The sequence below is a fragment of the Endozoicomonas sp. genome (genome assembly GCF_051008435.1).
GTDB lineage: Bacteria > Pseudomonadota > Gammaproteobacteria > Pseudomonadales > Endozoicomonadaceae > Endozoicomonas_A.
The window spans coordinates 1-57671 of record NZ_JBPCXO010000535.1 but is presented as its reverse complement, the minus strand read 5'-3'; the positions used below and the strand labels follow the sequence as shown (position 1 = coordinate 57671).

The 57671-nt window shown below is 46.6% G+C and carries 53 protein-coding genes (1 of these 53 running past the window's edge); 18 read left to right on the top strand and 35 right to left on the bottom strand.

Features of this window, described 5'->3' with window-relative positions; all coding sequences use genetic code 11:
* Window positions 1-463 carry the 5' portion of an anti-sigma factor gene (locus ACR2PX_RS27355; RefSeq protein WP_434002528.1) on the bottom strand. Its footprint begins 233 nt before the window's first position, so only the first 463 of its 696 coding nucleotides appear in the window; its start codon is at window positions 461-463; its stop codon lies off the left edge, out of view.
* The gene (locus ACR2PX_RS27350) at window positions 448-1020 is read right to left on the bottom strand and encodes an RNA polymerase sigma factor (protein WP_434002527.1); all 573 of its coding nucleotides are present in this window, start codon (window positions 1018-1020) and stop codon (window positions 448-450) included. Before ACR2PX_RS27350 ends, ACR2PX_RS27355 begins: the two co-directional genes overlap by 16 nt.
* A gap of 135 nt (window positions 1021-1155) precedes the next feature.
* Here ACR2PX_RS27350 and ACR2PX_RS27345 point away from each other — a divergent pair, with 135 nt between their 5' ends.
* Entirely contained in the window at window positions 1156-1776 is a 621-nt protein-coding gene (locus tag ACR2PX_RS27345) for a MarC family protein (RefSeq protein ID WP_434002526.1), read from the top strand.
* On the opposite strand, the gene ACR2PX_RS27340 is transcribed toward ACR2PX_RS27345, so the two are convergent.
* From ACR2PX_RS27340 to ACR2PX_RS27330, 3 genes are all read right to left on the bottom strand, one after another.
* Window positions 1771-2094, bottom strand: coding sequence for an Hpt domain-containing protein (locus ACR2PX_RS27340; RefSeq protein WP_434002525.1), 324 nt, complete (start codon window positions 2092-2094; stop codon window positions 1771-1773). The two genes, ACR2PX_RS27345 and ACR2PX_RS27340, sit on opposite strands and share 6 nt — an antisense overlap.
* A gap of 74 nt (window positions 2095-2168) precedes the next feature.
* Entirely contained in the window at window positions 2169-4493 is a 2325-nt protein-coding gene (locus ACR2PX_RS27335; RefSeq protein WP_434002524.1) for a DUF1631 family protein, read from the bottom strand.
* Between the two features lie 230 nt (window positions 4494-4723).
* Complete coding sequence (locus ACR2PX_RS27330; protein WP_434002523.1) at window positions 4724-5002, bottom strand: hypothetical protein; 279 nt, start codon at window positions 5000-5002, stop codon at window positions 4724-4726.
* 225 nt (window positions 5003-5227) lie between these two features.
* On the opposite strand from ACR2PX_RS27330, the gene ACR2PX_RS27325 reads away from it, so the two are divergent.
* The 3 genes from ACR2PX_RS27325 to ACR2PX_RS27315 all read left to right on the top strand — a co-directional run bounded on the left by ACR2PX_RS27325 (window position 5228) and on the right by ACR2PX_RS27315 (window position 7186).
* Window positions 5228-5533: a hypothetical protein gene (locus tag ACR2PX_RS27325; RefSeq protein ID WP_434002522.1), complete on the top strand. Its 306-nt coding sequence runs from the start codon at window positions 5228-5230 to the stop codon at window positions 5531-5533.
* Between the two features lie 149 nt (window positions 5534-5682).
* Entirely contained in the window at window positions 5683-6585 is a 903-nt protein-coding gene (locus ACR2PX_RS27320; protein WP_434002521.1) for a TIGR01212 family radical SAM protein, read from the top strand.
* Between the two features lie 76 nt (window positions 6586-6661).
* Window positions 6662-7186, top strand: a complete 525-nt coding sequence (locus ACR2PX_RS27315; RefSeq protein ID WP_434002520.1) for a GNAT family N-acetyltransferase — start codon at window positions 6662-6664, stop codon at window positions 7184-7186.
* Window positions 7187-7310: 124 nt separating this feature from the next.
* Here the strand turns inward: ACR2PX_RS27315 and sctV are convergent, their stop codons facing one another.
* The 3 genes from sctV to ACR2PX_RS27300 are packed head-to-tail and all read right to left on the bottom strand — an operon-like array spanning window position 7311 to window position 10142.
* Window positions 7311-9398 (bottom strand): type III secretion system export apparatus subunit SctV, encoded by a 2088-nt coding sequence (sctV, locus tag ACR2PX_RS27310; RefSeq protein WP_434002519.1) that lies wholly within the window; start codon window positions 9396-9398, stop codon window positions 7311-7313.
* Window positions 9399-9451: 53 nt separating this feature from the next.
* Window positions 9452-9745 (bottom strand): hypothetical protein, encoded by a 294-nt coding sequence (locus ACR2PX_RS27305; RefSeq protein ID WP_434002518.1) that lies wholly within the window; start codon window positions 9743-9745, stop codon window positions 9452-9454.
* Window positions 9746-9770: 25 nt separating this feature from the next.
* A complete protein-coding gene (locus ACR2PX_RS27300; protein WP_434002517.1) occupies window positions 9771-10142 on the bottom strand; it encodes a hypothetical protein in 372 nt (123 codons plus the stop codon).
* Between the two features lie 254 nt (window positions 10143-10396).
* Here ACR2PX_RS27300 and sctC point away from each other — a divergent pair, with 254 nt between their 5' ends.
* The 3 genes from sctC to yvcK all read left to right on the top strand — a co-directional run bounded on the left by sctC (window position 10397) and on the right by yvcK (window position 15265).
* Window positions 10397-12562 (top strand): type III secretion system outer membrane ring subunit SctC, encoded by a 2166-nt coding sequence (gene sctC, locus ACR2PX_RS27295; protein ID WP_434002516.1) that lies wholly within the window; start codon window positions 10397-10399, stop codon window positions 12560-12562.
* Window positions 12563-12726: 164 nt separating this feature from the next.
* Window positions 12727-14283 carry a glycerol-3-phosphate dehydrogenase gene (glpD, locus tag ACR2PX_RS27290; protein WP_434002515.1) on the top strand — a complete coding sequence of 519 codons (1557 nt, stop codon included), beginning with the start codon at window positions 12727-12729 and terminating at the stop codon, window positions 14281-14283.
* A gap of 67 nt (window positions 14284-14350) precedes the next feature.
* Window positions 14351-15265 (top strand): uridine diphosphate-N-acetylglucosamine-binding protein YvcK, encoded by a 915-nt coding sequence (gene yvcK, locus ACR2PX_RS27285; protein WP_434002514.1) that lies wholly within the window; start codon window positions 14351-14353, stop codon window positions 15263-15265.
* 16 nt (window positions 15266-15281) lie between these two features.
* On the opposite strand, the gene ACR2PX_RS27280 is transcribed toward yvcK, so the two are convergent.
* The 11 genes from ACR2PX_RS27280 to ACR2PX_RS27230 form a co-directional block, all read right to left on the bottom strand.
* On the bottom strand, window positions 15282-15923 hold the full coding sequence (locus tag ACR2PX_RS27280; protein ID WP_434002513.1) for a sugar transferase: 642 nt from the start codon (window positions 15921-15923) through the stop codon (window positions 15282-15284).
* 98 nt (window positions 15924-16021) lie between these two features.
* Complete coding sequence (locus ACR2PX_RS27275; RefSeq protein WP_434002512.1) at window positions 16022-17239, bottom strand: glycosyltransferase family 2 protein; 1218 nt, start codon at window positions 17237-17239, stop codon at window positions 16022-16024.
* Window positions 17239-18330, bottom strand: coding sequence for a glycosyltransferase (locus ACR2PX_RS27270; RefSeq protein ID WP_434002511.1), 1092 nt, complete (start codon window positions 18328-18330; stop codon window positions 17239-17241). The genes ACR2PX_RS27275 and ACR2PX_RS27270 overlap by 1 nt, the downstream gene beginning before the upstream one ends.
* Window positions 18327-19823 carry a GumC family protein gene (locus tag ACR2PX_RS27265; RefSeq protein ID WP_434002510.1) on the bottom strand — a complete coding sequence of 499 codons (1497 nt, stop codon included), beginning with the start codon at window positions 19821-19823 and terminating at the stop codon, window positions 18327-18329. Before ACR2PX_RS27265 ends, ACR2PX_RS27270 begins: the two co-directional genes overlap by 4 nt.
* A complete protein-coding gene (locus ACR2PX_RS27260; protein WP_434002509.1) occupies window positions 19813-20313 on the bottom strand; it encodes a hypothetical protein in 501 nt (166 codons plus the stop codon). Before ACR2PX_RS27260 ends, ACR2PX_RS27265 begins: the two co-directional genes overlap by 11 nt.
* Before the next feature lie 163 nt (window positions 20314-20476).
* A complete protein-coding gene (locus ACR2PX_RS27255) occupies window positions 20477-21643 on the bottom strand; it encodes a glycosyltransferase (RefSeq protein WP_434002508.1) in 1167 nt (388 codons plus the stop codon).
* Between the two features lies 1 nt (window position 21644).
* Window positions 21645-22370 (bottom strand): acyltransferase, encoded by a 726-nt coding sequence (locus ACR2PX_RS27250; protein WP_434002507.1) that lies wholly within the window; start codon window positions 22368-22370, stop codon window positions 21645-21647.
* Window positions 22333-23832 carry an O-antigen ligase family protein gene (locus ACR2PX_RS27245; protein ID WP_434002506.1) on the bottom strand — a complete coding sequence of 500 codons (1500 nt, stop codon included), beginning with the start codon at window positions 23830-23832 and terminating at the stop codon, window positions 22333-22335. The genes ACR2PX_RS27250 and ACR2PX_RS27245 overlap by 38 nt, the downstream gene beginning before the upstream one ends.
* Before the next feature lie 15 nt (window positions 23833-23847).
* Window positions 23848-25275, bottom strand: a complete 1428-nt coding sequence (locus ACR2PX_RS27240; protein WP_434002505.1) for a lipopolysaccharide biosynthesis protein — start codon at window positions 25273-25275, stop codon at window positions 23848-23850.
* A gap of 4 nt (window positions 25276-25279) precedes the next feature.
* On the bottom strand, window positions 25280-26377 hold the full coding sequence (locus ACR2PX_RS27235; protein ID WP_434002504.1) for a glycosyltransferase family 4 protein: 1098 nt from the start codon (window positions 26375-26377) through the stop codon (window positions 25280-25282).
* Between the two features lie 14 nt (window positions 26378-26391).
* Entirely contained in the window at window positions 26392-28452 is a 2061-nt protein-coding gene (locus ACR2PX_RS27230) for a putative bifunctional diguanylate cyclase/phosphodiesterase (RefSeq protein WP_434002503.1), read from the bottom strand.
* A gap of 459 nt (window positions 28453-28911) precedes the next feature.
* On the opposite strand from ACR2PX_RS27230, the gene ACR2PX_RS27225 reads away from it, so the two are divergent.
* From ACR2PX_RS27225 to ACR2PX_RS27210, 4 genes are all read left to right on the top strand, one after another.
* Complete coding sequence (locus ACR2PX_RS27225) at window positions 28912-29244, top strand: STAS domain-containing protein (RefSeq protein WP_434002502.1); 333 nt, start codon at window positions 28912-28914, stop codon at window positions 29242-29244.
* Window positions 29245-29317: 73 nt separating this feature from the next.
* Window positions 29318-30079 (top strand): hypothetical protein, encoded by a 762-nt coding sequence (locus ACR2PX_RS27220; RefSeq protein ID WP_434002501.1) that lies wholly within the window; start codon window positions 29318-29320, stop codon window positions 30077-30079.
* The gene (locus ACR2PX_RS27215) at window positions 30072-32891 is read left to right on the top strand and encodes an SLBB domain-containing protein (RefSeq protein WP_434002500.1); all 2820 of its coding nucleotides are present in this window, start codon (window positions 30072-30074) and stop codon (window positions 32889-32891) included. Before ACR2PX_RS27220 ends, ACR2PX_RS27215 begins: the two co-directional genes overlap by 8 nt.
* 10 nt (window positions 32892-32901) lie before the next feature.
* Window positions 32902-33609 (top strand): CpsD/CapB family tyrosine-protein kinase, encoded by a 708-nt coding sequence (locus ACR2PX_RS27210; protein WP_434002499.1) that lies wholly within the window; start codon window positions 32902-32904, stop codon window positions 33607-33609.
* A 4-nt stretch (window positions 33610-33613) separates the two neighbouring features.
* Here the strand turns inward: ACR2PX_RS27210 and ACR2PX_RS27205 are convergent, their stop codons facing one another.
* From ACR2PX_RS27205 to ACR2PX_RS27185, 5 genes are all read right to left on the bottom strand, one after another.
* On the bottom strand, window positions 33614-34372 hold the full coding sequence (locus ACR2PX_RS27205) for a substrate-binding periplasmic protein (protein ID WP_434002498.1): 759 nt from the start codon (window positions 34370-34372) through the stop codon (window positions 33614-33616).
* Window positions 34373-34385: 13 nt separating this feature from the next.
* Window positions 34386-35054: a SanA/YdcF family protein gene (locus tag ACR2PX_RS27200; RefSeq protein ID WP_434002497.1), complete on the bottom strand. Its 669-nt coding sequence runs from the start codon at window positions 35052-35054 to the stop codon at window positions 34386-34388.
* 46 nt (window positions 35055-35100) lie between these two features.
* Window positions 35101-36288, bottom strand: coding sequence for a hypothetical protein (locus ACR2PX_RS27195; RefSeq protein WP_434002496.1), 1188 nt, complete (start codon window positions 36286-36288; stop codon window positions 35101-35103).
* Between the two features lie 126 nt (window positions 36289-36414).
* Window positions 36415-37500: a tRNA (uridine(54)-C5)-methyltransferase TrmA gene (gene trmA / locus ACR2PX_RS27190; protein WP_434002495.1), complete on the bottom strand. Its 1086-nt coding sequence runs from the start codon at window positions 37498-37500 to the stop codon at window positions 36415-36417.
* A 91-nt stretch (window positions 37501-37591) separates the two neighbouring features.
* A complete protein-coding gene (locus ACR2PX_RS27185) occupies window positions 37592-38884 on the bottom strand; it encodes an NCS2 family permease (protein WP_434002494.1) in 1293 nt (430 codons plus the stop codon).
* Between the two features lie 497 nt (window positions 38885-39381).
* Here ACR2PX_RS27185 and ACR2PX_RS27180 point away from each other — a divergent pair, with 497 nt between their 5' ends.
* Entirely contained in the window at window positions 39382-40065 is a 684-nt protein-coding gene (locus ACR2PX_RS27180) for a methyltransferase (RefSeq protein WP_434002493.1), read from the top strand.
* Window positions 40066-40102: 37 nt separating this feature from the next.
* Here ACR2PX_RS27180 and ACR2PX_RS27175 read toward each other — a convergent pair whose 3' ends face one another.
* Window positions 40103-41122, bottom strand: coding sequence for a GIY-YIG nuclease family protein (locus tag ACR2PX_RS27175; RefSeq protein WP_434002492.1), 1020 nt, complete (start codon window positions 41120-41122; stop codon window positions 40103-40105).
* A gap of 290 nt (window positions 41123-41412) precedes the next feature.
* Here ACR2PX_RS27175 and ACR2PX_RS27170 point away from each other — a divergent pair, with 290 nt between their 5' ends.
* Entirely contained in the window at window positions 41413-42780 is a 1368-nt protein-coding gene (locus ACR2PX_RS27170; RefSeq protein WP_434002491.1) for a ricin-type beta-trefoil lectin domain protein, read from the top strand.
* Here ACR2PX_RS27170 and rimI read toward each other — a convergent pair.
* The 3 genes from rimI to ACR2PX_RS27155 all read right to left on the bottom strand — a co-directional run bounded on the left by rimI (window position 42770) and on the right by ACR2PX_RS27155 (window position 45807).
* Window positions 42770-43225: a ribosomal protein S18-alanine N-acetyltransferase gene (rimI, locus tag ACR2PX_RS27165; RefSeq protein ID WP_434002490.1), complete on the bottom strand. Its 456-nt coding sequence runs from the start codon at window positions 43223-43225 to the stop codon at window positions 42770-42772. The two genes, ACR2PX_RS27170 and rimI, sit on opposite strands and share 11 nt — an antisense overlap.
* Before the next feature lie 216 nt (window positions 43226-43441).
* Window positions 43442-44254: a hypothetical protein gene (locus ACR2PX_RS27160; protein ID WP_434002489.1), complete on the bottom strand. Its 813-nt coding sequence runs from the start codon at window positions 44252-44254 to the stop codon at window positions 43442-43444.
* A 5-nt stretch (window positions 44255-44259) separates the two neighbouring features.
* Window positions 44260-45807, bottom strand: coding sequence for a 2-isopropylmalate synthase (locus tag ACR2PX_RS27155; protein WP_434002488.1), 1548 nt, complete (start codon window positions 45805-45807; stop codon window positions 44260-44262).
* A 247-nt stretch (window positions 45808-46054) separates the two neighbouring features.
* Here ACR2PX_RS27155 and ACR2PX_RS27150 point away from each other — a divergent pair, with 247 nt between their 5' ends.
* On the top strand, window positions 46055-46291 hold the full coding sequence (locus ACR2PX_RS27150; protein WP_434002487.1) for a hypothetical protein: 237 nt from the start codon (window positions 46055-46057) through the stop codon (window positions 46289-46291).
* Window positions 46292-46404: 113 nt separating this feature from the next.
* On the top strand, window positions 46405-46989 hold the full coding sequence (locus ACR2PX_RS27145) for a YajG family lipoprotein (RefSeq protein ID WP_434002486.1): 585 nt from the start codon (window positions 46405-46407) through the stop codon (window positions 46987-46989).
* A gap of 80 nt (window positions 46990-47069) precedes the next feature.
* On the opposite strand, the gene hemH is transcribed toward ACR2PX_RS27145, so the two are convergent.
* The 3 genes from hemH to ACR2PX_RS27130 all read right to left on the bottom strand — a co-directional run bounded on the left by hemH (window position 47070) and on the right by ACR2PX_RS27130 (window position 49883).
* Complete coding sequence (hemH, locus tag ACR2PX_RS27140; protein WP_434002485.1) at window positions 47070-48092, bottom strand: ferrochelatase; 1023 nt, start codon at window positions 48090-48092, stop codon at window positions 47070-47072.
* A gap of 145 nt (window positions 48093-48237) precedes the next feature.
* A complete protein-coding gene (nhaA, locus tag ACR2PX_RS27135) occupies window positions 48238-49416 on the bottom strand; it encodes a Na+/H+ antiporter NhaA (RefSeq protein ID WP_434002484.1) in 1179 nt (392 codons plus the stop codon).
* A gap of 263 nt (window positions 49417-49679) precedes the next feature.
* Window positions 49680-49883 (bottom strand): hypothetical protein, encoded by a 204-nt coding sequence (locus tag ACR2PX_RS27130; RefSeq protein ID WP_434002483.1) that lies wholly within the window; start codon window positions 49881-49883, stop codon window positions 49680-49682.
* A gap of 259 nt (window positions 49884-50142) precedes the next feature.
* On the opposite strand from ACR2PX_RS27130, the gene ACR2PX_RS27125 reads away from it, so the two are divergent.
* Complete coding sequence (locus ACR2PX_RS27125) at window positions 50143-50544, top strand: CC0125/CC1285 family lipoprotein (RefSeq protein ID WP_434002482.1); 402 nt, start codon at window positions 50143-50145, stop codon at window positions 50542-50544.
* Here the strand turns inward: ACR2PX_RS27125 and ACR2PX_RS27120 are convergent.
* The 4 genes from ACR2PX_RS27120 to hemA form a co-directional block, all read right to left on the bottom strand.
* Window positions 50520-50726, bottom strand: a complete 207-nt coding sequence (locus ACR2PX_RS27120) for a hypothetical protein (protein WP_434002481.1) — start codon at window positions 50724-50726, stop codon at window positions 50520-50522. The genes ACR2PX_RS27125 and ACR2PX_RS27120 overlap by 25 nt on opposite strands.
* A 19-nt stretch (window positions 50727-50745) precedes the next feature.
* On the bottom strand, window positions 50746-51603 hold the full coding sequence (prmC, locus tag ACR2PX_RS27115; protein ID WP_434002480.1) for a peptide chain release factor N(5)-glutamine methyltransferase: 858 nt from the start codon (window positions 51601-51603) through the stop codon (window positions 50746-50748).
* A 4-nt stretch (window positions 51604-51607) separates the two neighbouring features.
* A complete protein-coding gene (gene prfA, locus ACR2PX_RS27110) occupies window positions 51608-52699 on the bottom strand; it encodes a peptide chain release factor 1 (protein WP_434002479.1) in 1092 nt (363 codons plus the stop codon).
* Window positions 52700-52970: 271 nt separating this feature from the next.
* A complete protein-coding gene (gene hemA, locus ACR2PX_RS27105) occupies window positions 52971-54257 on the bottom strand; it encodes a glutamyl-tRNA reductase (protein ID WP_434002478.1) in 1287 nt (428 codons plus the stop codon).
* A 779-nt stretch (window positions 54258-55036) separates the two neighbouring features.
* Here hemA and ACR2PX_RS27100 point away from each other — a divergent pair.
* Window positions 55037-56815, top strand: a complete 1779-nt coding sequence (locus ACR2PX_RS27100; RefSeq protein WP_434002477.1) for a tetratricopeptide repeat protein — start codon at window positions 55037-55039, stop codon at window positions 56813-56815.
* A 71-nt stretch (window positions 56816-56886) separates the two neighbouring features.
* Window positions 56887-57534, top strand: a complete 648-nt coding sequence (lolB, locus tag ACR2PX_RS27095; protein ID WP_434002476.1) for a lipoprotein insertase outer membrane protein LolB — start codon at window positions 56887-56889, stop codon at window positions 57532-57534.
* The last annotated feature ends 137 nt before the right edge of the window (window positions 57535-57671 follow it).

The following is a 57671-nucleotide window of genomic DNA, read 5'->3' as shown; positions in this document are numbered from 1 at the left end:
TCGAGTCAGGTTCTATGGTTTCCATAACCAGCTTTTTACTGTTCAGGGAAGCGTTGAGAATCCAGCCCGGATTTTTTTCCTGATTATTGACAACATAGACGTATTCCATGCCTGTCGGATTGATCGACTGGAAGTTCGCCAGCACTACCATCAGAGCTAAAGCCACGGAAGCAAAAGCCGAGCCTTGCCAAAACTTCAGACTGCTCCAGAATGACTCTGTACTGTTGTTGGTGGCTTTCTCAATGCTTTTCCAAACGTGCTTTGGAGGTTCGACTGGCGGTAGAGCCTCATTCAGGACATCCAAATGGTCTCGCCACTCTTCCACTTCACGCTGGGCATCATGACTCACAGCCATTAATGCCTCAAATTGAGCCTTTTTATCAGGCGTCAGCAAGCCGAGCACATAGTCTGCTGCAGCCTGATTTCTTTCGTCAGGATTGCCAAGATCTAAGCGGTCATGCATTCCTTCAACCTCATCAGTCCACGTCGTATCCACGTTTTCACTGTCCCAATAGGAACTTCCAGTTGGTCAGAAAGACTCTGATGAGTCATTCCATCAAAATAACTGAGTTCCAGACAGCGTCTCTGGTTATCATTCAAAGTTTTCAGACAGCGGTGAACTTCCTGACTATCCTGTCTATCAGTTGCCATTTGTTCCTGAGTGGAACTCTGGTCAACCTGAAGGTCAAGAGTTTCCGTTTCCATTTGGGGTTCCCTGTTCAGTTTCCGCAAATGGTCCAGTGCCTGATTTCTGGCAATGGTGTTCATCCAGGTCATGGGAGCAGCCTTACTGCTGTTATAGCTGGATGATGCCTGCCAGATCTTGATAAAAGCTTGTTGAAGACAGTCTTCAGAAAGCTCTTTGTCTTTCAATATACGCAGGATCACGGCATATAGTTTCGCCGAAGTCAGCTGATAAAGATGTTTTAAGGCTTTTTGTTCCCCCCGGGCACACCTGGCCAGGTCTTCAGCAAGGCTCTGGGGAGAGGGTGTTGATATTAGGGTGGACGTCAGACTCATTCCGGTTGTTCTGCTTATGGGTTAAGAGGCGTACTCTACCGGATTAATCGCTACCATCAAACCTCCAAAAATGACTACTTCTACCGATATTCAGTCATATAGGTGCACTAACCGCCTTATACAGGCCTAGGCTACATGCAACAGATCATCCATGACTTTGTCCTTCTCTTCGCAGTCATTGACCCTATAGGCACTCTGCTGCTTTTCCTGTCAATTACCGGAGGTTACTCTGCCAGAGACAGAAACCATATAGCTTTGAGAGCCAGCCTGTACAGTGGAGCTATCCTGCTGATGTTCATAATCGTGGGGCAGTTTCTGATGTCAGCCATGGGTATTCGGCTGGTATCATTTCAGATTGCCGGAGGCATTATTCTATTTCTATTTGGTTTGAAAATGATTTTTGGGGAAGATGTTTCACACTCCCATGATCGTGCTGAACCAGGTCATGACATAGCCGTTTTTCCACTGGCCATACCCTCTATGGCGAGCCCGGGTGCACTAACAGCCGTAGTAGTGTTAACCGATAATCGCCGTTATGGCATTGAAGACCAAGTGCTTACCAGCCTTGTCTTACTCAGTGTTCTATTGATTACTTATCTGTTGTTACTGGCTGCCAATACCATTCACAATTGGTTGGGAGACAGTGGCTCTGCAATATTGATCCGGGTAATGGGGATGATTCTGGGGGCATTGGCTGTAGAGATTGTACTGCAGGGGCTCTCTGGCCTGAGCACAGCACCGGTCACACATTTATAGGTTTCGGATAGCTTCCGACACACCGTTGTAGCACTCTCTTATATCAGAAAGTAGTGAATCAAATTTACCACTGTCTGCTTGTTTTACTGCTTCTTCGAGTTCCGTAGTCAGTTGTATCATCTGACTGGCTCCCACAATCATAGAGGCACCCTTGATACGATGAGCCAGACCGGCAATCTCACTGCTCAGCTTCTGTTTAATGGCTCTGTCCAAAGATTTAAGATCTTCTTCTGTAGTGTTGAGGAACTCATCCAGAAGGGTCTTCATCAGCGGAGCATCGCCTTCGGTTAATTGTTGCAGATTCCCAAGATCGATCAATGAATACCTCCTTTATATCTGGGTCAATTGGTGGGCAGCAGACGTCTCTTAAAATAGAGTGTCGTCGACTGATGCTAAAACTTCAGGAATTTATCTATGACAGCATGCAGAGCTTTATCGAAGAACTGAGTATCCTCAATAACACGGATACGTAGATTTTCTATACCTGACTTGAGTTCATATCCTGACATTTCCGCTATTTTCATGCCTGAGCTATTCACAAAGATATATCGATTACCGACGGTATTGATGGAAGATAATCTACAGCGAAAGTGCTGATCCTGTTTGCCTATGAACTCAACCCATTGACCCACGCTCAATTGAACATTGGTATGCATTTCCGGGATTACTTTCTCCAACACTTCATCTTCCACCGGGAGGACATCGACAACCTTGGGGATTAGAGTGTCTGAATCAAGGTGATTCTTATCCATGCGTTGACTCTGTAAAACGATCTCCTCGGTATCCGGCTCTTGCTGCTCTTCTTCATCGGTTGAATCAACAAGTGGGACGGTAATGACTTCTGCTTCTCTAGGAAATTCTATTGGCATTGAAATCAAGGTATTCAGCGCATGCATCCACTCAACTACGGTAAAGGGGTCATGTCCGCTCTCGTTCAGATAATCAAGCAGCATGTTTTTTAGAATGAGCCAATCTTCAGCTGTGACTGAATCACGATTTTCTGGCTGGAGATTCCATAACATAATGTCGAGTGTGTTGATTGCATCTAAGTAAGGAGTTTCTTCAGAGATCGAGACTATGTCGATGTGTTCGATGACTTCAGGCCAGGCACCATAAACCATTTTTTCTATGGAATCTGGTACGGTGTATTGATGGCTGGAAATGAGGTCGGTAATGAATGAACGATATTGTTTTTCTGTCTCAGGCTCAGGTTCAAGGACAACATCTTCAGAGTTAATGACTTCTTCATGCTTATCAGGTTCAGTTTGAGGAGGCTCAGTGCTGTTTTGATTCTGTTCTATAGACTCACTGATTTTGAGGAGTTTTTCGTTAAATGTTTTATGACAGCTGGAGAATATGTCAGGGTTCTGGGTGAAATGTTTGATAATGTACTTGACGGTTTCTTCAATCAATTCAATAACAGGCTGCTCGGTTGCTGGAGCCAGTGTCGTATGCATACCGGCAGAGGTCATATCATTAAGCAACTCTCTTGCAGCGTGATGGCGATCCGTTAAAAAACCTTCTTCCAGTAAGGCCAGTTTTAAAACAGGAATCTGCAGCAAACCAATCAGTTTTTTGACTTCATCCGGTAGTTCATGGTCGTCCAGAATAAATTCGAACAGCATGCCAACCATGTTGATAAGGTCACTATGCCTTGGTGAAAGCTTCTGTTTGACCCCTTTGTCTTTCAAAGCACTCTTGATAGATTCCGCAAGATTAAAAATAGAGGCTTGTTGACCTGAAAGCTCTTCCTGAATCGTTGTTAGAGTGGTGGCTAACTCAACACTGGCAAATATTCTTGCATCACCACTGGCGCTTGCATGGGGGATGTCTGAAGGGCTGTGAAGAAGCCCTTCGACCCTGGACACTAGCTTATTGGCCAGCTCATCCATGAAGGCGTCATTCCATAGCTTTGGCGGTTCATTTTTATCTGTCCCTGACTCAGAAGATCCTGGTTGTATGTGGGTAAAAGAGTCTCTACCAGGTGCTTCTGGTACAGTCTGAATATGTTTAGATTCAGAAAAAGGTTCATCTTCTGGGATTTCTGCAATTTTGGTAGCCGGTTTATTGGCTTCCAGCCCAGTAGACTCAAGATGGTCGTCCACTTCAAGCCAGAGTTTCATCACTGCGGGTTTTATTTTAAGAGCAAACTGCAACAACAGGTCTTGAGTTAAATCTGCTTTGAGTTGGACTGATCCAAGTGCCAGAGCAAAACTTTCACAAATTTTTTGAGCCCCCAGAGGATTTCTTTCCGGTTTTATATCCATCAATCCAGACAGCCTGTTCTGGATATTATTGAAATGTTGAAGGTTGTCATTCATGCTGAGTTGGTTGGCAGCATGTTGCCATGCCAGTTTTTTCTCAAGGTCACCATTTTCAATCAATGACAGTTCACTGAGAGAGAAAAGTGATTTTGTGTCGTCCTCTTCTTCAAGATCATGGAAGTGTGAAAGTGATTCTTCCTCGAAACGTTTTGCGATCTCATTTTTTGATCTCTCAAGATTATGTTTCACTTCCATGAATCGCATGATTTGAGCATTATTTTCGCCAGACTCTGAGAGTTCAATAACATGTTGAATCAGGTTAGTCAGAATGGGGTCGATAGAGGGGAGGATCAATTTTTGGAAAAAATTGATTAAAGAGGTGTTGATTTCACCTACTTGAGAGAGTTTTGCAGAACTCGGTAGCGGTACAACATTGCTCGACGTTCCTGTCATAAACCTTACTGCTCCCTGTATGACAATTAGATCTAAGCTCACCCTCTGGTTCTGGATAAAGCAACATGCCTGGCCGACCTGCTTACTGAATAGATTTTGCCTGACGGCGATGCACGTAGATCACTTTTGCTAATTGTAATTTATTTAAAGCAGTGGATTTATAATCAAAAGAAATAAAAAAAGCTATGTGAGTTAACTTTTGTCAAAGTTGTGACAACCGTTATAGCTTCTTAGCCTTCTTTCAGCTCTTTAGAAATTTCCCGAGCTTTTTCCATGGCTTTGTTAAAGCCGTTCTTGAACAGGTTCTCCCTGATCTGTCTCTGAAGTTCTTCTGGGCTGATCATACCGTCTTCCACATCACCGGCTTCTGCATCTTTCATTTCAGCTTGCTTTTTAAGATCAGAAAAGCGTTCAGCCTCTGCAGCATCAATTTGCTGTACTGGCTGGGTAGGGTCAACTTGCCCTCGATTGGAAGGTTGTAGAGGTTCAGCATCATGGTTGGTGATCATTTTTCTCTCCCTGAGTTGATCAGTTTGATGAGCGGTAGAGTCTATTCTTATTTATATCGCCCATAACCATACTTCAGTGTAGATAATCGAGTTTTGAGAACGAAATGGAAGTTGTTCTATAGATCATGGATTGTTATTTCTAATCTGTGTAAGAACAGAGGGTTCATATCTTAAAGCCCTCCATAGCTTCGCCGACAACTGGAATAGTTATGTTTGGAGAATGTTATGAGTGGCCAGCACTTCACATTGACCATCAGTCAGAGCACAACAGACACAGGCGATTTTGCCATCCATATGAAAGAGGAAGGTAAGCCTGAACAGCTGCTTGTACACCTTCGGTTCATGCATCTACCTATGATGGACGAAAAATACCTCGACGACGTGGTGGGTGTTCTAGCGCGTAAACTTGCCAAACGTGTCATTGAATGGCGGGTAGCACCGGACCTGAACCCAGAAACCATGCCTGATGCCCAGGATGAAGCAAGAGCTGTTGTAGATGCCGTTCTGGATAAAATGAAAAAAGGACAGTAACTGTCCTGATGCTCTTTATTTCACTTCTTAAATACAATTCGTGATAGGCATTGACTGATCAATTCTGATCCTTTGCCTTTCATCTGTTCAGCTTCTCCTGCCTCTGGAAAAGATGATCAACGTTCTGATTTATCTGAGTGCCTCATTTCATGGATATGACCCGTTACGTCAATACATTTGGACGCTATCTGCGGACAAAGTATGGAGAGAAGGTTCATAAAATTTCTGTCGATGCATCCTTTACCTGCCCTAATCGTGATGGCACTAAAGGTATTGGCGGTTGTACTTTCTGCAACAATGACTCATTCAGTCCTTTAACGACAAAAGCGGGCTCCATCTCAAAACAGATTGAGGAAGCCAAAGAAAGAGTCACAGAGCGGACCGGAGCCAGAAAGTTCATTGCTTATTTTCAGTCTTACAGTAATACCTATGGTGAGGTGGACGATCTCAGACGTTACTATGATGAGGCTCTGTCCGATCCGGATGTCATAGTGTTAGCAGTGGGAACCCGTCCGGATTGTGTTCCTGATCCAGTCTTGGAGTTGCTGGCGGGTTATCAACAAAACGGCTATGAAGTCTGGCTGGAGTTGGGTCTGCAATCGAGCTTTGATGACTCTTTAATCGCAATCAATCGCGGGCATGGATTTGCTGAATATGAGGATGCAATAGATCGTGCCAGAACGTTCGGCCTGAAGCTTTGCACTCACCTGATTATGGGACTGCCAGGTGAAAAGCCAACAGATACGTTGATCACCTTTGATCGGGTAGTCGCTTTAGGGGTTGATGCTGTAAAGATTCATCCGCTGCATTTTGTAAAAGGGATCCAGCTGGCCCGTCAGTGGAAAAGCGGGGCAGTTTCTGAACTGACTCTGGAACAGTACACAGAGGTTCTATCTGAAATATTGACTCGGGCACCAGCGAGCTTGCTGTTTCATCGATTGACGGGGTCAGGGGATCATCAATACCTGATGGGACCTGAGTGGGTGAAGCATAAATGGGATGTATTAGGCCATCTATACCGTAAACTGGAAGCAAAAGCGGCAGCAGCATGACCTGACGAGATAACTTCAGCCACACAGTATTTTGCCGATTGAATATCTGATGAATTGATCATGTCAGGCTATAGATATGCGCTTTGATCTCGGTAATGGATATTGTATAAGAAGCTTTCTGTATGGTGATGCGCCATCGCTATCACGTCATGGTAACAATTGGAATGTGGCCAAAAATCTCAGGGACAGTTTTCCACACCCCTATACCATTGAGCATGCCAGAGCATGGATTCAGCATGTGAAAGAGAATGAAGCGGATACCCGTTTTGTGATTGATCACGAAGGGGAGGCAATAGGTGAGATTGGTTTTGTTGTTCAACTGGATGTACACCGTTTTACTGCTGAGATTGGATACTGGTTGTCTGAGTCACATTGGGGAAAAGGTGTAATGACTGATGCTCTCAGCAGGGTTACTCAATATGCTATGGATGAGCTGGGTATGGTCCGTATCTATGCCGATGTGGTCGACCATAATCAAGGCTCTGGAAAAGTTCTCGAAAAGTGCGGGTTCCAACTAGAAGGTGTCTTCAGAAAGCATATTTTCAAAGGAGAAGAGTACTTTGATCAATATGTTTACGGTTTAGTTCGCTCAGACGTTTAGTCATCATTCGTTGAGTTGTTTCTGAGCGAACATCTTTATTCATTCTGCCTTTACTCCCTGTCCAAAAAGTCTTTATAGAACTCTCTAAGAGAGAGGGTTCTGTGCTCTTTGAAATGTCTCAGGGTTAGATCGATATACGACCGAGAGGCTGTACTGTGATCTCTTCAGTCAGCTCCTGGTGAGACAATACAGCCAGATCATAGACTTCCAGCTCCAGGAGTTTTCTGACGTATCTGCGTATATCCATGGAGGTGATCAGGACAGGCTTATGTTCAAGGTGTCCAATCTTGCCTACCGTATTCTTTACATTTTCAACGAAGCGGGCAGATTGAGAAGGATCCAGTGCTAGATAGCTGCCTGCAGAGGTCTGTCTGATTCCACCTCGAATGGTATCTTCAACATCCTGATCGAGGAGATAAACAGGCAGCATGTTTTTACCGTTGGAATATTTGTAACTGACATAGCGTTTCAGTGAAGAGCGGACATATTCCGTTAACTGAACAACTTCCTTTTCTTTATGACCCCAAACGACAAGAGCTTGAAGAATCGATCTCAGGTTTCTTATGGAGATGTCTTCTGAAACCAAACGCTGGAATATTTCTGTGATTTTGTTAACGGGAAGAAGGCGCTGGACTTCCTTGATCAATTCACCAAAGGATGATTCCATTTTCTCGAGAAGGTAGCGAGACTCCTGAATACCGATAAATTCCTCAGCATACTTTTTCAATACATGAGCCAGATGGAATGTAAGAATCTTCGGAGCATCCATATAGTTAACATTATTCTTTTCCAACTTCTCTTTTTGACTGTCTTCAGCCCATAAAGTGTCAAGGCTGGGAAGGAAGTCATCTTCTTGCTCGTAGGGGATTTTCAGCATTTCCAAATGATCCACTGTTTCACGAACAAAAACATAACCCGGTCGAAAATGGCCGTTGGCGACAGGAACTTCCTGCAGCATGATTGAGTATGTGTTATCCATCATGGAGTCATTGAAACGAAGGTGGATACCTGGGAAAGGCACCCCCAAATCCATATACAGGGCTTTTCGAACTTTCAACAGTTCGTCGTTAAGCATTTGGGTGTTCAATGTTTCCTGAATGGAAGTAGGGACATCAATAATCAATGGCAGGGTTTGGGTAAACTCTTCCTGCTGGTCCAATCGGGATCTGGCTTCTCCCGCAGTCTCAGTCGCTGCTGCCATGGCAGGAATACCACCTTCGGCCTCCTGAGCCATTTCGCGGGTGTTCTTTCTCAGCAGGTAATAGCCACCACCACCGATCATCAGAGCCAGCATCAGAAATATGAAAGTAGGGAAGCCGGGGATCAGGGCAAAGCCTAAAAGCAGTACACCACCTACCAGTAATGCTTTGGGCTTATCGAGCAGCTGTCCACCAATTTCATTACCCAGGTCCTTGGAATCTTCGCTGGAAACCCTGGTAACAATAATACCTGAAGTAATGGATATCAGTAGAGCGGGGATCTGGGAGATCAGACCGTCACCCACAGTCAGAATGGCGTAGAGCTGCAGGGCCTCACCAGTGCTCAGGTCATTCATGGTGGTACCAATAGCAACACCTGCAGTGATGTTCACAAAGATAATGATCAGGCCTGCAATAGCATCACCTTTTACAAACTTCATCGCACCATCCATGGAACCGTACATCTGACTCTCTTTCTGTACCAGCTCCCGGCGTTTCTGAGCTTCTTCCATCTCAATGGATCCAGCTCTCAGGTCGGCGTCGATACTCATCTGCTTACCAGGCATGCCATCGAGAGAGAAACGTGCACTGACTTCTGCGACCCTTTCAGAACCTTTGGTGATTACCAGGAACTGGACAATGGTGATGATCAGGAAGATTACAATACCTACGATAAGGTTACCGCCAACCACGAAATTACCGAAGGTATAAACAATTTCGCCGGCATCAGCCTGAAGGAGAATCAATCGAGTAGTGGTAATTGAAAGCGCCAGTCTGAATAGTGTTGTAACCAAAAGGACGGCAGGAAATGAAGAAAATTCCAAAGGTGATAACAGATAGATAGACGTCATCATTAAAATGAATGACAAGCCCATGTTAAGAGCAATCAGAAAATCCACCAGAACGGTGGGCATGGGTAGTATGATGAGACTGACAATGACTACTAGCATAGCGGCCAGCAGCAGGTCATTTCTTTGACCGAGCTTATTCAGCCCTGCGACGACAAGGTTCATGCTTCACGACCAGCCTGTTTGCAGGAGAGAGCAGTCTGGTCAAGCAAGAGAGACTACTTTACAGCGGCTTTCTTTCTCTTTTTGAGCAGTGCTCGCCCCTTGATCCATTTAATGGCCCGGGTATCCATTCCAGGCTTCGCGTACTGGAGAAAAGTATCGGCGGCCCTGATGGAATCTTCAGGTTGATCAATTTGCAGGTAGGCATAACTGAGCATTCGGTAAACATCGGGGTTTTTTGGTTCAAACCGTTTAACAGCTTCCAATAAAGCAATAGATTTTCGCGGCTGGAGATATTCCATATAATAAGAGGCTTGCGCCAGTAGCCACTGCCTTAATGGTTTATTCATGGTTTGTGTTCCCCTGAGCTGTTTATTAACCTGCGACCAGAACGTTCCGGGTCATGGACAGGTATTCCTGTAATTCTTTTGATTCTTTTAAAACGGCCAAGGCAGCTTTTGCTTCAGGCCATTCATCGGCATGCTTGCTCAGAAGACTTAAAGCCATATCGGTCATCATGTGATGTTCATCGGGGGACAGTGAGGGCGCTTTGTCGTTCAGGGTTAGAGCGTATTTCCTTTCCCTGTTCTGGAAAGTACGGCCCATTTCAAGGGCTTTCCAGAAATGAGCTGAAATACTGTCGCCAGAGGGTTTGAAGGAAGATTTGTCTTTTGGGAAGTCTTTATCAATAAAATCATTATTGACGAATGAAATGCCAGAAAGACCGTTTTTAAAAGACACGTCCATAATTCAGAGCCCCAGTTAAAAGGAAATGATTTTCTTCGCTTTAGACATCGGCTGGATGACAATAAACCGTAGAACTGGCTCCAGAAGTGTGTAAATGATTAGAATTGAAGGGTAATCTTGGATACACTGGTTTTATTCTGTTGTATATTTTAATTAGCTATTAAAAATAAAAAATTAATTAGAAAAAGTTTATTTAGCCGTTAACACCTTTATTCGCAGGTTGTTTAGAAGATGGGCATGGAGGCACTCTTCGGATGGGCTCAAAAACTCTCAAATTTTGGCTAATCTCGGTGCCTGTTCAGGCTTTGTTGATCTCTTTACTCTTTGCCAGCTTCTGGTCGCCCTCTTCATCGGCTGCAGTTTGGTCCTCTGGATCCAATTCTGACACTACACGAAGACATATTGTCCGTCCCGGCGAATCACTTTCTATTATTGCGCAGAATTACGGTTTTGAGCTTCAGGAGTTAGCCGAGTACAACAACATTACCAACCCTTCAAAACTGCTGGTGGGGCAAACTATATACCTGCCAGATAGTGCTTCCGAATCTGTTCAGCCAGAGTTTCAAACAACTCGACCTGTTACTGAAACCCCGGCTCAAGTATTGGATGCAACAGCATTTCCGCCCACAAGATCCAAGCCTGATGAAGAAGAGTATTTTAAACTGCAACAGTGGATGGGCAGTCAGAAGCAAACGACAGGCATTGAAAGTGTCGATTACAACTATGTAAGAAAGGTGCCAAAACCAGATAGTACGGCAGGTTTTGATATCCCTTTGGAAGGAGGATCTTCTTCCGAAGCAACAAGTGCGTCAGAGTCTGCAACCAAGCCTCCAAAAAGTGTTAATACTGTTGGCAGGGAGTTGCAGGAAGATTCAGAAGAAGAGATTAAGGATTCAGAATCTCCAGCCCTGGCTGTCTTTGGAGATCGCCCTTATGCCTATTATGGCAGTGGGGAAGATCTGGTTGAGTCATTACAGAACTTTGCTGCCAGCTACTATGTTCCGGTCGTTATCTCTGAAGAAGTTATTGGTGAAGTGAATGGGAAAATTGGTCCACTAACCCCCGTCGATTTTCTGGATCATATGGCCAATATCTATGGGTTTATCTGGTATTTTGATGGTCATTCCCTCTATATCTACAGTGGCAGTTCAGCTGAGCAGAAAATTATCAGTCTTGAATACATGACAACTCAGGGGTTCAAGAGCACGCTCAAAAAAGTGGGTATCTGGGATGGACGTTTTTTCTGGAAGGAACAACCAAAAGACGGGTTGGTTTATGTTTCTGGCCCTCCGAGATACATCGAGATGGTGAGCCAAACGGCTGAATTACTCGATAAAAAAGAAGGTGAACGTCAAAAGAGCAAATTAACCGTGCGTATGTTCAGACTCAAATACGCTTGGGCGACTGACAAAAGTTTTAACTTCAGAGGTCAACAGATCATTGTTCCAGGCGTAGCCACTTTGTTGAAAAGTATTGCCAGTGGAGGGGGGGTTTCCAGCGTAGAGCGTAAACCCGTTGAGACTTTGAAAATACAACCTGCAAAAGGTGTTGTACGTCAAGGCGTTTGGAATAATCAACAGGCGCAGCAGCCACAAGAAGCATTGAATTCCGGTGCAAAGGTTGAAGGGGCTTATATCAGTGCAGATCCAAGACTGAATGCCATTATTGTCCACGATCTGGAATCCAAGATGGCCATGTATGAGGGCTTGATTGAATCTCTGGACAAGCCTTCCTCTCAGGTTGAAGTCAGCGTCTCGATTATCGATGTCAATACGGATGATATAGAAGCCCTGGGTGTTGACTGGAACAATACCCGGGGAGGTAATTCTGAAATTAAATTTGATCCTGGATCTTCAGCTTATAAAGACGACTTCTCTTCTTTTACCACTGTTCTGGGGATGAGCATTGGCAGCTTTAATGCCCGGCTCAGTTTGTTGGAAGATGAAGGACGCGCCAAGGTCGTTTCGAAGCCTTCTATTCTCACTCTGGATAATCTGGAAGCTGTTTTTGATAACAGCAGTACTTTTTACGTTCAGGTAGCCAGTCAGGAAGATGCTGAATTGTTTCCTGTGACGTCCGGTACAGTTGTGCAAGTTACTCCAAGGATTGTGAAAGAAGAGATAGGCCGCCGGATTCATATGAGTGTGAATATTCAGGATGGTGGCGATTCTAACGATCAGAATCTTACTCTGCCAAGAGTCACAAATAGTTCGATAAGCACACAGGCGATCGTAAACGAAAATGAAAGCTTGCTGATTGGTGGCTTTTATAAGGAAAGCCAGAACAATAAAACGACTAAAGTGCCTGTGTTAGGTGATATCCCGGTCCTTGGTCGATTGTTCCGGGCTGATAAGAAGCAAAACACCAGTCAAATGCGCCTGTTCCTTATAACCCCTCGTATCCTTAGTGCAGGAGTTTGAACGGGCAGTTCTCATGCACTTACTCCCCTTGTGTCATATCTCTGTTATCAACCACCTGTAGATTCGTATTTATTCGAATTAGTAAACATATAGGTTTATTTTGTACTATAAGTTTCGTTATAGTTTAAAAATATTCGCAAATTTTCGTTTTTAGGTGTGAGTGAATGAAACAAGCACAGGAAGAGGGCCTTTTTGATATCTACGTTATTGGTGGGGGTATCAATGGCGCAGGTATTGCTGTGGATGCAGCTGGCAGGGGTCTCAAGGTCGGTCTGTGTGAAAAGTCTGATCTGGCAGGGGCTACTTCATCAGCCAGCAGCAAGTTGATTCATGGTGGTCTCAGATATCTGGAGCATTATGAATTCAGGTTGGTCAAGGAGGCTCTTGCAGAACGGGAAGTTCTGTTGAAAATGGCCCCTCATATTGCTTCACCCATGCGTTTCTGTTTGCCTCATAGGCCGCACCTGAGACCGGCCTGGATGATTCGTGCCGGATTGTTTCTCTATGACAACCTGAGTGCCCGGGTTTCTTTACAAGGATCAAAGTCTCTGAAGTTTGGTCAGGATTCTGCGCTGAAAAATACCTTCAGGAAAGGTTTCGAATACTCTGATGCTTGGGTCGATGACGCCCGGTTGGTGGTGCTGAATGCTATGGAGCTTCAGAGAAGAGGCGGGGAAGTTCGTACTCGAACCGAGGCATTGCATGCAAAGCGGGATCAAGGAGTTTGGCAAATCACCCTTCGTGATGAAATCACTGGGGAGGAGTCTATCGTTCGCAGTCGTGCTCTGGTGAATGCAGCGGGGCCCTGGGTTCAATCTTTCTTCGATGATGGACTGAAGAAAAAATCCCCCCGAAAAATCCGTTTGATCAAAGGCAGTCATATCGTTGTTCCTCGTATTCATGAGGAGCCCCGAGCTTATATTTTACAGAATGAAGATAACCGGATTGTTTTTGTCATTCCCTACCTGGATAAATACTCTCTGGTGGGAACAACCGATGTTGAATACAGGGGTGATCCTGCTGATGTGTACTGCACTGAAGATGAAAAACGCTATCTTTGCGATATTGTGAACAAACATTTCAAAAAGCAGATTTCTTTGGAAGACGTCGTTTGGGATTACTCTGGAGTGCGTCCACTCTGTGAAGATGAGTCAGACTCTCCTCAGGCAATTACCCGTGATTACACCATGGAGCTGGAAGATGAAGGTGGTAAAGCGCCTCTCCTTTCAATCTTTGGGGGAAAACTCACTACTTACCGTAAGTTGGGTGAAGCGGCTGTTGGTAAACTACAGCCTTATTTTACTGATATGGGCAATAGCTGGACCAAAGACTGCCAACTTCCAGGCAGTGAGCAGTTTAAGAGCGTTCAGGCGTGTACTGAAGAACTCTGCAATGCTCATCCCTGGCTGCCTGCCGATATAGCTGCCCGTTTCAGTGGTACCTATGGAAACCTGAGCTATCGTCTGATAGGTAAGAGCCGCTCTCTGAATGACTTTGGTGAACATTTCGGTGCCGGTCTTTATGCTGCTGAAGTCGACTACCTGATTGAGAGTGAGTGGGCTTACAAAATGGAAGATATTTTGTGGCGTAGGAGCAAGCTGGGAATTGAGCTGGATGAGTCCGGTAAAGCAAGATTGAAAGCCTATTTATCAGAGAGATTACCTGAACTGATTCCTGGGCGTTTCGGTAGTAAAGGTTCTCCATTGGAGAAAGTTGTCTAAAGGTGGAGACGTTAGTCCTACCTTTCATCTATAATTTTCTATTACAGTCACAACCCTTCAATGATAAATGCAATCCGTCAACGCTCTTTTTAAATGTCGTCGTATTGCCGCCATAGGTGGTGGCCATGGTCTTGGTAGAGTTATGGCCAGTCTTGGCTTTATGAAAGATCGCCTTGCTGGCATTGTTGCTACCACTGATGATGGTGGTTCCACCGGCCGGTTAAGGGAAGCCAGTGGCTGCATAGCCTGGGGCGATCTGAGAAACTGCCTTAATCAGCTTTGTTCCGATAGTCCCAACCTGGCGCGTATTCTTTTTGAATATCGCTTCAAGGAAGACAGCGGAGAGCTGACACACCACAATCTTGGCAACCTGATTCTTCTGGCTATGGATCAAATGTGTGTCCGTCCCATGGATGCGATCAACCTGATTCGGCAAATGCTTCAGGTTGAAACCGATCTAATCCCTATGTCTGAGGAGCCTGCCAGCCTCGCAGCCATGCTTGATACTCAGCAGGTGGTAGGTGAGACGACGATAGATGCTTTGGACCAGAAGCCTGATCGTTTAATGCTGATTCCCGACATTAAACCAACTCACGAAGCCCTTGCTGTTCTGGAAGAAGCTGATCTTATTATTCTGGGGCCCGGTAGTTTTATGACCAGTATATTGCCGGCGTTGTTGATGAAAGATGTGGCTCAGGCTATCCAGAAAAGTGATGCCTTAACCGTATTTATCGGTAACATCAGTCCTGAGGTTTCAGCCGTCAAACAGATGGCCATTGGCGAGAAGTTGAACTGGATGAGAGAGATGACCGGTGTTTATCCAGATGTGCTTCTATGGCCTGAAGAACGAGAAGCACCAAAAGGGATAGAGTGTTCACTGCTTCAACAGCCCCTGGCAGATCCTTTCCAGCCAGGAGCTCATAGCCGGGAAGGAATGCGAAGGGCTCTGGATATACTGGTAGCGAACCATCTCAATTATTGAGGCATTAACCTGATGGTTATTGCCCCTTGCCGGTTACCATGACCCACATGGTCTTGAGCATGATAGTAAAGTCCATCTTCAACCAGTCAGCTGGACTGCTTAACGCTAACGCATAAGCATGATCGTAGGCTACTTTGTTTCTCACATCATCGATGGTTTCATCGTAGCTCAGGTTAACCTGGGCCAGTCCGGTGATGCCCGGGACAACATCAAATGTCCTTTCGGTATAGAACGGAATGTTATCTTCCAGCTTATGGCACATGCCTGGGCGTTCTGGTCTGGGACCCACAATGGACATGTCGCCCATAAGAACATTCCAAAGCTGAGGCAATTCATCTAGACGAGTCTTACGAAGAAAATGACCTACTTTGGTGACTCGGGGGTCATTCTTTGCAGCCCAGACAGGGCCGCTTTTGGCTTCTGCATCAGCACTCATGGTTCTGAATTTGGTCATTAGAAAAAGGCTTACATAGTTCTCTCTCTGATAACCAATACGCATCTGCCGATAAAAGATCGGACCAGCGCTGTCTTTTTTGATAGCTAAGGCTATGAAGGGATAGAGAGGCAGGGTCAAAATTATTCCTACTACTGCCAGGGATATGTCCATTACCCTTTTACCGAGAGCGGTAATAGGGTGAACATAAGTTACATCTTTCATGGTCCTACTCCTTGGTACATCATTTTTATCTCCGGCTTTTAACCGAATAACTGCGGGGTATGCCAATCACATCCCCTTACTGCTTATGGCCGATACAATCAGTTTTGTATAGCCCGACTTCTTTTATCTTTACTGGCAACTTTCTTCCACTGTCCAGACTCTAAACCGGTCAGGTATCGAACCAGTCCCACTGCCATCGCAACGTGTCCCGACATAATGTAATAAACAATTCTGGCTAGCTTCCATGACGGCTGCTTTTTTAACAGTATAAAAAACAAAGTGAATATGTAGACGGCCAGCTGGGCTATGAAGATGGGTGTGAAGACAAGGTAATGCTGCATAAGCAACCCAGATGAAATCAGGATAAGAGTGAAAAACACTGGCATTAAAGGCCTAAGGAACTTCCCGGATAAGAAGTTAAAAGCAATCCTGCCGAACTTGGGGTTGAGTAAACCGATATGACGAATGGCCTGTTGGACATTGCCAGCGGCAATTCTTTTACGCCGATTAAAGTCCATCTCATTGCAAGCCTGTTCAAGCTCCAGTGCCATGATTCGTTCATCATAAAGGCATTGGTAGCCCTGCATGACGATGCTGACAGGCAGCGTAAAGTCATCATTGATCGTATCAGGCGGCAACTTCTCAAACAGGTCACGGCGAAACGCATAGAAGGCTCCGTGCACACCCAGAGTGGCGCCAAGTGAGCTCTCCTGGGTCTTTATCTGTCTCTGGTAACGCCAGTAGGCCTGCTCTCCAATGCTCAGAGAATGAAAGAAATGGTAACTGCCACAGATAACACCGGTTTCTTCATAACTGAGCTGAGCAGCGGCGACGAGAAGGCTGTCTGTAGAAAGTAAGGCTGAGATGTCTGACAGTGCTACAACATCACATTGGCATAAGCTGATGGCTTCGTTAAGAACGGCAACTTTTCCGCAGTTTTGAGGTTTTTCAACTACCTCTATATCAAGGTGACAGTTTTCTATCTGGCTGGCAGCCCGTCTAGCCTGTTCTGCTGTGTCATCAGTGCAACCATCACAAACAACAATGATTTTTAGTTTGTTCTCAGGATAATCAATGGCTCCAAGATTATGAATTTTGTCTGTGATGACAGCTGCTTCATTGTGGGCAGGCATGATCAGACAAACTCTGGGCAACATATGGTCCAGAGGGCTGATACGGTAATGACGATGGTAGTAAGGGGGTGGTGTTGTCTGACCTTGCTTGGCCAGCCACTTCAAAACTACGGGATACCCTACGTGGTGATAGATTACGATGAAAGATGCTATCAGGAATACAGACAACAACAGCCATTCCATTACAGCTTGCCTCCCTGATACAGCTGAACGTACTGATCAATCATTCTGGTTAAGTTGCCCTTATGCACCACAAATTCTCTGGCAGTCTCTCTAGCCTTGTCGGTGCATCCTTTCTGAACTTGTCCGGCCAGAGCTTGAGCCAGAAGATCCTGATCGCCAGCGTTGACCAGCATACCATCGGGTGCAAGGGCTTCACTGCAGCCACCGACGTCTGTTAGCACTACATTCCTGCCACAGGCCTGAGCTTCCAATGGTGAAAGAGGGAGTCCTTCCCGTAGCGATGCCAGACAAAAAACATCGATGGCATGAAAGAATGCGGGCATATCTTCAACGACATCGAGAAAGTGCACTCTTTCCTCGATACCAAGAGATTTGACTTGTTCTTTCAGGTCACCTTCAAGCTCACCGCCGCCAGCCAGTGCCAGATGAGTGTCATCCGACAGTTTCGAAAAAGCAGAAATGAGAACATCATGAGCTTTCACAGCAGTCAGTCTTGCTGCACAACCAATTAATGGGACGTCTTGTGGTAGAGATAATTGTCTACGGGCCTGTTTCTGATCACCGGGCTGAAAGCGTTCTGTATCAATCCCGTTCATGATCACTGAAGGTTTAAACAGGGGGATATATTGTCTAATACTGTCTGCAACTAATTCTGCATCAGCGGCAACTGCTGGACGGAAGAGATGGAAAAAGCTGCCTACTAACAGCCTTCGCTTGATATTGGCAAGGTGCCAGGCATCGTGTTCAGTATGTACATGGCGGCATGACGCCAACTTGGCAGCTATGCCTCCATAGAGCATGGGGCCTACATGGTGCGAATGAACAACATTAATTTCCAGTGATTTAAGCAGATCAGCCAGTTTCTTGATATCCCTGAATTGAATTCCGGGCTGTTTGTTCAGAAAATGCAGCCTTGGTATATTTTCCAGGCGAGGCCAGTGGTTGCAGGCTGTTTCCTGATCTCCTTCCAGGCTGATGATATGAACCTGTTCAGGGTCCGGAGCTCTCCGTTGCAGATCGAGAACCATTGTTTCGATCCCGCCAGGGGCCAGATGCTGAACAATCTGAGCAACAACGGACTTCTGGCTCATGTGCTCTCTCCTGAGAAGGTGTCAGTTTCCGGGCTGTAAGTCAGGCACAGTGCCTGTGGCATTGCTGGCAGGCGAGTGATTACAGGGACACCCGTCATGGTTTCAACGGTTTCTCTCAGCCTGAGGCTGGTGTCAGAAATTTCTGCGATGGCAGTGAGGCCCGTCCCAATACCGAGGCCTGCAAAGAATCCGGCAACAACAAATAAGATTGAGGGAAGGGTATTAGGCTTGCTGGGTGTGAAGGGCTCATCAATTACTTTGATTCTCTCCAGTTCCTCATAACGTCCAAGATCTCCCGAGACTCGAGCCATTTCATAACGCTGAAGGAAGTCTTCGTAGAGCTTCATCTTGATGTCGTAGTCTCGCTGCAATTCATTGAGATGCCTTTCTACCTGAGCGAATGAAGTGACCTTGCTCTCCATTTCATGAGCGATGCTCTTGATGCTTTCTACCTCATTGTGCAGACTGATAACCTTGGCATTGGCTTCCTGAACAGCTTGTAGCTGCGAGGCCAGAATGGTGGTAGAGCTTGTTCTGGTTTCGTCTAACTGAGTCGGTGCTGTTGCAGCGAGATGCCATAATCGCTTGATATCTTCTGGCTTGAGCTGACTGGTTTCACTGATCATTCGTTTGCGTTCGCTTTCAAGTCTTTCCTGTTCCCGAAGTGATGCCTGCACTCTACTGTGTTGCTCTGTGTATCGAGAGCGAAGCAAGCTGAGGTCAGCTCTGACCTGTATTAACCTTTCTTCCAGCTTGCCTATGACCGGGTTTGTTTGAGCAAGATTATTATTGAACTCATTCAGAGCAGCTTCGGCACCGGCAAGATCCGTTTTCTTTTCCATGAGCATTTGTCTGAGCTCGGCCAGCCGAGTGATATTGGCCTTGTGGAGTTGTGGCAACTCAAGGGCATATTGAGCTTTATACTCAGCGAGCTTTTCCTCTGCGCCATTGAGTGCTTCACGCTGTCTCTGCAGCTGATTTTTCAGAAAGTCTTCGGAAGTGGTCGTCCAGGATTTATGGGGGGCGAGTACAATGGATAAAAAGTGCTTTGTGACCGTTTCGAGCAAGAATGCAATATCGGTGCGGTTTTCAGAGCGATAATAGATCTTAATCAACTCACCACCAAATACGATAGAAAGTGACCTGGAGAGCTCCTGAATCTGCTTGTCTATTTCTTCTTCGGTCGATTGGTCGGTAATGTAACCAAGATCCCTGGCTACTGCTCCCAATACATTCCGGCTTTTAAGCAAAATTTTCAGGGCAGACTGCCGCTCTTCAAGGCTGGTCGACAGAGAGAAGTCTTCGAGAATAGGATTCAGCTCACTGGTGTCCTGAAGAAGAATGGTTGTGTGAGCTTCATAAAACTTTGGGGCAAGAAAACTGGCAAAAAAACCTATAAAGGGCATGATCAGCATCGGTACAACGATCATGTATCGCCTGCGCCAGGCAATAGCCAGAAGTCTTAAGAGATTCCTCAGTACATCATTGGACACTGTCACCTCCTAGAACCTGAATGGTGACGGTATCTTGTTCCTGATCAGGTAGATAAAGTTCTTCTATCTGGTTTGAATAGTCTTCTAGGTAGTTTCTCAGTTCCTGGACCCTGACCCAGGCATCATTGATAGATTCAAAGCCTTCATCTGATGAGGGAGAGATAGACAGAATGATGCTCAGATTATCTCGATCTGGCAGCGTCTGGAAAAACAGTTTGATCACTTTCTTCTGATGCTCAGAGATATGATTAGCGTCATCTTCATAGTTCAATGAAAGCTGCCGGCGGTACATATTGTTTGAGATGGTCAGATCTTTGGATTCGGAGCGTAATTTCTCTATCGCGTTGAGCAGCTCTTCTTCAGTTTTGGGGGGCTGTTCAGTCAGAAGTTTTTCAAGAGGAGTGACAGGCTGATTGGCACAACCTGAGAGCATGGCCAGTATCAATAAAAGCCATGGTATTGAATGTTTGATGACTGGAACCCTGTTCACATCAACTTCCCTGTTTGACTCCCTGATTCATCTTTGCCAAAAGGGAGTACTGTCATTCTTTTAACGAATCGGCTGAAATAAAAGCAACAAATGTCGTAAGAGTTGTTTTATTGACAGGCCATTTTTACCTTATTTATTTTCAGCTCTCTCTGATTGTAGATGTTCAGTTCTCTTTGAGCCTTTCAGGCAATGGGGATTGTCGGTTGGCCAGATGATCGATCAATTCTTCCAACTGAGCGGCTCTGCTTTCCCAGGATTCGTTTCTTACTGCTGCCCGTCGAGTTTCGATTTCTTCTTTTTGTTCGTACGCTCTTTGGATTGTTCTGGAGAAAGGCTCTCTGTGACTCTGGATAGTAACCTCATTGTCGTAGACCCTGACGGCTGGGAAGTCTGTAGAGGCTATCGCTGTGCCTGAAGCCAGATATTCTCTTAATTTCAAAGGGTTGCAGGCCTCAATCTGGCGATTGTGACAGAAAGGCAGCATGGCAACGTCCCAGTTTTGAACATAGGCCGGTAGTTTTGAATGAGATCTTGGCCCAAGGAAGTGAACATTTGGAAGTTCTCGCAGAGCTCCCACGTCGGTTTTAATCGTTCCGACGAAAACAAACTGCCAGCCGGGCAGAGCGGTGGCAGCTTGGGTTAGCATTTCAACATTAAGCCATTCAGAAATACTGCCATAAAATCCGGCAACAGGTCCCTGTCTGGGGAAATCACCTGGATGGGAGCGGGGAGCAGAAAAAAGATCATAATCTACCCCGTGCGGGAACATCACTGTTGAAGGTCCAGGTAGCTTCTCGGCCAGTTCTTTGCTGACCACAAGAATCAAGTCCACCTTGTCAGCCAGTTCTCGTTCCATAGGGTTTACAGTTGAATGATCTACACCATCCAGCGCATTAAAATCATCACCACAGTAGTAAATCGAAGCTTTTTCATCCAGAGCACCAACAACATCAACCGCTGTTGGTAAAGATGTCCAGAGAATGATGTCCTTAAACCCATGTTCCTTGCAGGCTTCGCTGATGTCTTTAACCAGTCGTGCCTTATTAAACTGGCGAACAATGGACAGGTTGTGAAAGGGGATGACTTTGGGGCTGAGAATAATGGGAGAGGGGCCCTCACTAATGTCTTCAGAGTGCTTGTTTGTTCCCCCAAACATGCTTTTTGCCTTGAAAATAATACGCTGCATGTCCTTTCTATTCAGGCCGGGACTTCGCATACCTATTGAATTGATCCAGATGACACGATGTCGTGCCAGCAGATGCCGGATTAAATGTTGGGTACTGGATGGCAGGCCACCCCAGTCTTCTCCAAACACCACCAGATCAGCCATTTTAAGCCTCCAAGCTTTCCTTCTGGTGATCAAGAGACTTGATCACTTTGGCTGGAACGCCTCCTGCCAAAACTCCGGGTGGCAGGTCTTTTGTAACAACACTTCCCGTGGCTACTATGGTTCCGGCGCCAATTCGGACACCTCCCATGACGGTGACTCCGGCAGCCAGCCAGACATTATCTTCAATGATGATGTCGCCGACCTGATCGTCGGTATCCGGTAAGCCTTTGGCTCTAGCAATCGGATCGACAGGATGACCCGGGTAGCCAACCAGACGAACTTTGACGGCCAGCCGGACGTTGTTGCCTATTTCAACTTTTCTTCCTACAAAGATCTCGTTCTGCCAACTGATACCCACGTTGTCGCCTATTTTCAGAATGGGAGTATCAGAGCTGGATGCCCGGCCACTGATCGTGGAATGACCTGAGATTCGGCAATCATGGCCGAAGGTGATAGAAAGTGGTCCCAGTAACAAAGGCATGCCCGAATAGACATAAAGACGTTTGGGGTTATTGTTCAGGCGGCTTTTAAAAAGAGGGGTCCAGTAAAGGGAACGAATAACACTGCCAAATAACCCCGTTATCATTTTATGAGCATGATAGAGCAGGCTATGCAGTGGTCGTATAAGAGGAAACTCGAAGTAACGGATCGCTTTGAGTGTTGAAAAGAGAATTCTAGCGATCGGTGAGTTACCGGACTTCAGCCAGTTTTTCAGGCTGTTGATCATTGGGCTTATCCTTGCCATTGTTAGATAAAGGATTGGACTTCCTTGATTTTTTAACTATAGCCTCTTTTTCCTCTTCTGCTTTTTCCGGGTAATAAGTGTCCATGTAATGGGCAATGGCAATACTGATCGAAGTAATAATGTAGATAGGCCATAGAAAACCCTGACTCAGAAAACTACCAGAAACACAGAAGCCTACCAGGCCGGCATAGGTTCCAACGGTAATTGCTGTCAAATGAGGGTCATATTCTGGCGAACCCCGGTTTCTGTCCAGTCTTTTCAGTGACGATCGAATCGACATGAAAATACTGAAAATAAGGAACAGGAAAAGTCCCAGTCCAAAAAATCCGGCTTCTGCCAGAACCTGAAACCAGGTACTGTGAGTGACGTGAGCCTGACCTTCTGCACGACTATGGGTTGCATAGTCCCAGTAGTTATCCAAAAACAGGGACAGGCCGACGCCTGTCATGGGATTTCTCAGCCCCATGAAAAAGGCTGCTTCCCAGGCATGAATACGACCCATGGCCGATGCATCAACCCCTTCTTCTGCGGCACCACCGGATTTACGATCATTGATACCTGCGGCTGCCACCAGGATCATCAAACCAAAGCTACCAATACTGATCAGTAGCAACTTGGACTTGATGATCCTCAGACCAAATATTCCCATTACGGCAACTGTTGCCAGAAGGCCGCCCCGACTCTGTGTTGCAATGATGGCAGAAACAAAGATAACGAATCCAACAAGCCCCAGTAGTGTTCTTATTCGACCTGTTCCCCGTGTTACCGCAAAAGCAATGGCATAACTCATTGGGAAACTGAGTACCAGCGACAGATCATTAGGGTCTCCAAGGCTGGTTCCTGGAATGGTGACACGGGTTTCTTCCACCATGCCTATGCCATTGGCATTGTTGTAGAGCGTGACATAACCAACGGCCAGTCCGGAGCAAATAATCAGGAAGTGAGCCAGCTTAAAGTGCCAGTGTTCGGTCATTAGCCAGGAAATGGCCAGAACCATTATGCCAATTTTCACATAGACGCTGGTAAAGCTGCCAAAAGCGCTGGGAGGATGACTCGAGAAAGCAATACCCAGAATAACCCAGCCAAAAAATCGGGCAAAGGCTGTGTGTTCATGTCGCCAGTACATTTTTACTTTTCGAGTCAGAACAATATGCCAGCCCAATACGAAGTAGGATCCCAAAGCTGTCAGCATGGGGATTTTGATTGGGTCCAGCTGGGGAAAAACTTCATGGAGCCGAAAGAAGGAAAACATGATAAAAATCAATACAACAACAAAGGGTTTTCGCAATATAAAAATGAGACCCAGAGGTATGGCCGCCAATGGAATCAGAGCAATCGGGTGGGGCAGCAACAGAGCTGGCAAAGCAGTCAGAATACAGTAGATAAAGGCTACAGTAGTCTGGTGCTTATTGGCGAATATCCTTTCTAGAACCGGACCCCGCATAATTCCTCTCTATGCCTAGTGCCTGAGATAACCAAGAATGGTCTTGGTTTGCATTCTGAAAAGAAGCAGCATGGATAAAATGAATATCAGGCCACCTGCCAAAATCATTGCGCCAAACAGTAGCCAGCTGTTGATGTCGAAAGCTTGATAGCGAATCAACATTAGTCCTGTCAGCATCAGCGCAGAGCTGATAAAGCCTGGAGCCAGTGCTTTGAAAAAATCTTTTGCTGATACCTGAAAAACCGGCAGCATGCTCCATAGGTGGAATATGAAGCTGACCCCTGTAACGCCCAGCCAGGCCAGGCAGGCGCCAGTGACTCCGTATTGAATACCAAAAAGAATGGTTGGTAGCAAAGTCAGTGACCCAAGTAGTGCCCAGGTGTTTTTCTTGGGTTCTCCAACGGCGGTAGAAGCGGTTGCGAGAATTTCTGATAGCATTCTCAGAGGGCTGGATAGACAGAGAATCTGGAAAGGAACGATTGCTGCCACCCATGTCTCAGAAAGTACCAGAGTGATCAGTTCTGGCGCTACTGCACACATTCCGAAATAGACCGGAAACAAAGCCAGACTGGCCAATTGCAGGGATTTAATTAAATAGAGCCCTGCTACATCTTTCTCATTTTGCAGTTTGGCAAAAGATGAAAGACCCAGGTGATTTAAAAGTTCTCCGATCTTGTCGCTGGGCAGATTGGCCAGGTTTCTGGCAACCGAAAAAATACCCAGATCAGTTTTATTCAGCAGTTTGCCAATACTGATATTGGTGAAAACGTTGTAGAGATAGCGCAGTACATCATTGATAGTGGCCAGACCGCTGAAAGCAGCAATTTTTGAAAACCCCTGGAAGTTCCAGGCAGGCAGTATCCAGCAGGGCTGAAGTCTGAAAAAGCCAATAGTGGAAACCAGTCTCATGAATAAATGACCCAGAATTAATGACCAGACTCCCCAGCCAGTAGCCGCCAGTGCCAAAGTAAATACGCTGGTACTGAGAGTGGTAAAGAACTGAACCTTTTCCCGTTCTTTGTAGAGCATGTTGCGACTCGCAAGAGCATAGGGAAGGGTATGGAAAATGAGAATGAGGTGTTGTGCGGCAATAATCTGAATGAGCAGAGTGACTCTGGGTTCGTTAAAGAAGTCAGCTATGAAGGGGGCAGAGAAAAAGAAAATTAAAAAGAAGCAGACACAGGAAATAATGTTGACGGTAAAACACTGCTTCAGAGTACTTTTATCCAAATCTTCTGTCTGAATAACGGCCTTGGCAATGCCAAAATCTCCCATCAGGGCAAAAATACCAATAAAGGCCATGGTCATAGCCATCAGACCATAATCATCCGGAGTTAGAAGCCTGATCAGGATCAGAGTGTTTAGCCAGGTAAAGATCTGAGCTGCCAGCCTCAGCATGGCACCAATTTTCAATCCCTTGATAACGTTCTGGCCCAGTTCCATGGTGTTATTCTCTTAATTCAGTGATCGTGGGTTTCTCACAGGGAGACTGATGATTGACTGGCCAAGACTGACCTTTCTTCGAAAGAGCCTCGTGATAGACCGATAAAATCTGAGGCAAAATAGCCTCGTAGGAATAGTCTTTTTCGATGGTCTTCTGACAGTATCTGGATAAGTTCGTTAAATGGGCTTTATCGAGAGAAGCCCAGTGCTTAATCAGTTCTGCCATGACCCGGATATTCTCTTTGGGCGCTATCCAGCCATTAGCATTCTGTTGAATCAGCTGTGGTAGAGCACCCAGTCGATACGCTACTACAGGTATGCCTCTGGACATGGCCTCTAGTGCCACCATGGGCAGGCCTTCTTCTCGGGATGAAATACAGAGCAGGCCAATCTCAGACCATTGTGTCTCCATATCATTAACCTGTCCGATCAACGAAACATTATCAGTGTGGGCGTCATTGAGCTCAGTTTCCAGGGGGCCGCTGCCAATCATTCTGAAAGAGAGCTCTGGAAGCTGTGCAGCTATCTTGAGGAAGAGGTCTGGCCCTTTCTCGTGGCTGAGCCTGCCTACAAAGGCAATTTCTTTTCCATTTGTGATAGGGAAAGTGTGGGTATTTATGAAGTTATTGATGACCTTCGGCGGCTTGGGTAGCCTTTCAGCAATCTCTTTACTGACGGCAATATTACAGGACAGCCAACTCGTCAGTTTATCGAGGGAGGTATACAGTCTGACAACGCCACTACCCTGATCACCATTGTGGAAAGTTGAAACCACTGGCGTATGGGTAGTCAAGGCAGCCAGCCTGCCAATGACTCCGGCTTTATATCCATGAGTGTGAAGAATCAGAGGCTTTTCAGCGTTAAGAAGGTGTCTTAAATGTTTGAATGACCCTTCAAGATAACGGAAGCCAATCTCTTGCTGCTGTAATCTTTCTTCCAGAGGGTGAGTGTGTGAATAGCGTTTGTAAAACCAGATTTCAGAACAGCAGGATGATTCTCTCAAGGCAAGAGCAAGATGAACAATGTGAGTCTCAATGCCTCCCAGCTGGCTGGAGTCGAGCAAAATAACCACTTTCTGCCTTTCCATGGCCGAGCTTTTCATTGGCTGAGGGCTCCTCAAGATGCTTCAGGTTTGTTTTTCCAGACTCTAAGGAACTCGGCAAACTCCTTATCAGGGATTGGCCTGCTGTAAAAGTATCCTTGGCCTTCTGTGCAACCTGAGCTAATCAGGTGTGTTTCCTGCTCTTTGGTTTCAACACCTTCCGCGATGACTTCAATGCCAAAGCTACGACCGAGCTGAATAATCGCTTCAACGATAACGGTGTTTTCCTTGTTGTCTGGCAGGCCTTCGACAAAGCTTTTATCAATTTTTAATTTATCGAATGGAAACTGTTTCAGATAACTCAAAGAAGAATAGCCTGTACCAAAATCATCCAGTGCCAGAGTAATGCCTGTTGCCTTGATTTTATTGAGCTGTTCAGAGGAAAGCTCAATATCTTCCATAATGCAGGTCTCTGTGACTTCAATTTCAAGCAGCTGGGGAGGGATTTGATATTTGTTCAGCAAGTAATTGATGCGATCAACGATATTTTTGTCTCTGAGCTGGATGGCAGAAAGGTTTACAGCCATCCTTAAGTCATTTAATCCCGTTTGATGCCACTCATGAAGCTGGTGGCAGGCCGACTCAAGTACCCAGTCACCGATAGGGATGATATCCAGATTGTTTTCTGCAATAGGGATAAACATTTCTGGTGATATGAGACCTTTCTCTGGATGTTTCCACCGCAATAAAGCTTCTGCCCCAACCATTCGAGATGTTTTGAAATCAATTTGAGGTTGATACACCAAGCTCAACTCATGATGTTCCAGAGCTTCATGCAGATCCATTTCCAGTTTCTTACGCTGGCGTATTTCTGTATCAATCGTGGCGATATAGAACTGATAACGGTTATGACTTCTGGACTTGGCCATAATCATGGCAAACTCGGCCTGCTGCAGAAGGTTGTCTACTTCCTGACCATCATCAGGGTAGAGTGTGATGCCAACCGTTCCGCTGAGGGTTATTTTTTCTTCGTTCACCAAAATAGGCTTGGCTAACTGTTTAAGAAGAGCCTGAGCCATTTCTGCAGCTTCATAGGGCTGAGTGATTTTAGAGAGGACGATTGCAAACTGATCCTCTCCAAGCCGACCAATATAAGCTCTATTGCCAATATGATTTCTTAGTCGGTCTGCAATTTTGACCAGCGCATGTTCGGCTGCATTGAAGTTGAATTGGGCATTCAATGATTTGAAGTCATCCAGACCCAGACAGAGAATCGCTACATTTCCATCAGAACTCAGTGGTTTGTTGAGCAGGCTCTGCAGGTGTTTCTGTAATGTTTTTCGGTTCGGCAGACGGGTTAAGTAATCATACTGAGACAGCCTCATGATTTGAGCCTCAGCTTTCTGCCTCAGATTCAGATTTCTTTCGATGGACTCCAGCAACTGATTGGCTGTTCTAACCCAAAGACCCAGTTCATTGTCCTTGTGGCCTTTAGGCATAGGCAATTTATGAGAGCCAGGAGCGTCCGGGTTAATCTGTGACAGGTTTTTAATCAGCCGGTTCAGAGGTTTGGTAAGAATCAAGGAGTAAATCAGGTAGAGCAGCAATGCCATGGCAATGGCTCTAAAAATACCGCTGACCAATACAATCATTGAGCGCTGAATAAACTCCCGGCCATGGTAGGCGGTATCGATAGCCAGCAGAAGTTCGCCGTAATACTCATGAAAGGGCTCTTCTTTATACAAAGGAATACGATAAATTCGAATGGGTTCAAAAATGTAGTCAGAAAGCTGGCGGTATTTTGAGGTGGAAAGGCCCCGCTCTACGACCGCAAGTTCAGGCTCGTCAGGTATTTTAATCGCTGCTACGTGAACTGATTGGTGTTCCATCAACCCCGAGAGAATCTCTTCACCCATTGTGGGTTCTAGTCTATAGGCAGCCTGGATGGATGATTCTCTGATCATTGCCAACATTTGCTGGGCTTCAGAATCAATGCTTTGACTGGATTGGCGTGCATCAATGCAAATTTGAACACAACTGATAGCAATACCCAGTACACAGGCTGCTAGTAGAACAGCTTTAAGCAATTTGGCAGATAAGCGTTGCTTAGCATCAATGCCTGTGCTCGTTTCCATATTCTTTGACTTCTTTCGATGCCATTCATAGAACGTTTTTCAACGACAGACTTCAATGAGGTTGGCTGTTTATTAAAAAGTAGAAAGCAACTTATGAGCAAAAAGATGTTGATCAAAGAGCTTTTTATTTTCCTCGTGAAATTAACTATAGGAAGTTAAGAGCAGGCTACTAATACGAAATTGTAATCCTTGAGTATGATTTTAATGAGGTTTTTATTAGGTAGGATAATTGTCGCGAATCTTTTTTATTTGTTTTTAGTTTAAAAAAAGTGATGATAAATTGGCAAAAGCTCTTTTTGATTATGAAATAGTCTTCTCAGCTAATTTTAATATTCCCAAAGGGTATAGTGCCATTGCCTATGAAGCCAATGCTTGTCTAGTCTGGTAATTAGTCTTAAAAAAAGATGTCTGGGTTTTCGTTTGTGAAAGCCTATGGATAAAGTTAAGGAGTAGGAAGTAATGGATTACGCAACCTGGCACGCTCAGTCATGCGATGTCATCTCACTGACAGACCAATTTAATGCTGAAACCGTTAATGATGTTCGGTCCCACTTCGATCATCTAATCAGAGACTGTGCAGGTGATGTTCTGGTAGATATGAGTTCTGTTAAAGATCTTGATTCTTCAGGTATCGGTGCTCTGGTCTTTCTTTATAAGCGTTTAAAAATCGAGAACAGGCAACTGGCTTTAGTGGGTGTTAACGGTAAACCAGATGAACTGCTCAGCATGTTACGAATTAACCAGACGATCAAGCAATATAATGATGTGGAAGACTATTTGTCCAATCAGTAAAAAAAGTTTTGATCAAGTAGTACAAATCTTTATAAACCCTGTAGATCATTTCTACAGGGCTTTTTTGTGCCTGATGTTTTTATTCCTTACAGGATGCAATCATTGGCCTGATCATGCTGAGCGTGTAGCCAGCATAACGGATCGCTATCCTGAAACACCGGAGGTGGTTGACCTGGCTTATCTGGAAAGCCTTTGGGATGTTGGCGAATCAAGACTCTCCTTTGTTGTTAATAAAGGTGCTGAGTTTTGTATGCCAGGCCAGATCAAGGTAGTCAGAAGCTATTTGCGAAGAGCCAAAATGGAAATGGATGGCCGTTTGTTTCTGGATGCTCAGTATAATGTGGCCATGGCTATGGAGCAGTTAGACTATGTGACAAGGTTGATGTCGAGTTTGTCTGATAACAGTGAGTGTCTGAACAGTTTTGTGAATTTGAAAGGGATGGAAAAACCCTCTGAGGATTTAGCCAGTGAACTTGCAGCAGCATTGAACTGTGAATGTGATCAGATTAATCCCGATGGAGAAATATCCACGGGATTTCACAAGCGACTACTGATGGTTTATTCCGTTATGGAAAATCACCCTGAAGTATTTTTATCTATCTATTCCGCAGATGAAAACCGAGGAAAGGAAGTAGCAGATTACTTTTCTAATAAAGGTGTTCATAAGAAAAATGTAAAAAGTAAGCTTGCAGCTGAATCACCGGTATTACTTAGTTCAGATGGTCTTGCATTTTCGGTAGATATAAAAAGCCAGATAAAAAACTACAGGTTAAGGGAGTGGAAGGACTCAATTGACCTGGAGTCAACTATCATTAGGAGCCCACCTCGTGAATAAGCTAATTTTATTACTACTTATGGTGGTGTCTTCTTTAGGTTTTTCTAACGAAGTTTGGCAGTCTGGTAAAAGAGTAGCCATTTACTCTGAAAAAGGGGTTCCTCAGTATCCTCTATTGTCGATTAATGAGAATAACCAAGTTGTTATTGATGACAGCAATGCCGTTAATGTTGAAGGTTTAAATGTATCCCAGGCATCAGAAAAAATTAAGAAGGTTCTGGGAGCAGGTTATCAATCATCCAAGATTGAATTTATTGATTTAAAAAGCATGATCAAGGTCACCTTTTTGGGAGACCTTGAAGAGCCAGGTAGTTATTGGTTGCCTAAAAATACTGATCTTTCGAAAGTTCAGCATTTCCTTACTCTATTTGAAAATAGGCTGTTTTCACCTGCTTATTCTGTCATCCGGTCTGGAAGCAGACAAACTGTTCTTCAGGATGAAATGTCGAATTTCAAAGTTTATGACAAAGATATTGTTATGGTCTCCCTGGCCAGAAAGAAGGTGCCGGATCCCGTTATAATCGCAGAAAAAAAACCAAAACCTGAACAGGGTAAACAAATAAAAGTTACTCCATCCTCTGTGATAGTTCAGGAGAAAAAAACGCCTGAAATAAAGCAAAGTAAACCTAAGGTTGCTTCAGAAGTGCCTACCTTAGTTGGTGTTACCAAGGCTGCTGAATCTGAAAATATTCAGAGACCCAACAAGAAAGAGAGTGTTAAGAGTGGGCTTGAAAAATACAATACCACAGGTGTTTTCAAAAACTACACTTTGCAGCCTGGAGATATTCTCAGGATTGACCTACCGGGTGAAGAAGGATTCAACAAGGAATTTCTGATCAGCCGAGAAGGCGAGATCGGTCTGCCAGAAGTGGGACAGCATAATGTTGCCGGTAAAACTCTGGGTGAAACAGAGAGTATTATCTACAAAAAGCTTTCAGCAGCCTATCTTGGACTGGATAAACTGACCGTTTTTCTAAAGGAAAAAAGACTTCTTGTGACTGTACTGGGTTATGTTAATAACCCTGGAGAAGTGGAACTGTCTAGTACTGGAAATATTCAGACTGCTATCAATGCGGCGGGTGGCCTCAGGGATGGCGCACAACTCGATAAGTTGCAGCTTCGAAGAGAGGGAAAACCGGAGAAGTTTAATTACAAGCGTTATCTTGATACGGGTAATCCTGCACTCATACCTGAGCTGAAGTCACTTGATGTTATCTTCATTCCATCATCACCACAATTAGGTAACGTGCATGGTGAAGCTTCTACGCCTGGCGGTGAAGCAATGGATCCTACTCGGGATAGAGATGCACTTAAGGTGTTTGGTGAAGTTATTAGGCCTTCTACCTTCCCATTTAAGGAGGGCGTTAATGTAGTAGATGCCTTGTTAAGATCTGGGGGGGTGACACGATATGCCAACGTTGAACAGATCAGGATTATTGATAACAATCAGGCAAAACTCTTCGATCTTAAGAAATATCTGGATGAGGGTGATGAGGGGGCGGTAATAAAACTCTCCAAAGGGGCAACCGTGTTTGTACCCAAGCAGGTAGATGCCGTTAAGGCGGGTGGTAGAGTTGTGTATGTCATGGGTCAGGTACAGAAACCAGGTGCTTTTGAAACGGGTGAAAAGGTAGGCTTCCTGGATGTGCTCGCGAATGCAGGCGGACCCAATCGGTATGCTGACACAAGAATGGTTCGAATCCTCAGAACAAACGGCGATGTAATTCCATTTAATTTGCAGGATTATGCGGAAGGTGATGGTAATCAACTGCCAAAAATCATGGCAGGAGACGCTATCTTTGTCCCTGAGAAAGGGACGGAATTAGATCGAACCTGGCTCAAGTTACCCACTAAAAAATCCATTCATTTACTGGGAGCAATCAACAAGCCAGGGCGTTATGAGTATTCAGAAACTATAACGTTTATGGATCTGTTAGCTCATGCGGGGGGACCTAATAAAAGGGCTGACTTGAACCGTGTCAAGATTATTGAAACGGGTAAGGGGGGACAGGCCGTCAGCCGTGAGTTCAATCTGGAGCATTTTCTGGCAAATGGCGGAAACTGGAGTTCCCTTCCAAAACTGTCGGGTGGGTCAACCATCGTTTTTCCTGAGTTACCTGAGAGCCCAACCGATAACAAAGCTAATTGGGTGAAACTCAGCAGTGACCAATCCATCTATATAATGGGTTCTGTAATTGCACCCGGTCGATACGCATTCAATAGGCACCTTGATTTACTGGATATTCTCTCTGCGGCAGAAGGGCCCAAAGATGAAGCGGATCTGACCAATGTTCGGATTATTCATCGCAATGGTTCTGCGCCGAGAGTCAGTACTTTGAATCTGGTTAACTACTTTGAAACGGGTGATGAAACATTATTACCTTCGGTTGAAGTAGGCGACACGATCTACATTCCTTCCAGAAATCGAAGCTGGGTGGAGAAAAAGCAGGACCAGACCATACGTATTCTCGGAGCAGTGAACAAAAGTGGTCGCTACGAATTTAATTCCGAGATGTCGATTCTTGATATTCTGGCAGAGGCCGGTGGACCTACCAAAACCGCTTATATAGAAAAGATCATTATTGTGAATGCATCGGATTATAAAAATCAGGCACACACATTCGATCTGATGGGGTTCATGAAAAATCCCGACGTTTCCAAGCTACCTGTTATCAGGCCAGGAGATACTGTTTTTATTCCAGATGTGTCCAATACCCAGTTTGCTTACTTTATAGATGCTTTGAAAGATGTGCTCAGTGTTGTTTCGCTGGTCAGCCTGACCAAGGCTCTGATATCGGGCTCAGCCCTCTAGGTGGTGTAACATGATCAAGCTTCCCATCAATTATCTGGAAGTAGAGCAGGTTTACGGAAATACCATTGGCCGGGGAATGAGATCTCTTGCGGTCACTTCCACAAATTCTGGTGAAGGCTGCAGCACTATGGCCTATGCCATGAGCAAGCGAAGTGAAGCGGATGGAAAGCATACCCTGCTGGTGGAAGTGAATCTTTTACACCCTGAAATGGGGGACTTGTCGGGCCATTTGCATACAGACTGGTTACCCAATCCCAGTTCGGCTGATGGCTGTATCATGCATGACGATGAAGCCGATATCGATATACTTCCTGCTCCTTGTGATACCGATGCCATCATGTTCCGAAACCTGAGTAATATGAACAAACTCATGGAATACTGGCTGGAGCGATATGATGTGGTGGTTTTTGATACTTCTCCCGTTATGGCGATCAACAGGAATAATATTCCTGCAGAGTCTATCTGTGCGATGGTGGATGGCACGATAATGATGGTGATGGCTGGAGTGACTCGCCAGACAGATCTCCAATCATCTATTGATAAACTCAGACATCATGATGCGACACTGGCTGGTTTTATTTATAACGATTTATACAACCCCAGGCTGGCTGATGAGCTGGTCAGGGAAACAAAACGCTTTGATAAATGGTTTCCAAATGCCATGGATAAGCTAAGGCGTTATGTACGTAAATCGTCCTTTCTGAATATTGAGTTGTAGCCGTCTACCGGTACTCTCTCAGTATCTGATCTATGACACCTTCTGACTTTAACTTCTGAAGAATGGTGTTGATCTCTTTTCCCTGTTGCTCAGTAGACTTGCTGAACATGAAAGTGATTGGAACGCAGTCGAACTTTTTTCCTGTTACAAACAATTCTGGATATCGGGTTTTCATCAGGTAGCGTGCTACTAGTTCACTCATCAATGCTGCATTATTTCGGCCTTTCATCAAAAGCCTCAAAACATGAATATCATCTTTGGAGTTGTTGCGAATGACATCTCCTGACTGAAAATAGGGTTCAAAGGTTTTGAAGGTGTAATTCTGGACAACTCCCAGTCGCATTCCCTGGAGATCTTTAGGATGATTTACTTTAAGGTCATTGTCCTTTAACTGGACTATGACTTCACAGTGCTCCGTAAAGGGCTCGGTAAAGTAAACCTTGCTCGAGATATTTTCCCGCCATAGAGGGGATGTCCAGGCCTCCAGATCGAGGCTTCCATTTCCTACCTTGTAGATGATGCGGTTGAAAGGGTAATACTCTTCCTTGAAGTCATAGACACTTCGTTGGCTAATAGCTTCAAGGATTTTCTGGAGAATACCCTTTTTATCATCAATCCAGAACAGCGGAGGATAGTCCGTTGGTAACATTCCTGTTGAGACAGAGATTCTGTCTTTATCGGCCAGGCTGATAGTACTGGATAAAAACAGGCCAAAGGCCAGAAAGCGTAAACCTATCTGTTTTTTGTTGGTGATTACTTGCATTGCTGGTCCGGGCCTATGTCGGAGGTGTATTACCAATATCGATCATTGGGCCCAGGTATTTAGGGCCGGTGTTTAACCAGTGAACTTCCAGAACAGCCAGAACTCTTGCAAGAACTTCTCTGGCTTTATTGTTCAGGTCGCTGTTGGTTCCGTCACCAGCGTTGAAAGCAATAGCATTGATGTCTTTATTCTGGGCAATATAGAGTGCCCGCTTATTGTGGTAGGTCTGGGAAATAATCGTGAATTCATCAAGGCCAAAAACAAACTTTGCCCGCAGAATAGAGTCCAGAGTCCGGAAACCAGCATAATCCCGGTAAATTTTTTCAGCAGGGATACCCATTTTCAGCAGGTCTTTTCTAATGGTGCTGGGCTCATCATAGTAGGGTGTTCCATTGTCGCCACTGATCAGGATATATTCGATCTTGCCCTGTGTATAAAGGTGATAGGCAGCCTTGAGCCTGAGAGCATAATGATCGTTATAGCCTCCTTCCCGAGCATATTTGCTGGTGCCGAGCAAAACACCGACTTTATTGTATGGAATGTTTTCTATATCAGTATAAAGCCGTGAACTGGTTCTGGTATTGACCAGCCAGTTGGCGATAGCGATCAGGGAAATGAGTCCTATCACAGCTCCGGCAAACAACCCTGTAACAACTTTTAGGCGGGTCCGCCTGCCTCCCATTGGGAAGTCTCCGCAAAATAAGGATTTCAGGAACAGTTAACCATAATCACCTTTCTGGTGAAAGCCTAACTGGCTTGGATTGTCTTAAATCCTCCAAAATGGCCTTCAGCTCGGCAGTAATAAACTCGGAAGGTTTGTCGGGCATGCCAAGCGATTCCAGTGAAAGGAACTGGTCATGGGTTGCTAGAGCGGATTGAAATTTTCTGACAACTTCTTCTGGCGAAGAGGCCAGGGAGGCCAGTTTTTTACGAATCAGAAAGTTATCCATCTCCGGTTCAGCGATGTAGATGACCGGTTTCCCTTTGTATAGGGCCATCGTTCCGATAGAGGATTTATGAACCATGACAGCGACCGATAGTTTGGTGAGAACTGCTGTTGAGTTACGGCTTTTTTCCATTAATCTGACATTGCCTGCGCCTCTTTCTGTTATCCATCGATGCTCGATCGCGCCATTGGTTTTGGGGTGATAAGTGACCAGAAAGGTGACCGAAGGTATTTGTCGAGTGGCTTCTATGAAAACTCTGAAATAGTCTTCATAGGTATCGTCATAGCCCCCGGCAAATACCACAACAGGTTCTTGCGGGTTAAGGCTCAATTCCAGACGAACACGATGGTTATCGGTCTGTCGGTAAATTTCGTCCCAGGCTTCAAGAGCGGGTTGTCCGGATACGGTGTAGAGTGGTGCAGGAGAAAACGAGAGGTCATTGAAGCTCTGCCGGGTTGCAATGCTGGGTATATGGAACTCATTGAGCGTATTAACAGTATTTAAAAATGGCTGAACATATTCCTTGCTCACTATGGGATCAAAATTGTCATAAAAAGCCAATGTATAGCTGCCATGTGTTTTCATGTGGTTGAGAATCTGTGCCTGAGCAGTACTGGCCATTCCGGAATAGACGATCAGGGGGTTAACACGCTGTGATAATTCAATAAGAGCAGTGCTGGGCCAGGCAGTTTCCCGGTTATTGAGTAGTTGCTCTGCATTATGCACTGATATAGATATGTTGAGAGGATGCTTCCTGAATACTTCTGCCGCTCTCCCCATCGATAATATACGATAGTTTATACTCTGCTTTTTCAAGGCTTTTTCAAGCTGCTTAAAGGCATTGCTCTCTCCTTGATCATAGGCGACCAGAAGAAGGTCAATGTTCTTTGCAGCCAAAGCATTGGAGCTCGTAATGCTTATATAGAAAGAAACAAATAGCACGCAGAGAAAGGCTGGATAGTTTTTCATTCTGACTCCGTTAGAATCCCTGTCACCGGTTTTTATCAGCTTAAGAGACAGGGAGACTAACAGTCTGGTATAGAATTCCTCCAAAGAAAAGGCCAGTAGCTGGTTACTTTTTGGTCTTGAAGGAGATTATCTGCGTGTTAGGAAGACACCCATTTCACGGTGATGGGTGTAAGGAAATTGATCAAAGAGCGCAATGCGCTGGATTTTGTGTGTCTGTGTGATCTTCTCCAGGTTTTGCTTCAATGTCTCAGGGTTGCACGAGATATAAACAATATTGTCGAAGTTCTGAACCAGAGTTTCGGTGCCTTCATCCAGTCCTGCTTTAGGGGGGTCCACCAGAATAGTGGATACCTCGTAACTGTCCAGATCAATATCCTGTAAACGTCTGAAAAGCCTTTCCCGGTTCATGGCCTGGGTGAACTCTTCGCTCGACAAGCGGGCGATCTGAACATTCTGGATGTTGTTCAATTCGAAGTTTTCATGGGCAGAATTCACTGAGGTTTTGGATATCTCTGTAGCGAGAACCTTGTCAAAGTGGTTTGCCAGTACGCAAGTGAAATTACCGTTCCCGCAATAAAGTTCCAGCAGATCGCCCTTAAGACCATCACAGACATTACTGGCCCAGCCAAGCATATGCTCATTTATACTGGCATTGGGCTGGGTGAAGCTGTTTTCAACCTGGGTGTACTGGTAGGTTTTTCCCAGAACATTCAGTGATTCGACAACATAGTCCCGATCCAGCACAATTTTTTGCTTTCTTGCCCGGCCAATGATTCGAATATTGTGTTCAGCTTGTAGCTTTTCAGCAGCTGCTTTCCAATCATCATTCAGTTGCTTATGGTAAAGCATACTGATCAGAGCCTCGCCGCTCTGGGTAGTCAGGAACTCCAGTTGAAACAGTCTCTTTCGCAGTATCTCCTGCTGCTCGATGTCTTCCATCAGTGGCATCATCAGCTGATTGATACGCTCTGAACCTGCCGGGAACTGATCAACGCTAAAGGGTTGTCTGGTTTGAGGGTCAAACATGCGGTAGTAGCTGCGTTCTCCCTCATGCCAGATGCGGAATTCTGCCCGCATTCGGTAATGTTCTGGCCGGGATCTGAAAATCTCCAGTTCAGGGGTATCAAAAGCCTGAAACTCTTCACGGGTAAGGCTCACCTTTTCGGTCAGCTGGGCTTCGTACTTTTCAGGTTCTACAACGGCTAATGACATGATGCTCTTCGATTATTGAGTCAGAGAGAGATAAAAAAGCGACCCATATTATGGGCCGCTTTCGAAGAGATGAAAACTGGTTTTCAGCCCATTAACTGAACATCACCAGTTTGACGGTGAACAGCAGTGAAAGGATAACCATTGCAGCATTCAGGTCTTTTGCACGACCACTCAAGAGTTTGATCGCGGTGTAGGAGATGAAACCAAAGGCAATACCAGTAGTAATAGAGTAACTAAGCGGCATGGACACAGCGGCAATTACAACGGGTGCAGCCTCTGTCAGGTCGTCCCAGTCGATCTGGAACATGCTGTGAGTCATCAGTACGGCTACAAAAATCAGGGCAGGTGCGGTGGCATAGGCAGGTACTATCGCTGCCAGAGGTGACAGGAACAGGCATCCCAGAAACAGCAGACCAACAACAACAGCGGTCAGACCTGTTCGGCCACCAACAGAGATACCTGAAGCACTCTCAACATAACTGGTCGTGGTTGAAGTACCCAGTCCTGCGCCAGCCATACTGGCTACAGAGTCTGCCATCAGGGCTCGACCCAGGCGAGGGAACTTACCGTCTTTGTCCAGCAAATCTCCTTTCTGAGCCACAGCAACCAGTGTGCCAGAAGTGTCGAAGAGGTCGACAAACAAGAAGGAGAAGATGATGCTAATCATGCCGATTTCCAGTGCGCCGGCAATATCCAGTTCAAGCAGAGTGGGTGCTACGCTGGGGGGCATAGACACCACGCCATTCATTTCTACTTTGCCCGCGATAAGACTGATGATCGTGATCGTCAGAATACCAATCATGACTGAGCCGGTTACATTGCGGTAGTAAAGCGCCACAATCAGAGCAAAGCCGATAGAAGTCATGATGGCCCCCCATGAACTCATGTCTCCCAAGGTTACCAGTGTTGCCGGGCTGTCAACGATAATGCCGGCATTTTGCAGTGCGATAAAACCAAGGAAAAGACCGATACCCGCTGCAATACCGCCCCGTAATGAAAGAGGAATACTGTTAATGATCCACTCACGAACCTTGAAGGCACTCAGTGCAAAGAAGCAGACACCTGAAAGGAAGACGGCACCCAGTGCAACTTGCCAGCTATAACCCATCTGACCGACAACAGTGAAGGCGAAAAAGGCGTTTAGACCCATTCCAGGAGCAAGAGCAATGGGATAATTGGCATAGAAGCCCATGATCATACAGCCGATGGCTGCAGCAACACAGGTCGCAACAAATACTGCGCCCTGATCCATACCGGTGGTTGCCAGCATGCTGGGGTTTACAAAAATGATGTAAGCCATGGTCAGGAATGTAGTAATGCCTGCCAGCACTTCTGTCTTAACATCGGTTTGATGTTCTTTCAGTTTGAATAGCCGTTCTAACATGCTGATCTTTCACACAGGAGTAAAAGCTTCTAATGATAACGACTTTTACAACTGGGTGGAATATGTGAGCAGTGTCGTCATCTATTCGATAAACCTCGGTTTTTGGTGGCTATTTCTTAGATTGATGGAAGAGGGGAAAGTCGTGTCTTGTGTTTGCTTTTTTTCATACCCCAATATGTAGTGCCCATGATTTTGTGTGAATAAATAATACTCACTTTGCTGGAAAGCCTGTAGCTGAGGGGGTAGGTGCAAGATGAGGAAAGCCATTAACAGGGTTATCCACAGAAGTTGTGGTTAAATTGATGCTGTCAGGCAAGAAATTAAAGAATTCGATATGGCGCAGTATTGATCAGGGTGCCTGCCTGAATCTGAAGTTGCTCAGGTGTTATTACTGATGAATCTGCCGAAATAACCTTGAGTGAAAGGCAGAGTCTACTGTAAAGAGAAAGGACTCTGAGTGCATTATAGGGAAGAGTATCGTTTCTGGAGGGGTGTGAATGAGTGACAACTATGATCGCTTTATGTCCGCTAAAGAGGAAGAGGTGAGCACCGATAAGCGTGCAGACCCTGATACCTTTGTCCGACATCAGGAAGAAGTGTTCAATGGGGCTGCAGATTATTTTTCAGCAGATGGGTTTGTTTCTAAAGAGCTCAGGAAGCGTCTGGAGAGACTGGTGGGGTCGGGTCTTGGTAAGAGAGAGTTGGAGTCTGGTGTCCGTATTCTGGACGTGGGGGCCGGTTGTGGAGCACTGACTGAAGTGTTGCTGGAAAAGAATCCTGGTGCTGATATCACAGCGGTTGATCTCTCTGAAAAAATGTTGGAAGTATTGTCCAGTCGTTATCCTGGGGTGAAAACCGTCAGGAAAGATATTCTCAAATTCTCATCGCCTGTCAATTTTGACAGTGTCTGGTTCAATGCTTGTTTTGGTAACTTGCTTGATCCAGGGGCAGTGATACGACACATAGCTGCACAGATGACCTATGGTGCCAAGCTTCACATTAGTCATCCCATGGGGCGGCGGTTTCAGCAGGGGTTGCATGAGAAGTATCCCCAGGTGGTCCCTCACACGCTTCCTGCAGATAAGAATCAGGCTAATAGGCTTGTAGAAGGGACGGGGTTGGTAATGGAGCAGATGGTGGATGAGAAGAAACTGTATCTTTTGTCTTTTCGGAGGCTGTAAGAGAGCCGGCTCATAGAGAGCCGACTCTTGAGAGTAATCAGGCTACAGCAGCCAGATCACCGGTATGCATGGCCTGAATTCTAGCGTCGAGTTCAGCCAGAGTTTCAGCAATTTTCTTTCTATCGCTTTCCTGACTTTCCGAGCTGCGCTGTGCGCGCTGCTTTCTGTGGCGCTCAATGGCCTCACGTATTCGCAGCTCTTTTGGGCAGGTGATGGGTTCAGCCACAACGATTTCTTTTTCAATAATGGCTGCTGGTTTAGTTTCAACTTCTTTCGGCTGAACGATGCACTCTTCTACAGCGGGTTCAGGTTGAACATCCAGTTGGGACAATGCGCTGTTGTCACCGGCCAGGCAAGCATCTGCAGCTGCAGTAATAGCGGCCAGCTGGGCAGTGATGTCGTCACTCATTTCAATGCCGTTCATCTGAACCATGGCATTGGCTCTGGAACCGGCCTTTTTCGCTGCTTCAGGCTTGGGCTGCTCGGTTTCGGGTTGAGTAGCTTCAACCTTGATTTCAGTTGAGCTCAGGTTGCTACTGGCTGTAACTGATGAGGTTGCAGACTCTTTTTGAGTTGGCTTAAACGCCTGAGCAGCAGGCGTTGGTTTGGTTTTTGGCTGTTGATCAGAATTCGCGGCAGCTTCGGTGGGGGCGTCACCGGATTTTATGGCCAGGCTTGGCGGTGCACTGGCATCACCACCACTGATTTCAGCGAAAATGGAAGCCAGTTCTTTTTCAATGTTGGACTTGCGCTGGCGCTTCTTCTTTTTTGGCAGGATTTTGACCGTACTGGTCTTATAGCCTCTAAGGTGCTCTGCGCCAAAAAAGTCGATCGCGTCCTGTTCCAATTCGGCCAGTTCTTCGCGGGACTCTGCTCTATCCCATTCCTCTACGGTAAATTCGTTCTCACCATGGATACGGATCTCTCTATAAAGCGGGTAGTTCAGATCCTGGTGTGCAGCAGCCACCATTTTTTCCCACTGGCTTTCAAGGTCATTGCGAGTGGAGCCTACATAAATTTGTTTTGTAACTTTATTGGTGACGGTGAAGATAATCAACGCTGGATGACCTTTCTACTGACGATGACAGGCGCGCAATTATACCTGCCGATTTTTTTCTGGGTAGTGGGTATTGTGCACTATTCAAAAACTGTTTTAACGGATACCGGACTGAAGCGGCATTGAAACAGTCAAAATGGTAGGAAAATGCCGAAATTCATAGGATTTCTACACTTTTTTGCCGAGCTGCAGAAGTCGTCAATTTGTAGTTTGGATCTTAAGTTATCGTTTTGACAAAGATGGGTGATCAGCTAATGTCAAAATAAACACTATGGATGGTGGCTGCAAAGATGGCAGGTAGGTGGAACTACAAAAATGGATGGGTAGTTATTCCTGTTTCGCTGTGGGTGTTTTTTCCGCTGGGGGCCTTTCTTTATTCCTTCTCATTGATTGCCGAAGCAGAGCTGTCTGACAATAATCTGGTGGTCGAGCGTTTTGCTAATCGATTCTTTCTTCAGCAAGAGGATGGTCTCGACTGTCTGGAGCTTGATGTTGAGGGAGTCGAGTTTGAAATCTATGTGCATCAGGATTCTGAGCCGGAAGGGCGTCACTACCCCAGAAATCGGGCTGTGATAAAGCCTTGCGATGAAAATAGTTCATCCCAGAAGTGGCATTATAATTTCCAGAAAAAAACCATCCATTTTCAAGGTTATTCCACCAGTATGTGTCTATCCAGAATGATAGAGACGCTGGAGATGTTGCCCTGCATAGGGTCAACCAATGCCCAGATCTGGATGTTTGATGAGCAGGGAAGGTTGTCCAGTGCAACTGATGGTCGACAGGGTAAGGGTTACATCACTCTGGTAGATAAAAGTGATGACCCTGCGCCATTAGCTTATCGGTACCTTGAGTCTGATATGGGAGAGCGGCGTTGTTATAAGAATTTACACACCGGACAAATCATCTGTGAGTATGAAGCAGCCGGGCCGGACACTGATCGAAAGCCTGAGCAGGGAGAGAGCTCAGAGGATTCTGAAGAGGGGCGTTCCGAGAGTGATTGGGAAGAACCTGAGAAAGATGCACAGAAGCCTGAAAAGCCTGTTTCTCCCGAAGAAGTCATACCACCAGAAGAAGAGGAACAAGCTGTTCTGGAATGGGAGCAGCGGCCAGAGAGTGCGTTCTGGGTTTCTGAGCGCCTGACGGAAGATATCCTGCTGGTTAATCAGAACCCGAGAGTGTGCCTCAATGCCAGGGCTGCGGATAATTGCTTGTCTGAATCGTCGAATAAAAACAGCTGTTACTCCGCTTCATCCATTGAGCTGACAGCCTGCAACAGCCAAAACTCTCAGGTCTGGCGTCATGATCTGAAAACCAAAAGAATCTTTAATCGTGCGGCGGGTTATCAGTATTGTCTGACCTGGGTTCCGGGAGGCTTTTCTCTCTTGCCTTGTTTTCCTGGGGGGAGTCCTGCACAAAAATGGTATTTTGCTAAGGGGAAAACTGAAGCATCGCTGGAAAGAGGTCAGCTGCGAACCATGCTTAATGGGATTCTTGATCCCTATTCATACTCTCAGGCATTAACATTGCCAAAAGACGTCATCAAGCCAAAGAAAAAGAAATCGCAGGCGCTGAAAATCCATTTTGAGTGGCTGTATGTAGAGTGTGGCAGGCATCCAGTCACTGGACGCTGGCAGGGGGACTGTCCGATCAGTCCCTGACGCTCAGATCCAGAGCCATAACAATGGCCGCTTCAGACTTATGGCCTTTTCCTGAGGGATAGTAGTTTTCACGTCGACCAATTTCACTGAAACCTGCGTTGAGGTAGAGGTTGAAAGCTTTTTGGTTGGATTCCCGTACCTCAAGAAACAGCGTGTCGGCCTGTTCGGCAGAAGAGTCGATGAGTTGCTTCAACAAAGCAGAACCATAGCCCTTACCTTGCTCGCTTCGTGACACAGTCAAAATCAGCAGGCTGGCTTCTCCCGCCGCCAACATGACAACGCCCTGGGCAACAATCCTGCCCTGGTACTCAGCAACAGTGCAGAGATGGCCAGAATCAATACTGTCCACGTAGTGTTTTTGGTTCCATGGATGAGGCCCTGCTTCCTGTTCAATGGAGGTTAACTCAGGAAGATCCTGGTGAGTCATTGCTCTAAACGACAGCATATAAGTTTTCTTTTCCGTGATAACTGGAAATTGCCAGGCGCTGGATACCAGTGCAGGCAACGTAATCGGATGTTGCGCTTACATACCCGTTACCTTTGAAGGTGTGGGTAGGCGGCAAACGAGCGAAGTCCCAAGAGCTTACAGTCAGTAAGTGACTGGGGTGAGCAAGAGCAGCCAACAACCCCACAACTTCAAGGGGAATGGGTATAGAGTGAATTATGATGGATTCAGTTCTTTGATAATTGGAGAAATATCCTGCCAGGCTTCCGATTTCAGAGTGGGTAGTTTCATCAACTCATTCAGACCGTGGGTGACAACAAAATGCTGATCAGAATGGAGGCCTTTCTGTATACCTTTCAGATCGCTGAATGGTCGGCTTGGGTCTATGACAAAACGGGCTGCAGCCTGACCAAAGAGCAGAACTACTTTACGTCTGGCCAAACCGAACTGATTGCTGAGATAAGCGCACACGGCATCGGCAGCAGCCGAGTCGTCCTGGCTCAGATGCTCCATAAGGCCAATGTTGCCCAGTGGCCAGACGAATTCACTGAATGGCAGGGTATCGTTCTCTGCAGGCATTTTAATAGCGCGAAGAATATCGTTAAGCAATCGTTGATGGAAGCGTGAAAATTGATTCAGGCCAGAGTGTGGCATTTCTGCCACCACCAGACAGTGTTCGTTTGCGGGCATGGTCACCAGTCTGAACTTGCTCACTTCTATGGGCTGAACTTCAGTAACAACTTTCTGTTTTACAGGTGCAACCGGTTCTGGCTCTTGTTTTGTTTCGACATTGCTGGTGATGCCAAGCAAGTCTTTTGCCGTTGAGACGCCCATTGCCGTCTCAGGGTGCTGTGTAGGCTCCAGGGTGTCAGCAAGAGCTGAGGGGGGGGCAGGTTCAAGTTCTTCCTCTGGGAAGTCAAACTCCCTGGGAGGCAGTGCATTAGGCAGGATCTGCCGTGGGAACCAGATTTGGATCCCCATGGCATCGAGATAATTCTGTCTTGTTCGCTCGTTGATCCTGCCTTGCATGGCTGTTAAACGTTTCCTGTTTGAGGGTTGGTTTTTGGACGATCAGCGTTCAGCAGGTTCAGTGCATTGATGTAGGCTTTGGCGGAAGCGACCACAATATCGGTGTCGGCTCCTGAGCCATTGACAATTCGACCCTGCTTTTCTAAACGTACGCTGACGTCACCCTGGGAATCGGTACCGCTGGTAATAGCGCTGACATTATACAATGCCAGACGAGCACCGGAATCAGCAATACTTTCTATGGCTTTAAAGACGGCGTCTACTGGACCATCCCCGGCACTGCATACTTCTTTTTCCTCGGAATCTACAGCAATAACCAGGCGCGCTTCTGGTGTTTTACCGGTGCTGGAGCCAGCTTCCAGTTCAACCAGACGGTATTTTTCTTCTTCATTGCTGGAGCGAACATCGCTGACCAGAGCTTGCAGGTCGTCGTCGAAAATCTCGGACTTTTTGTCTGCCAGTACTTTGAAGCGGTTAAAGGCTTCTGTCAGCTCTTCGCGGTCAGCAAAAGTAATACCCAGCTCTTCCATGCGAGACTGGAAGGCACTGCGACCGGATAATTTACCCAGAGTCAGGCGGTTGGTGTTCCAGCCAACGTCTTCAGCCTTCATGATTTCGTAAGTTTCACGGTTTTTCAGAACACCATCCTGGTGAATGCCTGATTCGTGGGCGAAGGCGTTCGCGCCAACAATGGCTTTATTGGGCTGTACCGGGAAGCCTGTGATACCTGAAACAAGGCGCGATGTAGGGACGATGTGCTGGGTATTGATGCCGGTTTCTACCTTGAGCTCATCCTCACGAGTGCGAATGGCCATAACGATCTCTTCAAGGGAGGCATTACCCGCTCTTTCTCCTAAACCATTGATGGTGCACTCAACCTGACGGGCGCCACTCACCACAGCAGACAGGGAGTTGGCGACTGCGAGGCCGAGGTCATTATGGCAATGAACCGAGAAAATGGCTTTGTCAGAGTTAGGGACTCGTTCAATCAGCTGGGCAATCATGTTGCCGTACTGATGTGGCAGAGCGTAGCCTACCGTGTCTGGGATGTTGATAGTGCGAGCGCCTGCATCAATAACGGCTTCAATCACACGGCACATAAAATCAATGTCGGACCGACCCGCGTCTTCACAGGAAAACTCAACGTCGTCAATCAGGTTACGAGCCTGCTTCACGGAAGCGATAGCTTGTTCGAAAACCTGGTCAGGTGACATGCAGAGTTTGTGCTTCATGTGCAATGGTGACGTAGCAATGAAGGTGTGAATACGGCCTCTACCTGCTGGTTTCAAGGCTTGAGCTGCAACTTCAATATCTTTGGGGAGAGCACGGGAGAGACTGCAGACAGTGCTGTCCTTAATGGTTTCGGCAATGCTTTTTACCGCATCAAAATCGCCCGGGCTGGCAATGGCGAAACCCGCCTCAATGACGTCAACCTTGAGCATTTCCAGAGATTTGGCAATCCGGACCTTCTCATCCTTGGTCATCGCCGCGCCAGGGCTCTGTTCGCCGTCTCTCAAAGTGGTGTCGAAAATAATAACTTGATCGTTGCTCATGGCTGCTGCTCCAGCTGTTCTTTTATCAGCTCAACGTTGTTCTTTTCTGCACAAACCGGATTAGAAATGCCGCTTTTGAAGCGTTCTGTTTTGCGACAGGTGGCATTTCCTGAGCTTGGCAGTTAGACATTATTCAAATGTAATATTTTTTCTGACTTTGGGGTCAGAGGGCCAGACGGCCGGGGTCGAAGGTGAAATTAAATAGTCTGCTCAAGGCAGTAGGAGTAGTAGGCGGGAAGGACGAAAAATGGACTTGGGAGTAAACACTACAGCTTCACGGGTGGTTGGAACCCGCACGTTGCTGTCGCTACTGTCAGAGGCCTGGAAGATTCCGGGCTGGTGCTTTTCTTTCGCTATAGGCATTGTGGCCACATTCATCGTTCTGAAATCAGCGCAAAGTTATTTTATGGATTTAGTTGATCGCACTATATCCTCTATGAACAGCTTTGCCAAGCTGGTTGATCCAGTTTTCGAGACTGGATAGGATTCGTGTCGAGCATTTCTATGAAATATTTTACTGAACGGCTTAGCTGAATGGTTGAGTAAACTATTTTCTTTCGCTACGGGCGTCTCACTCATCAAAGGATAGCCGGACTCATGAAAAAAGCGTCAGTCATTTTACTGGGTGCCCTTGCCCTGGGCGGATGTGCCCTGGGCGGATGTGCCCTGAGCCCTCAGGAAGTGGATGTAAATCCCAGGGTCGCCGTGGAAAAGCCTGTTGAACAATTGCAAGGGACAGTCAGTGTCACTGTCTACGATGAAAGATTATCCCGATCTCTGGGCAGTCGTGGTGGTGTTTATTACAGCACTAACGCTATCACAACCAATGACCGACTGACTTTGGCTATTCGTTCAGCTGTAGAGCTTGGCTTGCGGGAGATGGGGTTAAGAGTGACGGAATCCGAAGAAGTCTCTCAATTCCAGGTTTATCTGGATGATCTGGAATACCTTGTCCCTGACGGGAGTTATATTACCCAGGTCGATTTGAAAGCAAAGGTTCGCGTTAGAGTCATGAAAGAAGGTCAGCGCTTTGAAGGAGTATACTCCAGTGAGATCACTGAACGTGTACCTAAGGCACCTTCTGACGAGAAAAATGAAGAGCTGATTGATAAGGTTCTAAGTGATGTGCTTAGCCGGGCATTGGCAGATCCGAGTCTGACAGGCTTTCTGAAACAGGGGTGAACTCTAAGAGCCCGGCATTCTTGTGCAAAGACTCTTGTGCAAAGACTCTTGTGCAAAGATTGTCGGGTTCATTTCAGATCTCAGTTCTGAAGTGGCTTCTCAAGCCAGTGGCTGACCAGTTTTGTCCAGGCTGGATGTGTGTTCAGGCACGGGATTAATTCCAGGGATTCGCCTCCTGCGGCAATAAAGTCTTCTTTGGCTTCCATCCCAATTTCTTCCAGAGTTTCCAGGCAATCAGCAACAAATGCCGGACAGATGACCAGAACCTTTTTTATGCCCTGCCTGGCCAGCGACTCAACAATGCTGCTGGTTGATGGTTCCAGCCACTTATCGCGCCCGAGCTTTGATTGAAAGGCAACCGTGTACTTGTCCACTGGGATGTCGGCTTTTTCTACAAAGCAGGCCGTCGTTCTGTAAACTTGATGTCGATAGCAGGAATGATGTGCCGGTGACGCCTTCTGGCAGCAGTCCTCGGATTTCAGGCAGTGTGAGCCTGTGCAGTCATCCTTGCGGATATGTCTTTCCGGCACACCGTGATAGCTGAAAACGATGTGATCGAAATCTTTTTCAAGATAATCATTGGCGCTTTCAACCAGTGCATCAATGTAGGCATCATGATCATAGAACACCGGATGAACCTTCAAGGTGATCGGGAGCTTGTGTTCGCTAATGATCTTTTCGGCTCTCTCAACCACTGTTTTGACGGTAGACATGGCGTAGTGAGGATAGAGAGGAAATAACAGAACTTCCTTGATTTCTGGCTTGCTGGCTAGTCTGACCAGTGCACTCTCCATGTCAGGCTTGCCATAACGCATGGCGAGCTCGACAGGCATGGAAGTCAGTTTCTGTACTTCACTTTGCAGATCTTCACTGATACTGATCAGGGGTGAGCCTTTTTCAGTCCAGACAGATGCATAGGCTTTGGCGGACTGGGCCGGTCTTTTAGGCAGGACAAACAGGCTGACAATCATACGTCTCACCAGCCAGGGCATGTCGATGACGTTACTGTCCATCAGAAATTCATTCAGATAGCGTCGTACATCATGTTCATGGGGGCTATCTGGTGAACCCAGATTAACCAGCAATGCTCCGGTATTTTCCATCCCTACTTCCTGTCTACCAAGAAAATTTGTTCATTGCTCATTGGCTGCTTAAAGGATTGCGGCTTTAGGCAAGAGCTACGGGAGTATAACCAAACGTGGGCGCAGGGGGAATGCAGCTCTCCGGTCAGAAAAGCTGCATGGCAAATCAGGAGGTTTGTTGTTTACTGCCGGCTTTATGCAATACGAGATAGCCGACAACTGCCGAAAGGAAAGAGCCAGCAAGAATGCCGATTCGATCCGTTGACAGAAACTGCGGGTCATTTTCAAAGGCCAGTGAGCCAATGAACAGACTCATTGTGAAGCCGATACCACAGAGCATGGCAAGGCCATAAAGCTGTAGCCAGTTAGTATTGGGGGGCATCTTGGCGAGCCCTGTTTTAATGGCTAGCCAGCAAAAGCTGAAGACCCCCAGCTGTTTGCCAACAAAGAGACCCAGCATGATGCCCAGTGGGATAGGGTCGGCCAAGGTTGCCACTTGTTCAGCGGTGAGTTCCAGACCGGCATTGGCAAAAGCGAAGATGGGCAGAATAAAATAATTCACCTTTCCATGAAGCTGATGCTGCAACTTCTTGAGAGGTGAGCGGCCGCGACTGTCTCTCAGATCCAGTGGAATGGTCAGTGCCAGAATCACGCCTGCCAGTGTGGCGTGAACCCCGGACTTCAAAACACAAATCCAGAGCAGGGCGCCAATGATCAGATAGGGTGAGGTTTTGGTCACTCCCATTCGATTAAGGATGGCCAGCATTCCCACGAAAATAGAGCCCAGAACCATGGAAGCGATGGACAGATCACTGGTGTAGAACAGGGCAATAATAATAATGGCGCCCAAATCGTCAAGAATAGCCAGTGCCAGCAGGAAAACCTTCAGGGCCGGTGGCACACGTTTGCCCAGCAAGGCCAGTATGCCAACGGCAAAAGCTATGTCCGTAGCGGCAGGGATAGCCCAGCCCTTGATGGCGACCGGGTCGGTAAAATTAAGGGCCGCATAAATCAGCGCAGGAATGACCATGCCTCCCAAAGCGGCAAAGCCGGGAAGGGCTATCTGGGCAGGTGTGCTCAGGTCTCCTTTCATGACTTCGTATTTTACTTCAAGCCCGATCAACAGGAAGAAGATGGCCATCAGTCCGTCGTTTATCCACAACAGCATCGGCTTGTGGATATCCAGTGGCCCTATGGCAAAGCGGACAGGGGTTTGCAGGAACAGATCATAAAGACCTGCGAGAGGGGAGTTGGCGGCAATCATCGCCAGTACCGCAGCAATTATCAACAGCACGCCGACGGCATACTCCTGATACAAAAATTGCTGGAACCTTCTTAGGTGCATGGATTCTTCCGAAGAAATTCTAATGGGCGAGCGGACTCTACTTATCCTGAGGGTAGGAGTCTGTCAGACTTAAGGCAATTTCATGCTCGAAAGCTGAAATTGGACAGTCCCCTGTAGGATTATTATGAGAGCGGTTGAGTGGGCGGAAGCTTATCGAAACTGTATGAAATTCGTCAATCTGGTGATGATTTATTTACAGAATCAGGTTTGCTTATACTGACCTTGAGCAATATTTAGCTTCCAGGTTGTCTACAGGATAGAGCTTATGCCCTGTTCTTGGCACTGATCTCTGCACCATGGGACGCGATATTGTTGGAACGTTCCTGAGCGGCCATCTGATCTTCATTCATTTCAGACCCATAGCGCCCCATATTGCGTTCGCTCATGCCTACAGTAGTGTCATACGACAACTGGGCAGCGGTTTTAGCGTCTTGAGCATTCATAGCAATGTTTTCATTCTTGTTCATCGCCTCATCAATTAATCCCTCTTTCAATGGGCTTGAAACGCTGCTCCCAGTCGTCTTGCATCTACTGGAGTATATCAGCGTATTTTTCCTGATTCTCATGGTCATGCGGAGGGGGCATCTGTACACATAATCGGAACCTTGTGGCTATACTATGAATGTCAATTTGATTCAAAATTCATGAACCAAAACTGAAAGTGCGGCTTTTTTTTGACTGAATAATCGGGTTAAATGCACGACGTTAATCGTCAGGAATGAAGTCGTGAAAAAGCTTGTTGTAATTGCCTTAGCGGCGGTATTAACTGGGTGTGTGTCCTACACAAAATACGGCCCATATGGGAAAGGAGGAGGCTATACAGAAGTACAAGTCAACGAGACGGTATTTGAAATCACTGCAATCGTTAACTTCAAAACACATTCATCGACAGCCAGAGATTACGCCCTGGCAAGATCAGCCCAACTGGCCTGCAAACACGGGTATCCCTACTTTGAGGTTATTGATCAGGAAACAACCCTGAATACTGGCAGAAGATCTGCCGATCACTTCACTACCAGTCGTCTGACAATCAAACTGCAACCGACCAGTAATGACCAGTATTACAACGCCAGAATCTTGTATGACAACATGAAGAAAAATTATCAGTTACCGTCAATTTGTGGGTGATAGGTTTTTTTCGGCTCCAGGCTTGCTTCCCCACCATCCTTGATCGTAACCATAAGCAGCTCTAGCACAGACCACTGAACCTGCAGCTCCCCAGATGGCTGATTAACCTGATTCTGAGCCGCCAATAAGCAAACCTGATTCTGTAAATAAATCATTTCGGAAGCATCGATACCAGCCTGCATAGCCGCATCCGGATGATAGTTAAGTGGGTTTTTGTGCCAGAGTAACACGGTCCTGATTAGACAGATCTTGTCGTGTGCTGATGGCTGTATATCCGTTGGATTTCAGTATCAACTTTATATCGCTGCTTTGATCATAGCCGTGTTCAAATAACAGCCAGCCTCCTGGGCGAAGTTTTTCAAAAGCCTGCAGGCTAATGGTGCGTATATCATCAAGACCATCCTTGCCTGCCGTCAGTGCTGATCTGGGTTCAAATTGCACGTCACCCTGAGAAAGGTGTTCGTCGTTTTCCCGGATATACGGCGGGTTACTGACAATCATGTCAAGTTGATCGGGAAGGGGCGAACACCAGTCACCTTCAACAAATGTTGCGTTACTGATTTGGTTCAGAGCTGCATTCTCTTTTGCTGTAGCTACCGGCTCTGGTAGCCGGTCAACGCCAATCACGGCCCAGTGTGGTTTTTCAATCGCCAAAGCCAGGGCAATGGCACCGCTACCCGTGCCCAGGTCAGCAACGTTTGCCTGATTCGAAAGTGGCATGGATAGCGCCAGCTCAACCAGCAGTTCTGTATCGGGTCTGGGAATCAGTACTGAAGGTGAGACTTTAAGTTTCAGGCTCCAGAACTCTTTCTCACCCGTCAGATAAGCGACAGGTGTTCCCTTTATGCGCTGTACCAACAGAGATTCAAAACGTTGTGATTGCTCTGCAGTCAGCTCCCTTTCGGGCCAGGTAAACAGATAGCTGTATGGCTTTTCCAGTACATGACAAAGCAGGACTTGTGCATCCAGGCGAGCTGTATTGCTCTGTTCCCTTCGAGCTGCGTGACTGTCAGTGAGGCGTTGAGTCGCCTCACTGAGGGTCAGGTCAATCCTGCTCATTGAGTTACTCATCAGATAAGCCTGTCAGCAGGTCGGCCTGGTGTTGCTGAAGGAGTGGGTTAATAACAGGATCCAGCTCACCTTCAATAATTTCAGACAATTTATAAAGGGTTAGATTAATACGGTGATCTGTGACTCGGCCCTGTGGGTAGTTGTAGGTTCTGATGCGTTCTGAGCGGTCGCCACTGCCGACCAGGCTTTTACGGGTGTCGCTGATCTCTTTGGCGGCGGCCATCTCCTGAGCGTCCTGCAGCTTTGCAGAAAGCAGAGTCATGGCCTTGGCACGGTTCTTATGCTGCGAGCGCTCGTCCTGGCATTCCACCACAATGCCTGTGGGCAGGTGGGTCAGTCGAATGGCAGAGTCCGTGGTGTTAACGTGCTGCCCACCGGCGCCGGATGAGCGATAGGTGTCGACTCTAAGGTCTTCCTTTTTGATCTCAATGGCTTCCTGCTCGTCGGGTTCAGCCATGATGGCCACGGTGCAGGCGGAGGTGTGAATACGTCCCTGGGATTCTGTTTCAGGCACCCTTTGAACCCGGTGAGCGCCAGATTCAAACTTAAGGTGGCCAAACACATTGTTGCCGACCACGCGGGAAATAATTTCCTTATAGCCACCGTGCTCACCATCGTTGGCACTGATGACTTCGATTTTCCAGCCGCGTTTTTCTGCATAGCGGGAATACATTCGGAACAGGTCGCCAGCGAAAATAGCGGCCTCATCACCCCCTGTACCTGCGCGAATTTCCAGGAAGGTGTTATTGCTGTCCCTGGGGTCTTTGGGCAGAAGCAGTAATTGCAGATCCTGGGCCAGGGTGGGCAGCTTTTCTTGGCAACTCTGAATTTCTTCTTCGGCCAGATCGGCCATTTCCGGGTCGTCTTTCATGGCCAGTGCGTCTTCCAGATCTTTCTGGATCTGGTCGTATTCGCGGTATGCACTGACAACCGGTTCAAGCTCCGCGTATTCCTTGGAAAACTTGCGGAATTTATCCTGGTTACCAATCACTTGGGGGTCGCTGAGCAGGGCGCCGAGTTCCTCGAAACGTTCCAGCAGGGTTTCAAGTTTGGCACTCAGGCTGGCCAGGTTTGGATCTTTCATTGGAATTAATCAATCTTGTTTCAGGTGTGGACCTGATGGGTTAAATAGATCATAAGTACCCGGCCAGTTGTTTTCGCCTATTCTGGACGGCGGCTTTTTCCATCCTTTTGCGTTCCAACTCTAGTTACATAGCTAAGGCTATGCGCCCGCCGTTACGCCTTGAAGGATGAAAAAATCCACTCGCCAGAATAGTGCGAAACAACTGGCCAGATACTTACCGGTTACTTCTGGCTGTATTACAGTCGGGCAGGGAGGGGGCTGGCTGGTGGCGCTAAGAGTGGGTAGGCTCTTTAGCACGATCTTCGTAACGGCGATGAATACCCAGCAGTTTTTCAGCCCACTCTAAACGATTGTTCTGGCCATCTGCGGCGGCTTTTTTCAGCTGCACGCTGGGGGTGTGCATAAGCTTGTTGGTCAGCGAACGTGCAAATTGTGTCAGAACCTGTTCGGCCGGGATGCCGTTGGACAGAGAGAGCATGGCTTTCTCCAGCTCAAGGTCTCTTAAGGCTTCGGTGCTCTGTCGATAGCTGCGTAGAACACTTACGGCATCCAGTGAGCGCAGCTGGCTCATGAATTCAAAAGCACCGGTTTCGATCAGGAGTTCTGCTTCTTTCGCTGCATCCTGACGCTGCTGCATATTGTCCTGGATCACATCATGCAGATCATCCACGGTATAAAGGAAGATGTCTGGCAGCTCGGCAACTTCGGGCTCAATGTCACGGGGGACAGCAATATCCACCATAAACATGGGGCGGTGCTTTCGTTTCTTGATCGCTCTTTCAGCGCTGCCTTTACCGAGTACCGGAACCGGGCTGGCCGTTGATGAAACCACAATGTCTGCTTCAGGCAACAGGTGGGGGATGTCGGAAAGAAGAGCGGGCTTGCCGTCAAACTTGTCAGCCAGCAGCTTGGCCCGGCTCATAGTTCGGTTGGCGACGATGATATTTCTCAGGCCTTGCTGGTGAAGGTATCTGGCGACCAGTTCAATGGTTTCACCGGCACCGATCAGCAGGGCTGTGTTTTCAGAAAGATCAGCAAAGATCTGTCGTGCCAGGGTGGTGGCAGCATAAGCAATAGAAACGGGCTGCCTGCCAATCGCTGTATTGGTGCGAACCTGTTTAGCTGTGGTAAAGCAATATTGAAACAGCCTGGACAGCAGTGAGCCAATAGTGCCGGCTTCCTGAGCCTGAGCGTAAGCAGATTTCAGCTGGCCAAGGATTTGTGGCTCACCTAAAACCATGGAGTCGAGGCCACAGGCCACCCGCATCATGTGGCGCACAGCGGCTTTGTCATGATGGATATAACTGTGTTGGCTGAGCAGTTTCTGATCCAGGTTGTGATACCCGGTCAGCCATTGAAGGGCTTTGTGGTAATCTGCGTTACTGGCGCAGTAAAGCTCTGTCCGATTACAGGTGGACAGAATGGCCACTTCGTCGGTATGCATGAAATGGCGGGCATCCTGAAGCGCCTCAGGCAGCTGCTCAGTTGAAAAAGCAACCTGCTCCCTCAGTGCTATGGGTGCGGTTCTGTGATTAATGCCGGCGGTAAGATACCCCATAAACTCCTGTTGCCTTTTCTTACACTCTGATCAGCCACATGGCTGTTTTCTTACTGTAAATCGCACCGGATGCCATTGGTTTTAGCCATTCTCCTGATTCCCATACATAGTGAATAAGGGGGCCTGACACAGGTGATCATTTATTCGACTCAGTACAAACGCCTTCTTGTGACGGGTTGAACTGTCATTTCGGGTGTCACTGCTATTATTGACCGTACAGTATTCTACTACACTGGACGGTGGACTGGTGCCTGCACCCTGAATACCGCCACCTGAAGTAGGCTGAAAAGTCTATTTTGAACATTCAGGTAATAAGCTTCGGTTTTTGATCTGTCCGTGTTTATTTCAACAAAAACAGAGTGAATTCCTGTCATGCTAGGCAGATTATTAATACCTGACAGTTCCCGGCTTATTATCAAAACCCTGTTCAGTGATCGGCTCTGGCCTTGCTCACAGACTGCAGTCAGCAGAAGGTGGTGCACTCAGGCCAGCAAAGAATCTTGATCTTTGCTCTGTTTTAACCGCTCTTTTGGCCGATCAATTCTCCTATGGAACGGCAACAACTGCAAACCCGGATGTATTCAGTCATACCCATAACGAATGAAAAATGTTTTTGCGGTCTTCCGTTGCAAGCTCTCTAGCAAAATGTTTTTCACGATAATGGGCGTATGTCATGATAAAGAAGACTGCAGTTGAAAGTTGATCTATCCGGGACTGCAGGCTCAAGGAGCAGGGTTTCAGTGCAGAAATTATTTCCAACGGGTAAAGGCATACCATTCATGAAGAAACTTAATGGTTTCTCTTTATTGCTGGCAGCCATACTGGTGTCAGGTTGTTCTTCAGTTCAACTTTCTGGGCCGTCAGAGGTGGCTGCTGAATCAGTCCCTGCTTCCGTTAACAATGAACCGGAAGAACCGGTTGCTTCATTTGAACCCGATACCCTTTATGATCTGCTTGTTGCCGAACTGGGAGGGCAGCGCAAGCGTTATGATCTGGCGTTGGGGAACTACCTTAAGCAGGCTCACAAAACTCAAGACAAAGGTATTGCCAAAAGGGCTTATCAGATCAGTCAGGTGATTGGAGCTCGGCAGGCTTCCCTGGATGCGGCAGTCCTATGGGCAAAGCTGGATGATGAAAATGCTGCAGCACTGCAGGCCAGTGCTATTGAGCTGGTCAGGGCGGGCCAGCTGGATCGTGCGGTTGAGCAAATGAGAATGGTGTTGGCTCTGGAGGGTGAGGCTAATTTTGATTTCCTTGCCGCCAGTGCCTCGGAACTTCCCGAGGATGAGCGGGAACAATTGCTGAGTACTTTCGACAGTATCCTCAAAGATTATCCTGATCATCGGTCACTGAAACTGGGCAAGGCCATTCTGTTATTGCAGGACAACCAGTTGAATGAAGCGATTAAACTCTGTGATCAACTCCTTGCTAAAGACTCAGGCTACGTCAAAGCCATTATTCTTAAAGGCAGAATCCTTAACAAGATGGGTAAAGGCGATGAAGCAGAGAAAATGCTTGCCGATGCCGTCAGAAAGCACCCTGAAATCCCCCGTCTTCGTCTGATTTATGCCCGGGTTCTGGTTCATCTGGATAAGTTGGATGAAGCCAGAAAACAGTTCCAGGTTCTGCTGAAACAATCCCCCCATGATGTCGAGATCATTCTTTCTCTGGCGCTGATTGCACTTGAGAATGATATGGTCGAGGAATCCGAAAAGTACTTTAAGCAGTTGCTGTCGCTGGGGCAGAGGAAAAGCACTGCCAACTATTACCTGGGACGAATTGTAGAGCAGAAGGGGCAGTTTGATCAGGCCAGAAAGTACTTTCTGAATGTCATGCCGGGCAAGGAATTTATGATGTCACGGGTTGCCCTGATACAGATGCAATTGAAGCAGGGTAAGGTGGCAGAGGCCAGACAGCAGTTGGATGAAGATCGCAACCGTTTTCCTGTGCACGCTGTGCAGTTGTATCTGCTTGAGACAGAGATCCTGGTGAATGCCTCAGAGCTGGATGATGCGTTAACGTTGTTTACCAATGCTGTTTTGCGCTACCCCGACAGTGTCAATCTGCTTTATGGTCGAGCCATGGTGTATGAAAGAATGGGGCGTATTAATGATCTTGAGAAAGATCTGCGTGCCATCATCAAGGCCCAGCCAGAAAATGCTGCTGCTCTGAATGCTCTGGGGTACACTCTGGCAGATCGCACAGACCGTTTTGAAGAAGCAAAAGCGCTGATCGAGAAAGCCTATGCCCTGGACAATGAAGATCCGGCCATTATGGACAGTATGGGCTGGGTTCAGTACCGTCTGGGTAATTATCAGGCGGCTCTGGATTACCTGAAAAGTGCCTATGAAAAATACCCTGACCATGAAGTTGCCGCTCATCTTGGAGAGGTTTTATGGGCCATGGGGCGCAAAGAAGATGCTCGAGCCCTGTGGGATGAAGCCTTGCAGAAAGCTCCGGACAGTGTTGTTTTGAAAGAAACCCGTGAGCGATTGGAGAAGCAGTCGGTGCAAGAGGCCGATGTATTATCTGAGCCCAAGGTTTCCATTGTTAAGTAACACTGTTGAATAATTTAACGTGACGGGTCTGAGAAGATCCGTTTCATTACACGCAAGTAAAAACAGGCTGTATGCAGATACCGTTTTCGACTCCATACCTATTTCACTCTTCCTCAAAGCTGAAGCTTGCTGTTCTGATGCTGTTTGCCTTTTTGCTATCAGGCTGTGTCACAACTCCAAAGCCAGAGAAGTCACTTTCGGAATCTCAGCGCCAGTCTTTATGGAAGAGTCATCAACTGCAGCTCGGGGCGCTCGACAGCTGGAGCCTTAAAGGACGTCTTGGATTGAGAGTGCCCGGCAAGTCCGGAACCCTTTCTCTGGAGTGGCAACAGACTAAAAACCAATACCTCATCTATCTGGATGGCCCTCTGGGTCAGTCAGTGGCAAAGATTAATGGTCAGCCAGGCTCGGTAGAGTTGGAGGCTTCTGGTCAACGTTATCAGGGCCAGAACCCGGAGTCCTTGTTGTTTGAACTGACCGGTTGGGACTTGCCTGTCAGCCTGTTGCGGTACTGGGTCATGGGGCTGCCCAGTCCTGAGAGCGATGCCAGTATCCAACTGAATAATCAGGGCTATCCTGCTCTGATCAGCCAGCAGGGGTGGCAGGTTGAATACCTGCAATACAAGGACTTTTCCGATATAACCCTGCCAGTCCGGATCAAGGTGCGTCAGGGTGAGGTGCAGGCAACACTGTTTGTCAGAAGCTGGCAGCTAAAATAAGCTGTTTGTTTTCTAGGAGTCTGTCGGACTTAGCCGACCGTAGCGAGGAAAAGTCCGGTTTGAGACAGTTTTTATGATTATTTGAGGCGAATAGCGAGCTATTCAACGAAAAGAATCATAAAAAATGGCCAAATCAG

What these genes read in the sequence shown, in the direction of transcription:
- ACR2PX_RS27245 (WP_434002506.1), bottom strand. Translation starts at nt 23,832, where the DNA reads ATGCGGGGTCCGGTTCTAGAAAGGATATTCGCCAATAAGCACCAGACT.
- ACR2PX_RS27255 (WP_434002508.1), bottom strand. Translation starts at nt 21,643, where the DNA reads ATGGCTGATCTGGTGGTGTTTGGAGAAGACTGGGGTGGCCTGCCATCC.
- ACR2PX_RS27185 (WP_434002494.1), bottom strand. Translation starts at nt 38,884, where the DNA reads ATGTTAGAACGGCTATTCAAACTGAAAGAACATCAAACCGATGTTAAG.
- yvcK (WP_434002514.1), top strand. Translation starts at nt 14,351, where the DNA reads ATGCAATCCGTCAACGCTCTTTTTAAATGTCGTCGTATTGCCGCCATA.
- ACR2PX_RS27305 (WP_434002518.1), bottom strand. Translation starts at nt 9,745, where the DNA reads ATGAATAAACCATTAAGGCAGTGGCTACTGGCGCAAGCCTCTTATTAT.
- nhaA (WP_434002484.1), bottom strand. Translation starts at nt 49,416, where the DNA reads ATGCACCTAAGAAGGTTCCAGCAATTTTTGTATCAGGAGTATGCCGTC.
- ACR2PX_RS27155 (WP_434002488.1), bottom strand. Translation starts at nt 45,807, where the DNA reads ATGAGCAACGATCAAGTTATTATTTTCGACACCACTTTGAGAGACGGC.
- ACR2PX_RS27300 (WP_434002517.1), bottom strand. Translation starts at nt 10,142, where the DNA reads ATGGACGTGTCTTTTAAAAACGGTCTTTCTGGCATTTCATTCGTCAAT.
- ACR2PX_RS27335 (WP_434002524.1), bottom strand. Translation starts at nt 4,493, where the DNA reads ATGACAGGAACGTCGAGCAATGTTGTACCGCTACCGAGTTCTGCAAAA.
- prmC (WP_434002480.1), bottom strand. Translation starts at nt 51,603, where the DNA reads ATGAGCAGGATTGACCTGACCCTCAGTGAGGCGACTCAACGCCTCACT.
- ACR2PX_RS27145 (WP_434002486.1), top strand. Translation starts at nt 46,405, where the DNA reads ATGAAAAAAGCGTCAGTCATTTTACTGGGTGCCCTTGCCCTGGGCGGA.
- ACR2PX_RS27210 (WP_434002499.1), top strand. Translation starts at nt 32,902, where the DNA reads ATGATCAAGCTTCCCATCAATTATCTGGAAGTAGAGCAGGTTTACGGA.
- ACR2PX_RS27350 (WP_434002527.1), bottom strand. Translation starts at nt 1,020, where the DNA reads ATGAGTCTGACGTCCACCCTAATATCAACACCCTCTCCCCAGAGCCTT.
- trmA (WP_434002495.1), bottom strand. Translation starts at nt 37,500, where the DNA reads ATGTCATTAGCCGTTGTAGAACCTGAAAAGTACGAAGCCCAGCTGACC.
- ACR2PX_RS27235 (WP_434002504.1), bottom strand. Translation starts at nt 26,377, where the DNA reads ATGAAAAGCTCGGCCATGGAAAGGCAGAAAGTGGTTATTTTGCTCGAC.
- ACR2PX_RS27315 (WP_434002520.1), top strand. Translation starts at nt 6,662, where the DNA reads ATGCGCTTTGATCTCGGTAATGGATATTGTATAAGAAGCTTTCTGTAT.
- ACR2PX_RS27195 (WP_434002496.1), bottom strand. Translation starts at nt 36,288, where the DNA reads ATGAAAAACTATCCAGCCTTTCTCTGCGTGCTATTTGTTTCTTTCTAT.
- ACR2PX_RS27120 (WP_434002481.1), bottom strand. Translation starts at nt 50,726, where the DNA reads ATGCAGGCTGGTATCGATGCTTCCGAAATGATTTATTTACAGAATCAG.
- sctV (WP_434002519.1), bottom strand. Translation starts at nt 9,398, where the DNA reads ATGAACCTTGTCGTCGCAGGGCTGAATAAGCTCGGTCAAAGAAATGAC.
- hemH (WP_434002485.1), bottom strand. Translation starts at nt 48,092, where the DNA reads ATGGAAAATACCGGAGCATTGCTGGTTAATCTGGGTTCACCAGATAGC.
- lolB (WP_434002476.1), top strand. Translation starts at nt 56,887, where the DNA reads ATGCAGATACCGTTTTCGACTCCATACCTATTTCACTCTTCCTCAAAG.
- ACR2PX_RS27330 (WP_434002523.1), bottom strand. Translation starts at nt 5,002, where the DNA reads ATGATCACCAACCATGATGCTGAACCTCTACAACCTTCCAATCGAGGG.
- ACR2PX_RS27170 (WP_434002491.1), top strand. Translation starts at nt 41,413, where the DNA reads ATGGCAGGTAGGTGGAACTACAAAAATGGATGGGTAGTTATTCCTGTT.
- ACR2PX_RS27230 (WP_434002503.1), bottom strand. Translation starts at nt 28,452, where the DNA reads ATGGAAACGAGCACAGGCATTGATGCTAAGCAACGCTTATCTGCCAAA.
- ACR2PX_RS27345 (WP_434002526.1), top strand. Translation starts at nt 1,156, where the DNA reads ATGCAACAGATCATCCATGACTTTGTCCTTCTCTTCGCAGTCATTGAC.
- rimI (WP_434002490.1), bottom strand. Translation starts at nt 43,225, where the DNA reads ATGCTGTCGTTTAGAGCAATGACTCACCAGGATCTTCCTGAGTTAACC.
- ACR2PX_RS27275 (WP_434002512.1), bottom strand. Translation starts at nt 17,239, where the DNA reads ATGGAATGGCTGTTGTTGTCTGTATTCCTGATAGCATCTTTCATCGTA.
- ACR2PX_RS27160 (WP_434002489.1), bottom strand. Translation starts at nt 44,254, where the DNA reads ATGCAAGGCAGGATCAACGAGCGAACAAGACAGAATTATCTCGATGCC.
- ACR2PX_RS27150 (WP_434002487.1), top strand. Translation starts at nt 46,055, where the DNA reads ATGGACTTGGGAGTAAACACTACAGCTTCACGGGTGGTTGGAACCCGC.
- hemA (WP_434002478.1), bottom strand. Translation starts at nt 54,257, where the DNA reads ATGGGGTATCTTACCGCCGGCATTAATCACAGAACCGCACCCATAGCA.
- ACR2PX_RS27220 (WP_434002501.1), top strand. Translation starts at nt 29,318, where the DNA reads ATGTTTTTATTCCTTACAGGATGCAATCATTGGCCTGATCATGCTGAG.
- ACR2PX_RS27280 (WP_434002513.1), bottom strand. Translation starts at nt 15,923, where the DNA reads ATGAAAGATGTAACTTATGTTCACCCTATTACCGCTCTCGGTAAAAGG.
- ACR2PX_RS27240 (WP_434002505.1), bottom strand. Translation starts at nt 25,275, where the DNA reads ATGGAACTGGGCCAGAACGTTATCAAGGGATTGAAAATTGGTGCCATG.
- glpD (WP_434002515.1), top strand. Translation starts at nt 12,727, where the DNA reads ATGAAACAAGCACAGGAAGAGGGCCTTTTTGATATCTACGTTATTGGT.
- ACR2PX_RS27270 (WP_434002511.1), bottom strand. Translation starts at nt 18,330, where the DNA reads ATGAGCCAGAAGTCCGTTGTTGCTCAGATTGTTCAGCATCTGGCCCCT.
- ACR2PX_RS27250 (WP_434002507.1), bottom strand. Translation starts at nt 22,370, where the DNA reads ATGATCAACAGCCTGAAAAACTGGCTGAAGTCCGGTAACTCACCGATC.
- ACR2PX_RS27180 (WP_434002493.1), top strand. Translation starts at nt 39,382, where the DNA reads ATGAGTGACAACTATGATCGCTTTATGTCCGCTAAAGAGGAAGAGGTG.
- ACR2PX_RS27130 (WP_434002483.1), bottom strand. Translation starts at nt 49,883, where the DNA reads ATGAACAAGAATGAAAACATTGCTATGAATGCTCAAGACGCTAAAACC.
- prfA (WP_434002479.1), bottom strand. Translation starts at nt 52,699, where the DNA reads ATGAAAGATCCAAACCTGGCCAGCCTGAGTGCCAAACTTGAAACCCTG.
- ACR2PX_RS27225 (WP_434002502.1), top strand. Translation starts at nt 28,912, where the DNA reads ATGGATTACGCAACCTGGCACGCTCAGTCATGCGATGTCATCTCACTG.
- ACR2PX_RS27325 (WP_434002522.1), top strand. Translation starts at nt 5,228, where the DNA reads ATGAGTGGCCAGCACTTCACATTGACCATCAGTCAGAGCACAACAGAC.
- ACR2PX_RS27205 (WP_434002498.1), bottom strand. Translation starts at nt 34,372, where the DNA reads ATGCAAGTAATCACCAACAAAAAACAGATAGGTTTACGCTTTCTGGCC.
- sctC (WP_434002516.1), top strand. Translation starts at nt 10,397, where the DNA reads ATGGGCTCAAAAACTCTCAAATTTTGGCTAATCTCGGTGCCTGTTCAG.
- ACR2PX_RS27100 (WP_434002477.1), top strand. Translation starts at nt 55,037, where the DNA reads ATGAAGAAACTTAATGGTTTCTCTTTATTGCTGGCAGCCATACTGGTG.
- ACR2PX_RS27200 (WP_434002497.1), bottom strand. Translation starts at nt 35,054, where the DNA reads ATGGGAGGCAGGCGGACCCGCCTAAAAGTTGTTACAGGGTTGTTTGCC.
- ACR2PX_RS27320 (WP_434002521.1), top strand. Translation starts at nt 5,683, where the DNA reads ATGGATATGACCCGTTACGTCAATACATTTGGACGCTATCTGCGGACA.